The 57671-nt window shown below is 41.5% G+C and carries 31 protein-coding genes (2 of these 31 only partly in view); 6 read left to right on the forward strand and 25 right to left on the reverse strand.

The window, feature by feature from the left end; all coding sequences use genetic code 11:
- The 4 genes from AAHJ11_RS06440 to AAHJ11_RS06455 all read right to left on the reverse strand — a co-directional run.
- Positions 1-2566 carry the 5' portion of a two-component regulator propeller domain-containing protein gene (locus AAHJ11_RS06440; protein ID WP_413579202.1) on the reverse strand. Its footprint begins 1970 nt before the window's first position, so only the first 2566 of its 4536 coding nucleotides appear in the window; the start codon lies at positions 2564-2566; its stop codon lies off the left edge, out of view.
- Between the two features lie 245 nt (positions 2567-2811).
- Positions 2812-4551 (reverse strand): pectinesterase family protein, encoded by a 1740-nt coding sequence (locus tag AAHJ11_RS06445; RefSeq protein ID WP_413579203.1) that lies wholly within the window; start codon positions 4549-4551, stop codon positions 2812-2814.
- A 149-nt stretch (positions 4552-4700) separates the two neighbouring features.
- Entirely contained in the window at positions 4701-5672 is a 972-nt protein-coding gene (locus AAHJ11_RS06450; protein ID WP_217722036.1) for a pectinesterase family protein, read from the reverse strand.
- Positions 5673-5681: 9 nt separating this feature from the next.
- Positions 5682-6881 carry a glycoside hydrolase family 88 protein gene (locus AAHJ11_RS06455; RefSeq protein WP_074636954.1) on the reverse strand — a complete coding sequence of 400 codons (1200 nt, stop codon included), beginning with the start codon at positions 6879-6881 and terminating at the stop codon, positions 5682-5684.
- Positions 6882-7183: 302 nt separating this feature from the next.
- Between AAHJ11_RS06455 and AAHJ11_RS06460 the strand changes: the two genes are divergently transcribed.
- The 3 genes from AAHJ11_RS06460 to AAHJ11_RS06470 all read left to right on the forward strand — a co-directional run bounded on the left by AAHJ11_RS06460 (position 7184) and on the right by AAHJ11_RS06470 (position 11317).
- The gene (locus AAHJ11_RS06460) at positions 7184-8587 is read left to right on the forward strand and encodes a PTS galactitol transporter subunit IIC (RefSeq protein WP_259022246.1); all 1404 of its coding nucleotides are present in this window, start codon (positions 7184-7186) and stop codon (positions 8585-8587) included.
- 24 nt (positions 8588-8611) lie between these two features.
- Positions 8612-9532: a 5-dehydro-4-deoxy-D-glucuronate isomerase gene (kduI, locus tag AAHJ11_RS06465; protein ID WP_148366599.1), complete on the forward strand. Its 921-nt coding sequence runs from the start codon at positions 8612-8614 to the stop codon at positions 9530-9532.
- 267 nt (positions 9533-9799) lie between these two features.
- Positions 9800-11317, forward strand: coding sequence for an MFS transporter (locus AAHJ11_RS06470; protein WP_195648542.1), 1518 nt, complete (start codon positions 9800-9802; stop codon positions 11315-11317).
- Between the two features lie 394 nt (positions 11318-11711).
- Here the strand turns inward: AAHJ11_RS06470 and AAHJ11_RS06475 are convergent, their stop codons facing one another.
- The 5 genes from AAHJ11_RS06475 to AAHJ11_RS06495 all read right to left on the reverse strand — a co-directional run bounded on the left by AAHJ11_RS06475 (position 11712) and on the right by AAHJ11_RS06495 (position 19956).
- A complete protein-coding gene (locus tag AAHJ11_RS06475; protein ID WP_320982964.1) occupies positions 11712-15203 on the reverse strand; it encodes an AAA domain-containing protein in 3492 nt (1163 codons plus the stop codon).
- The gene (gene tatC / locus AAHJ11_RS06480; RefSeq protein WP_320982963.1) at positions 15166-16002 is read right to left on the reverse strand and encodes a twin-arginine translocase subunit TatC; all 837 of its coding nucleotides are present in this window, start codon (positions 16000-16002) and stop codon (positions 15166-15168) included. Before tatC ends, AAHJ11_RS06475 begins: the two co-directional genes overlap by 38 nt.
- 11 nt (positions 16003-16013) lie before the next feature.
- Positions 16014-16232: a twin-arginine translocase TatA/TatE family subunit gene (locus tag AAHJ11_RS06485; RefSeq protein WP_117934729.1), complete on the reverse strand. Its 219-nt coding sequence runs from the start codon at positions 16230-16232 to the stop codon at positions 16014-16016.
- 188 nt (positions 16233-16420) lie between these two features.
- Positions 16421-18961: a bifunctional UDP-N-acetylmuramoyl-tripeptide:D-alanyl-D-alanine ligase/alanine racemase gene (locus AAHJ11_RS06490; RefSeq protein WP_320982962.1), complete on the reverse strand. Its 2541-nt coding sequence runs from the start codon at positions 18959-18961 to the stop codon at positions 16421-16423.
- Positions 18937-19956, reverse strand: a complete 1020-nt coding sequence (locus AAHJ11_RS06495; RefSeq protein WP_254883806.1) for a GSCFA domain-containing protein — start codon at positions 19954-19956, stop codon at positions 18937-18939. Before AAHJ11_RS06495 ends, AAHJ11_RS06490 begins: the two co-directional genes overlap by 25 nt.
- Before the next feature lie 167 nt (positions 19957-20123).
- Here AAHJ11_RS06495 and dxs point away from each other — a divergent pair, with 167 nt between their 5' ends.
- The 3 genes from dxs to AAHJ11_RS06510 all read left to right on the forward strand — a co-directional run bounded on the left by dxs (position 20124) and on the right by AAHJ11_RS06510 (position 24921).
- A complete protein-coding gene (dxs, locus tag AAHJ11_RS06500; protein ID WP_217722044.1) occupies positions 20124-22028 on the forward strand; it encodes a 1-deoxy-D-xylulose-5-phosphate synthase in 1905 nt (634 codons plus the stop codon).
- 1 nt (position 22029) lies between these two features.
- Positions 22030-23370: a Trk system potassium transporter TrkA gene (gene trkA, locus AAHJ11_RS06505; protein WP_009000401.1), complete on the forward strand. Its 1341-nt coding sequence runs from the start codon at positions 22030-22032 to the stop codon at positions 23368-23370.
- A gap of 99 nt (positions 23371-23469) precedes the next feature.
- Positions 23470-24921 (forward strand): TrkH family potassium uptake protein, encoded by a 1452-nt coding sequence (locus AAHJ11_RS06510; protein WP_320982961.1) that lies wholly within the window; start codon positions 23470-23472, stop codon positions 24919-24921.
- Positions 24922-24970: 49 nt separating this feature from the next.
- On the opposite strand, the gene AAHJ11_RS06515 is transcribed toward AAHJ11_RS06510, so the two are convergent.
- The 16 genes from AAHJ11_RS06515 to AAHJ11_RS06590 all read right to left on the reverse strand — a co-directional run.
- The gene (locus AAHJ11_RS06515; RefSeq protein WP_217722046.1) at positions 24971-26353 is read right to left on the reverse strand and encodes an SGNH/GDSL hydrolase family protein; all 1383 of its coding nucleotides are present in this window, start codon (positions 26351-26353) and stop codon (positions 24971-24973) included.
- 68 nt (positions 26354-26421) lie between these two features.
- Positions 26422-27555 (reverse strand): glycoside hydrolase family 130 protein, encoded by a 1134-nt coding sequence (locus AAHJ11_RS06520; protein ID WP_320982960.1) that lies wholly within the window; start codon positions 27553-27555, stop codon positions 26422-26424.
- Positions 27556-27726: 171 nt separating this feature from the next.
- Positions 27727-29883 (reverse strand): GH92 family glycosyl hydrolase, encoded by a 2157-nt coding sequence (locus AAHJ11_RS06525; protein ID WP_320982959.1) that lies wholly within the window; start codon positions 29881-29883, stop codon positions 27727-27729.
- Between the two features lie 23 nt (positions 29884-29906).
- Positions 29907-32180, reverse strand: coding sequence for a GH92 family glycosyl hydrolase (locus AAHJ11_RS06530; RefSeq protein WP_320982958.1), 2274 nt, complete (start codon positions 32178-32180; stop codon positions 29907-29909).
- A 50-nt stretch (positions 32181-32230) separates the two neighbouring features.
- Complete coding sequence (locus tag AAHJ11_RS06535) at positions 32231-34219, reverse strand: sialate O-acetylesterase (protein WP_297284878.1); 1989 nt, start codon at positions 34217-34219, stop codon at positions 32231-32233.
- Positions 34220-34373: 154 nt separating this feature from the next.
- A complete protein-coding gene (locus AAHJ11_RS06540) occupies positions 34374-35696 on the reverse strand; it encodes a DUF5005 domain-containing protein (RefSeq protein WP_320982957.1) in 1323 nt (440 codons plus the stop codon).
- Between the two features lie 22 nt (positions 35697-35718).
- Positions 35719-38808, reverse strand: a complete 3090-nt coding sequence (locus AAHJ11_RS06545; protein ID WP_413579205.1) for a SusC/RagA family TonB-linked outer membrane protein — start codon at positions 38806-38808, stop codon at positions 35719-35721.
- A 6-nt stretch (positions 38809-38814) separates the two neighbouring features.
- Complete coding sequence (locus tag AAHJ11_RS06550; RefSeq protein ID WP_234132309.1) at positions 38815-40572, reverse strand: RagB/SusD family nutrient uptake outer membrane protein; 1758 nt, start codon at positions 40570-40572, stop codon at positions 38815-38817.
- An 11-nt stretch (positions 40573-40583) separates the two neighbouring features.
- Positions 40584-43706 (reverse strand): SusC/RagA family TonB-linked outer membrane protein, encoded by a 3123-nt coding sequence (locus AAHJ11_RS06555; RefSeq protein ID WP_234132310.1) that lies wholly within the window; start codon positions 43704-43706, stop codon positions 40584-40586.
- Between the two features lie 45 nt (positions 43707-43751).
- Positions 43752-44819: a DUF4961 domain-containing protein gene (locus tag AAHJ11_RS06560; protein WP_297284882.1), complete on the reverse strand. Its 1068-nt coding sequence runs from the start codon at positions 44817-44819 to the stop codon at positions 43752-43754.
- A gap of 17 nt (positions 44820-44836) precedes the next feature.
- Positions 44837-45292 carry a DUF5004 domain-containing protein gene (locus AAHJ11_RS06565; protein WP_234132312.1) on the reverse strand — a complete coding sequence of 152 codons (456 nt, stop codon included), beginning with the start codon at positions 45290-45292 and terminating at the stop codon, positions 44837-44839.
- 21 nt (positions 45293-45313) lie between these two features.
- Positions 45314-47170: a RagB/SusD family nutrient uptake outer membrane protein gene (locus AAHJ11_RS06570; protein ID WP_234132313.1), complete on the reverse strand. Its 1857-nt coding sequence runs from the start codon at positions 47168-47170 to the stop codon at positions 45314-45316.
- A gap of 357 nt (positions 47171-47527) precedes the next feature.
- Positions 47528-50677 carry a glycosyl hydrolase gene (locus AAHJ11_RS06575; protein WP_320949119.1) on the reverse strand — a complete coding sequence of 1050 codons (3150 nt, stop codon included), beginning with the start codon at positions 50675-50677 and terminating at the stop codon, positions 47528-47530.
- Positions 50678-51374: 697 nt separating this feature from the next.
- Entirely contained in the window at positions 51375-54056 is a 2682-nt protein-coding gene (locus AAHJ11_RS06580) for a family 78 glycoside hydrolase catalytic domain (protein ID WP_367745607.1), read from the reverse strand.
- A gap of 18 nt (positions 54057-54074) precedes the next feature.
- On the reverse strand, positions 54075-56819 hold the full coding sequence (locus tag AAHJ11_RS06585) for a family 78 glycoside hydrolase catalytic domain (RefSeq protein ID WP_320982955.1): 2745 nt from the start codon (positions 56817-56819) through the stop codon (positions 54075-54077).
- Positions 56820-56850: 31 nt separating this feature from the next.
- Positions 56851-57671, reverse strand: the 3' portion of a protein-coding gene (locus AAHJ11_RS06590) for an SGNH/GDSL hydrolase family protein (protein WP_320982954.1). It continues 610 nt past the right edge of the window; only the last 821 of its 1431 coding nucleotides appear in the window; its start codon lies beyond the right edge, outside the window — the gene reads right to left on this strand; its stop codon occupies positions 56851-56853.

Genomic DNA, 57671 nt, shown 5'->3' on the forward strand with positions numbered 1-57671 from the left:
ATCCGTCGAGAATATAAGCATACTGTATATTCTGCGGATTGGTATAATCAAGTGCCGCAAAGTGAACGGAGAAAATATTCTCTTTGTGTGAGAGCACCAATGGGTCGGTATCGTCAATATCCACCTTCAGCAAGGAGTCATCTCCGGGTGTAATATCCTCATTAGCCACCATCAGCTTGGAGAATACGATAGGTGGGATATAGCTACTCCTACGAATAGAGTCGGGATTAAATATAAAGACTCCGCCACTGGCACCGAAAAGCATACTTCCTTTAGCCGTCAATGTGGAAGCCGCTTCACTAAAGCGCACCGGGAAAGTAATACTACGTTCGTCGTAACTTTCAAAACGTTCTTCAGACGGGATGAACTTACAAATCCCATTCTCCGTACTAATCCATAAATTCTCCTTACTATCTTCGCGGACAGAAAGCAAGACGTCAGAAGGAAGACCATCCAGTACGGAATATGATTTGAACTCTCCATGACCGTCTTTACTGATAGATACCAGTTTGTTGAGTCCCCCGCCGAAAGTAGCCAGATAAAGTTCCTTTTTCTTAGTGGAAATAATCCAATGGACATCATTATTACTCAAACTTTGCGTATCGTTCGGCATACGGGAGAAATGATAAAACTGCACATCCTCCGGTTTCTTAAAGTTCTCATCAAAAGCAACAGCTCCCGTAGTTGTGCCTACCCACAGACGTCCATTATGATCGGAAGTAATGAAACGCGCTTTGTAGCAAGGATCAATCGGATATCCTTTCAGATTGTTCCGGTGATTGATAAACAACGTCTTTCCTGCTTCATTCTCCGTAATATAATTGATACCTCCGGCAAAAGTAGCTACCCAGATACGACCATAATGATCTTCATAGATACAATACACATTGTTATCGCTCAAACTGTACATATCTTCTTCACGATGAAGATAACGGGTCAGTTTATAAGACATTCCGTTGGAAGAAGTCGGCTCGGCACGGACAAGTCCGTCTCCTTTTGTTGCAATCCAGATCATTCCTTTCGAATCCTGAATAACAAAATAAACAGTTCCCAACATGGGAGTACCAGTAGTAGAAACGATGCCGCTTTCGGTCAGGTATCCTTTATAAGTTTTATCGGCATCATACATACGAAGCATGCCATCTTTCAAGCCAACCCACAGATTACCCAGTTTGTCTTCGCACAGGGCACGCACCTCATTATGCAATGATTCATGTTCATGCGGCATGGGAGTCATCATTGCAAAAGGTACATTCCGATAAGTCACCTTCTCCAATCCCTTGGAGTGGGTGCAAAGCCATAAATTACCTTGTTTGTCGGAGAAAGCCGAATGAATCTTATTGGAAAAACGCCAGTCACGGCTACCCAATTCATTATAGAAAGGAACCAACCGCTTTTTTTGAGGATCAAAATAAGAGAAACCTCCTCCGTAAGGATGTACCCAAAGATATCCGTTTACATCTTCATGGATATGGAAGGCCGGACGGGAACGTTCGGGATTACTGTATTCAATAAGAATCTGTTCACGGGTCACCACTCCGGTCGAAGGATTAAAATGGGCTACAACACCCGGTTCTTCCTGCTCAAACCACACTTCCGAAGCACGGTCTACATAAGCAGAAAGGATCGGTTTTGCGGGTAAAGCCTTGCAAGTCAGGAATGAATAATGCACATTTGTTTTAGTCCGCAAGTTGTAAGTAAAGAAACCATCCGAATCAGTAGTGATCACAGAGATGTCCGGTGCAACCGGATGAATAGAAGTGATCCGTCCTTTCGTGGGGAGCTCGATCAACGTAAATTCTCCGCTTTCTTTCTGATAAGACCAGATGCGTCCATGATCGGAGGCAAAGCAAATGTCCTTATCCCGCTCCTGTACTGCATAAAAAGCTTGGTTCATTCCGCCAAACTTTCCCTTTGTCTCCGTAAAGTAAGAGTCCGGTTCTTTCTTTCCGGGGCGGATCATGCCGAGACCGTTATCTGTCAACAGCCAGTCATTGCCTGCTTTATCTTGATGTACTTTGAGTATATGTAGAGAGGGAAATAACTCCGTCTTACTGGAATAAATATCCCATGTCAGGCGATTATTCTCATCCGGATGAGTCTGGATTCGGATAGCTCCGTCATTTTCTGTCAGCAGCCAGACGGTTCCATTCGGCATCACCTCAATGGTATGTACATTGAAAGCGCTTCCCTCTTCTCCGGCAGCAGGCACCTGTTCAAAAGTCTCCGTCTTCGGATCGAAACGATGGACACGATTATCATAGGTCAGTAGCCACAGAAAACCGTAACGGTCTTCATAGATACGATCTACACGGTTATTGGTCAAACTGATATAGTTTCCCTGACGGGCCTTGTATGTTTTAAAGGTATAACCGTTGAAACGGTTGATGCCATCCCAAGTGGCAAACCAAAGATTGTCTTTGTGATCCTGCAAGATGTTCATCACCGTATTTTGGGATAATCCATCTTCAGTAGAATAGTGGGTGAAAAAACAGTGCTGCTGTGCATGTGTCAAGAACACAATAGCTAGCAAAAAGATTACTGAAATTAAGGTTTTCTTCATCATATCACTCGGTTCTGTGCCGTAAAGATAGAAAAATACTTGTAGTTTAATGCAATCTTTAGCGGCTATTTAACAGAATCGGACCATTCTATAGAACAAGTCATCAATTTTAGACATAAGAATAAAAGAACAAAATATCTTGTCGGATTCTGTTTTTTCGCTCTTTTGTTCTTATGTCCACTTATTTATACTTCTGCTTTGTTGTTCTGCTGCTTCCAGCTAATTTGTTTCTTTACCTGTTCATCAAATCAGCGCTTTACCGTTATCAGTTTGTTTCCGTTCTCTACCGGATTCCAACCATCTTCTCCTGCCAGAACAGTTGTTATCTCATATCCTTTCTGATTTTTCAATTGTCGGGAGAAAGCAGCACGTGCTTTCGGGTTGGCCCCTTCACCCCGATTTTCGTATTCGGCATAAAAGACTGTCTTTTCATTTTCTTTCTTGCCCCAATTATTCCAGCCGACAGGAAGGATATGTTTCCCTAACTCACAACGAATAAATACAGCCTGTGCATACGGACGCCAAGGACGGGACAGATATACTTTCTTGGCTTCCGGCTCTGCTGTCAACCGGCAATCGTAGAAGACATAGCCGTACTTTTTCCCTTTATCGGTAGAAGGAGCAGTGACATAGCCATCGCGTTTGCTATGAATGTGACAGCGATTAAAAACAGCGGTAGACCAGCCGAAAATAAAATCGACTGTTCCTTCAATATAGCAATCTTCGTAATATTGACGGCTTTGCTTCCCATATGTGTAGAGAGTATCTTGGAAGCCGAGGAAACGGCAGTTCTTAAAATAGACACGGTCGGCAGATACAAAGCAGGCAACTGCCTGTCCTACGGGACCTGATGAGTTCTCAAAAGTGATATTTTCCGCATAGAAGTCGGGAGCATAGATATAGCAACTGGATGAACCGGAAGTTCCCATATTCTCACCGAATACATTTTTCTTGTTTGCGAAACCGTCATAAGTCAATATCGTACCTTCTTCTCCAATCAGGGAAATATTAATCTTGGATTCAGGGATGATGAGTTTCTCTTTATAAGTACCCTTGCGAACCAGAATAGTGGTACGGATGTCTTTGCGAAAATCGGGAACAGCATCGATCGCTTCCTGCACGGTAAAGAAATCACCGCTACCATCTTGAGCCACTACATAATCGGATTGACGGATATATTTCGCCAATTCCGGAATTTCCTTGCCGATGGCATCCACAGCCAGCCCTGCAATAGTTCGCGCTCCGTATACATTCAAGTGAGTATTGTCTTCACGGCCTTTCGGAAAAGCAGGCACTTGATTGGGCTCAACAAACACAAATAATTTCTTAGATTCTACTGGTCCAAGTCCTTGTACCAGGTCATGAGTGATTTTATTCATATCAATGAAAATCACTCCTAATTCTTTTGCCACATTGCGGGGAGCATCCAGATAAGCACCATGTGTATCGAATAAAACAGCTCCTTCCTTCGGCTGTTCCTTTTCCCCCGGCGTGCGGCGGACATCTTTTGCAATGGCGTCATCCTTCGGTTGCACAAAGTTACGACGGACGATAGAGTTAAACAATACCGGTATTCCACCCTTGGCACGGGTTTCATTTACATAGCGGCGAAGAATCTCATCAAAAGTTGTCCCCGGATCAGTGTGACGGGTAGAGTCTGCTTTCTCATCGTTATGACCGAACTGAATAAAGACATAATCTCCTTTTTTCACTTTGGAAATCACTTTTTCCCAACGTCCTTCACTGATAAAGCTCTTGGAGCTGCGTCCGTTAGCAGCATGATTGTCTATCCGTATATCTTCAGAAAAGAATCCGGGAAGCACCATTCCCCAACCACGTTCAGGGTTTCCTCCATCTATTTTCTTGTTAGCCATGGTCGAATCGCCTATCATGAAGATAGTGATAACCGATTTGTCCGCACGAAATGCAGAAAAAAGAATGAAAACTGCGGCCAGCAGCCCCCACATTTTATGTCTTTGTGTCTTCATATTTATCTATAATTATAATACTAACTTGCAGCTTATCGTAAACCGATTTATTTCGGTTGAACCAATGTGTTCACCGTATTGAAGCAAAGTGTTTCAAGCGTTGAAACTAATAATCACAAGCGGGCTGGCAACCATTCGCCTTGCTTCTCTCATTTATAAGGATACCAGTTACTACTTTCTTTAAAGATATTTTCCGGGGTATACTTCGTTATTTCCTTCTTTGTCAGCTGTTTGGCCCACATTACACGTCCTGTCGTGTCAGCACCTGCACCGGTATTTCCAAATTCGGCATAACGAGCTGTTTTTTCGTTCTCCGGATTCTTCCAGTTGTGCCATCCTTCGGGGCGGATGTGATTACCAAACTCGCAATTAATAAAAACCGTTGCCGCATAAGGACGCCACGGACGACCCAGATATACTTTTTTCACATCCGGAGCAGCTGTCAACTTGCAGTTCTTGAAAACATATCCGAATTCTTCACTTTGTGGGGTTGAAGCGGCCGTGATATATGAATCGCGTTTGCTATGAAGCTCACAATATTCAAATAGAGCAGTTGAGGGACCAAAAATAAAATCGGTAGTCCCCTCGATATAACAATTGGTAAATAAGAGCCGTGTTCTTTCAGAACCGGTATAAATAGTATCCTGATTTCCCAGGAAACGGCAGTTGACAAACATGAGCCTGTCACCTTCGGTATGAAGAGCTACCGCCTGTCCCAATGGAGCCGCATTATTCTCAATCGTCAAATCCTTAAAAGTAATGTCATTTCCCTCTACTTTTACTGTATAGGTACGAAATGTCCCCATCTTATTGATGTTGGCATGATCGTCATAAGTAATAATCGTTTTCTCTGCACTTTCGCCCACCAGTTGAACATTCTTTACCCAAGAAGGGATGACCAGTTTTTCTTTATAGACACCATTCTTGATAAATATAGTTACCGTATAATCCATAAAAGCGCGGACAGCTTCCACTGCTTCCTGAATATTACGATAGTCTCCTGTCCCGTCACGTGCCACAACTAACGTGTCTTTGCGTTGCTGTTGCTGTGAATAAACAGATGTTGCTCCCACGCCAAGCAGAAGCAAACACATCATTCCTTTAAAAATAGTCCTTTTCATCGCCGGAAATTACTTTTGTAAACGTTCATATTCCAAGCTAGCCATAATAAAAGGTCCTACGGCTTTAGGATCGTTATTGCGGATAGTTTCATTTATATAATAGTCATAATCGCCGGAACGGTACACTTTTCCTCCCAATCCTGCTACTGCGCAAGCTTTGGTGATGGTTACCAATCCATTTTTGTCCACTTCGATAAAATTATCGAGAAATCCCTTATAACCTTTCAGCGCTACATCCAGATAAGATTTATCAATATATCCCAGACGGACTGCCTTAAAGAGCGAATAAACGAACATAGCAGAGCAGGAAGATTCCACATAATTTCCCTTGTCCCCACTCCTGTCCATTACCTGATACCATCCTCCTGTCTTCGGGTCTTGAAGTTTCTTCACCTGCACAGCCACATTATTCAGGATATCCAACAGGGAATCTCTTCCGGCTTCATGCAGCGGAATAAATTCAAGTGCATCTACCAATGCCATTGCATACCATCCCATAGCACGTCCCCAAGTATGTTTCGACTGTCCGGTTACCGGATCTGCCCAACGTTCGGTACGACTTACATCACACGCATGGCGATAAAGACCGTTCTTAGGGTCATACGTATGCCGCGCACAGGTTATAAATTGGTTGATAACATCTGCATAGTCCTGCGGAAGATTATTACGGAAGGCATATTCGGCATAGAAGGGAGCTCCCATGTAAATTCCGTCCAGCCACATCTGATGAGGATAAATCTTTTTGTGCCAGAAACCACCGTCTTCATTGCGCGGCTGTCCTTCAAACTGGCTATAAAGCAGATCGAGCGCTTTTTTATATTTAGGATTCTTCGTTTGCTCATAGATACGGAAAAGAATTTTTCCGGAGTTGATACGGTCGAGACTATAATCAGTTAATTTGTAAGCGGTAATGCTGCCGTCCCCATGCACCATTGTATCTGCATACGCAATGGCATAATCACGAATTTTCTTGTCACCATAAGCATCATACACATCAAGCATAGCTCCCAATTCCAGTCCGTGGCAATAATCCCACTTCAATTTCGGTTGGAAATCGAGTTGCCAGGATTCCGGGCAACGGATCATTTCCGATTCGGTCATCCGTACAGACCAGGGCAACTTGCCGTCTACCTGTTGCGCCGATACCGGAACGGTCATTGCAATCAGCAGAGCCAATATAAAAAAATTAGAAAAAAGAGTTCGTCTCATGGTTTGTTATTTTAAGGATTAAACATACAAGTCTTTCACGCTACGAAAGTAGTGTTTTTCCTCCAAACCCGATAGGATTTTTTAGTCAAGTAGGTGCATTTTTTGTTTTTCGTGCACGGAAACGACCAATTTTGTGCACGTAAACGTCAAAAATGTCCATTTTTTATGCAATATCTGATAAATTAAGAGTTTCGTTTTGGAAGAAAGCGGAAAAGGTCGTACTTTTGGCACGGTTTACAACTAATACCCTCTGGGGGAAACACAGGTAATTTATCATTAAAACAGAGAAAAAATAGAACAGAATGGAAGAAGTATTCAAGTACATTATCGGTCTTGGAGCGGCAGTGATGATGCCGGTCATTTTCACAATCTTAGGAGTATGTATCGGTATTAAATTCTCTAAAGCGCTGAAAAGCGGTTTATTGGTAGGTGTCGGTTTCGTCGGTTTATCAGTAGTCACAGCGTTGCTTACCAGCAGCCTGGGCCCTGCACTAAGTAAAATGGTAGAAATCTACGGATTGGAACTGGGTATTTTCGACATGGGATGGCCCTCTGCAGCAGCAGTTGCCTACAACACATCTGTCGGTGCTTTTATTATTCCGGTTTGTCTGGGTGTTAATTTGCTGATGTTGCTTACTAAAACAACCCGCACTGTCAACATCGACCTTTGGAACTACTGGCATTTCGCCTTTATCGGAGCGATCGTTTATTTTGCTTCCGACAATATCTTCTGGGGATTTTTCGCTGCAATCATCTGCTACATCATTACACTGGTAATGGCGGATATGACTGCTCCCGCTTTCCAAAAGTTCTATGATAAAATGGAGGGTATCTCTATTCCACAGCCTTTCTGCCAAAGTTTTGTTCCGTTTGCTATTGTAATCAACAAACTACTTGATAAAATTCCGGGATTCGACAAACTGAATATCGATTCTGAAGGTATGAAAAAGAAATTCGGATTGATGGGTGAACCGTTGTTTCTGGGTATAGTCATCGGTTGCGGTATCGGAGCACTGGGTTGTGCCAGTTGGAAAGAAGTATTGGACGGTATTCCGGGGATTTTAGGATTAGGAATCAAGATGGGTGCGGTGATGGAGTTGATTCCACGTATCACCAGCCTTTTCATCGAAGGTTTGAAACCGATTTCTGACGCTACCCGTGAGTTGATCGCTAAAAAATATAAGAATAACACCGGTTTGAGCATCGGTATGAGCCCTGCATTGGTAATCGGTCATCCGACTACGTTGGTAGTATCTTTGCTTTTGATCCCTGTAACGATCTTCCTGGCTGTTATCCTTCCGGGCAACCGTTTCTTACCGTTGGCTTCTCTGGCAGGTATGTTCTACTTATTCCCGATGATTCTGCCTATTACAAAAGGTAACGTAGTGAAATCATTCATTATCGGTCTGGTAGCTTTAACAGTCGGACTGTATTTCGTCACAGGACTGGCAGGTTTCTTCACGCTGGCTGCCAAAGATGTATATGCTGCAACGGGTGACCCGACAGTGAATATTCCCGCCGGTTTCGAAGGTGGAGCACTCGATTTCGCTTCCAGCCTTTTCTGCTGGGGTATCTTTCACTTGACTTACAGTCTGAAGATTATCGGTCCGGCTATCCTTGTCGCGCTGGCACTCGGTATGGCTGTTTACAACCGTATCCGCATGACCCGGAATGACGCGAAAAATGCATCAACCAATAAAGAATAATATAAATCCTATAAAGAAAAGATGATGAAAAAATTAGCAATTGCAATGATGTTGGGTATCGCAGCGATGTCTGCTTCTGCCCAGGTGAATTACAAGATGCAAGTGGCTTGCAGTCCGCAAGACGTGAAAACGTATGATACAAACCGCTTGCGTAGTAGCTTCCTGATGGAAAAAGTAATGGTTCCGAATGAAATCAACCTTACTTATTCGATGTATGACCGTCTGATCTTTGGCGGTGCAGTACCTGCAACCAAAGAACTGGTTCTGGAAACAATCGATCCGCTGAAAGCTAAATTTTTCCTCGAACGCCGTGAACTGGGTGTTATCAACATCGGTGGCGAAGGTATTGTAACTGTAGACGGTAAAGAATACACGCTGAAATTCAAAGATGCCTTGTACGTAGGTAGAGGCAAGCAGAAAGTGACTTTCAAGAGCAAAGATTCCAGCAATCCTGCCAAGTTCTACATCAACTCGGCGACTGCTCACAAAGAGTACAAAACTCAATTGATCACTATTGACGGACGCAAAGGCTCCCTGAAAGCTAATTCATTCGCTGCCGGAAAGATGGAAGAAAGTAATGACCGCGTTATCAACCAGTTGATTGTCAACAATGTACTTGAAGAAGGTCCTTGCCAATTGCAGATGGGATTGACGGAATTGAAACCGGGTAGCGTATGGAACACGATGCCGGCACACACTCACTCCCGTCGTGTGGAAGCATACTTCTATTTCAACGTACCGGAGGGCAATGCTATCTGCCACTTCATGGGCGAACCTCAAGAAGAACGTATCGTATGGATGCAGAACGAGCAGGCTATCATGTCACCGGAATGGTCTATCCATGCTGCTGCCGGAACAAGTAACTATATGTTTATTTGGGGTATGGCTGGTGAAAACCTCGACTATGGAGACATGGACAAGATCAAATATACAGAAATGCGCTAACCGTTGCGTATTCCTATTCATACATATAATCAATGATCCGAAAAACTTCATTCTTTTCTCTTGCAGGAGAAAGGGGTGAAGTTTTCCGGATTTTACATATTCTTCCCCCAAAGAACAAACACTTCGTTACCTATTATATAATAAGATGTAACAAAATCCATATATAATGCAACGAATAATACATGATTTTGACCAATTTTTACAAATAAAATTCAGTCGAAATGCCGACCTTTGTCAACGAAACAAAATCTATTTAAATCCATTATCATGAATGCATTTCAAAAAACAGGCGAAAAGATGACAAACTACAGGTGGACCATCTGTGCTATGCTATTTTTTGCTACTACAGTTAACTATCTCGACCGTCAGGTTCTCTCATTGACGTGGGACGAATTTATCAAACCGGAATTCCACTGGGACGAATCTCACTACGGTACTATTACTTCTGTTTTCTCCATTGTATACGCTATATGTATGCTGTTTGCCGGTCGCTTTGTCGATTGGATGGGAACTAAAAAAGGATTTTTATGGGCCATCGGTGTCTGGTCGGCAGGTGCTTGTCTTCATGCGGTTTGTGGCGTTATCACAGAAGCACAGGTAGGTCTGCATAGCGCAGCAGAACTGGCAGGTGCCACAGGAGATGTGGTAGTCACCATTGCTACTGTCAGTATGTACTGCTTCCTTGCTGCCCGCTGTATCCTCGCTTTGGGAGAAGCCGGTAACTTCCCCGCTGCAATTAAAGTAACTGCAGAGTATTTCCCTAAGAAAGACCGTGCTTACGCTACTTCTATCTTCAACGCCGGTGCTTCTATCGGTGCATTGATCGCTCCTCTTACCATTCCTATTCTGGCAAAAATGTTCGGTTGGGAAATGGCGTTTATCGTAATTGGTGGACTTGGTTTCATCTGGATGGGATTCTGGGTATTCATGTACGATGCTCCGTCGAAAAGCAAACACGTTAACCAGGCAGAGCTTGACTATATCGAACAAGACCAGCGCGAAGCTGGTAGTGCGCCGATGGCAGACGAAAAAGATGAAAAGAGAATGAAATTCTGGCAATGCTTCAGCTACAAGCAGACATGGGCTTTCATCTTTGGTAAGTTTACCACTGACGGCGTATGGTGGTTCTTCCTTTTCTGGACTCCGTCTTACCTGAATACTCAATTCGGTATCAAAACTTCCGATCCACTAGGTATGGCATTGATTTTTACGCTTTATGCAGTAACAATGTTGTCTATCTACGGTGGTAAATTGCCTACTATCTTTATCAACAAAACAGGTATGAATCCGTATGCAGCCCGTATGAAAGCGATGTTGATCTTCGCCTTCTTCCCATTGGTTGTATTGTTGGCACAGCCGTTAGGCACGGTTTCTCCATGGTTCCCGGTTATTTTGATCGGTATCGGTGGCGCTGCTCACCAGTCCTGGTCGGCTAATATCTTCTCTACTGTAGGTGATATGTTCCCAAGAACAGCTATCGCAAGTATCACTGGTATTGGTGGTATGGCAGGTGGTTTCGGCTCCATGATTCTTCAGAAAGTAGCAGGTAACTTATTCGTATATGCTTCCGGAACAACGATGGTTGACGGTAAAGAAGTCGAAATGACGAAAGAGTTGCTGGAACAGGGAGCGCAATTCGTACACCCGGCCATGACATTCATGGGCTTTGAAGGTAAACCGGCCGGATATTTCATTATTTTCTGCGTGTGTGCAGTAGCTTACTTGTTGGGGTGGATCATCATGAAAGCATTAGTTCCGAAATACAAACCTATCGTATTGGATTAATTCCATATCAATAGATACTATCCATAAAAACAAAAGAGTAATCCGTCGCCGGATTACTCTTTTGTTTTTTAACCAATTATTCAAAAAATGAAAAAAATAAAAAAGCCTCTTCTCACGAAGAAGGCTTTTTAGGTTTACTTATCCTGCATCATCCTCCTGCAAAATATTTAAACGTAACACTTAAAACAGTGTTTTTGCATTCCTATAATGAAGTATAGTAAACGTTAAGATGAAAAAAAGGGAAGTCTCACGACTTCCACAATTCTTCTAACCTTAAATCTAAATCTCTATGAAAAAAACGTGTTGCAAATATAGGCGTTTGTTCAATATAGAGGTGTTAATGAATTGCATAAAGAGAGAATAAAAACTAACATCTGCAAAATGATGCAATTTTTCAGGAGCCTTCTATTAATTTTAATAAACTTTTGTAGAGTGGATTACGTTCCAAGAGTTCGGGAACTCCTGTGATGAACATCTGTTTCCTCGCACGGGTTAAGGCAACATTCAGTTTCCGGTCAATCAAAACACCCTCTTCTTCCGTCAGATTGGATAGAAATTTTAATTGATAAGGGTAGTTGACACAGAAGGAATAGATTATTACATCACGCTCGCTTCCCTGAAACCGCTCCACGGTGTCAACCAGAATGCGATTCAGAACCGGAATACCTACTGATTCTATTTCTTTTTTTATCAATGCTATCTGACTCCGATAAGGAGTAATGATTCCTAAGGTACGGGATTCGTCAAAATCCGACTGATGGTGTTCATAAATGCGAACGGCTAAATCTGCAACGATACGTGCTTCCGAATAGTTGATTTTGGCAGACGCTCCTGCTTTCTCCGGCACAGAAGGATAAAAGGCTAAACGGCAGATCGTGTCCGAGTCCTCTATTTGATGAGGTAGTCCGACAGGAATCAGACGGCCTCCGTAAAAAGCACGATTGGCGAATAAGGCAACCTCCGGATGCATACGTCCCTGACGACAAAGCATATCATAGGAACGCTGAATAGCAGACGATGAACAGGCTGCCGTACAGCTCCGGTAAAGACGTTCGAACAAAGAATCTTTCAGATTACTCAACCCGATAGACAGTAATGATTCATCATAGATTGCCGCCTGTTCGGTGTTTTGCTGAACAACGGCAGGCAGTTGCTTATGATCTCCGATCAATACAAACTTATCAATTGCATTTTTCCCGTCTTCTCCACGGGCACAAAGAATACCCAGTAACTGCGGCTCCAATATTTGAGTAGCCTCATCAATGATAGCCACATCAAAGTGTTTCAGACGAAACAGTTCCGGTTTACCGGAAATAGCCGCTACGGTCCCTACGATAATCCGGCAACTCCGAATACGCTCGTAGACCTCTGAACGACGGTTGCAAGAAGATAACTCATTTTCAATCAGATGCTCGCGATAGGCTTCATCACAGGATAATTCGCTTCCCACCCGGATAAAATCAACTGCCGGGGCAATGGAAGCCAACGACTTGCATATCTCATCAACCGCCCGGTTGGTATAGGAAAGCAAAAGAATCTGCGCATCCTTGTCTGCATGAAAGGTTTCTACCATTTTCTTCAAGGCGCACGAAGTCTTGCCCGTTCCCGGAGGTCCGATAAGAAGGAAATAATCCTGTGCGGCTTTTGCTTTCAGGGCAACTCGTGCAAAATCATCCTTCGAAGAGGAAATGAGAGAATCCAATGATTCATCAAACCTCGGAGAACGCTGCGATAACAACAAATCCCGACGTTCCTGTGCGGCGGAAAGATAGGCATACAAGCCCTGATACATGGAACGGAATGTAGTATCCATGATATCATGTTCTATCGCATAGAGGCTTTCGGCAGGAAGCACGGATGGATTCTGCTGGGTAGCACGCAAACGAATACCAATTTCATTTTCTGTCAGGTATTCAATATTACCTTTGAAAACCATTTTATTGGTGACATTATCTGCATCGCAATTCCGTTCATAAAGGATAATAGCATCTCCTTGACGGAAATTAGGAAGAAAAGTTTCACTTTCAAGAGCTCTATTTCCGATTATCTTACTTTCAGAGACTTCATTTTCAGTAATATCACTTCCGGTAGTCCCATTTACGGGGATCTTATTTGTCAAAGCATCCCCTGCTTTTTTCTTTTGAAAAAAAGAAAAAGTAAGTCCGGCTTTATGTTCATCAGCAGCATGATTCTCCTTTATTTTCAAATCATAAATGATTTCTCCGGCCTCACATTTCTCCGCCAATGTAGAGAGCCACAAAGAAGCTGCCCCTGTACGTCCTTCATAATCCACATCACCGGATTTTGAGGTATAAAGTTCCTTTGTTATAAAGTTGTACACCGCATAGAAGTAATTCTTTTCCAATGCGGAAAGAGCTTTCAACTTCGATTGAAAGTTATCAATAGAAGGACGCAGGTATGTTTCCCAGAAACGCCCTTTCAAGCCTCGTTCATTCAAGGTGGAAGCATTGATTTCTTCCAGTTTTTGTGACGTATACTCCAAGCTGTTTCGTAATTGGATGCCATATTCATCAGCTACAATCCGGTTACGCAAATCAATTACCCGGCGTACCATCGCCCACGAAGGACGGGAAGGGTAAAGAAGCGGATAGCGGGTATAAAGTAAATAAGCCTTCACTTTCCGGTGATCCATTCCCATCGAATATTGCAATACCGCCTGATAAAGCAACATCTGTACCTTATTATTCTCTTTCGGTTCTACCTTGCCCCGGATAGCATACTCGTCCGCTTTACCGGATTTCATTTCGATGAAAGAAGACATATCCCGCTGCATATAGTCAAGACGTCCCTGAAGTCCGAGTGCCTCACAGATATAAGATGGTTCGAGCACGGCATCTGTTTTGTCAAGCTCATAGCCGGCTGCATGAAAGGTGTCATTTACTGTTTCACGAATATGATCGAAGTGCAATTTGCATTCTTCAAAGAATTGGCGTTCTTTCTCCTTGTCTCGTAAATCGGAACAGGCGGCCAGTTCAATAGGATAACGCCGGAAGGCTTTCTGCATACAGGTACGATAGTCTATCTCTTCGCTCTTTGCATGAATCCATTCGTCCAGAAAAAGGTTGGCTATATTTCCCAATAATAAAGGACGGGCATTTTCGATCGGTTGAAGACGGGAAAGAAAATAGTTGGCCGGATGGTGTCCGTAGTCACGGAAACACTCGGCAAGGGAACTGATGTCGAGCAAGTAATCCGGTTCGAGTACGATAAAAGAAGGGGTCAGGATTCCAGCTTCATCGATGGCTACATCCAATAAGTTGACTTGCGCATGACGCCAAAGCAGCTTGCACGTTTCTGCAAACTCTTCATTGATCTGGGGAACATTATAACGGACAAGGTATGGTTGCTCCGAAACTTCCTCCAAGGGAGTCACATACAGATATTGTTCGTCGGCATACTGGAAACAGACACGCATCCGCTGTACCCGTTCGCGGGCAGGAGGCGCAACCAAATAGGTGGCATCCGCACGGGGAAGCAACCGATATAGTTTCGGAGGAATATCTTCTTCCAAGAGTTTACGGATAAAGAAAGCCAGAGTTTTCGCATCCCGCAAGAGTTGTTCCCGATTGGGCTCTTGTTGACGGTTCAGGATAGCATTTGAAGTTAACCGGAAGGTATGCAGCCGATTCTGCTCGGCAACAGAAAGACCCACCTTAGCCGACACAAAACTAATTCGTGCGGAAAGATCGGTCATCTGTAAACTTTCGTTTTGCATTTGCGCGCGACAAATGCGTTCCAGCAAGTCACGCATTTGCTTATATCCTACGGCAAGGTAGGCGTCTTCTGCCCGGCAAACTGCTAAAAGTAATTCATAAGATTCTATCGCTTCACTCTTCGGACAGGGCAACGTCATCTCCAGCTTCATCTTCTACTTCCTCTTCGGTTTTCTTCTTGTCTTTTATCATCAAAATACTCATCTCGTACAACAGATAAAGTGGAATAGCTACGACACTTAAAGTGAAAGGGTCGCCTGTCGGAGTAATAATAGCTGCTGCTATCACGATAACAACCACCGCATGACGGCGGTATTTCCGCAGGAAGGACTTATTCACCACTCCCATCAAAGAAAGCAGCCATGTAACCAATGGAAGTTCAAAAGCCAATCCCATGCAGAGAATCAGCATCATAAAATTATCTATATAGGAATTGAGTGACAAGATATTCTCCACTTCCAAGCTCAACTGATAAGTAGACAGGAAACGAAGTGTCAATGGATAAACCATAAAGTACCCCAGCAGAACACCGATGAAGAACATCAGCGTTCCAATAGTCAATGCTTTACGTACTCCTTTTCTCTCATTCGGATAAAGAGCAGGATTAATGAAACGCCATATTTCAAAGAAGAGATAAGGCATAGCTGTCACAACCGACATCCAGAATGCTGTCGACATGTGAATAAAAAATGGAGCAGCCAAGTTGATATTGACTAGCTTCACATAAAACTGTTGTGTAAAAAAATCATCGGTCAAATCAAATGTCTTCCCGATATGCCGTAATAAATCGTAGAATATGAAATCATTGTGGCAAGGTGCCAATATCACATGATCGAAAAGATAGGGCATAGCAATGAAGTAGCCTACCGCCAAAACAAACCAAATCCCGATCACCCGAAAAAGTACCTTACGCAGTTCATCCAAATGATCCCAAAAGGTCATTTCTGCCATCCGTACTTGCTTTACTTACCTGTGTCGGCAGGTTTATCCAGATCTTCTTTTGCCTTGTTTATTTCATCTTTTGCTTCGTTCACACCGTCTTTGAAGCTCTTCACGCCTTTGCCTAATCCGCGCATCAGTTCAGGTATTTTCTTTCCACCAAAAAGAAGAAGGATAACCAAAGCGATAATAATCCATTCGGACCCACTAGGCAAAAAGCCTAACAATAATAAGTTTGTCATAAGTTTATTTGATAAAGAGGTTTTTAATAGTTGCTGCAAATATAATCATTTTCACTACAGGTTACATGGATTAACACAGATTTTTATTCACCACAGAGGACACAGAGGGCACAGAGTCCTTTTTTTATGATACGCTGTCAGTATCTGATTTGTATCTTTGAAAAAAACTCCGTGTCCTCTGTGGTGAATTAATCCTGATAATATACCCGTTTCACCCGTGTCGATATACTTGTCAGCACTTCATAAGGGATCGTATCCAGCTTATCGGACAACACCGTAATCGGCAGATCATCACCGAAAATGATGGCCTGATCGCCTTCCCGACAGTCAATGTCCGTTACATCTATCATGCACACATCCATGCAGATATTACCCACATAAGGAGCTTTCTTTCCGTTCACCAGGCAATAGGCATTGCCACGTCCCAAATGACGGTTTAATCCATCCGCATAGCCGATAGGAATAGCTGCAATACGCGAAGGGCGTACCAGATGTCCCATCCGGCTATATCCCACCGTATCTTCCTGGGGAACATCCCGAATTTGAAGAATGGTAGTCTTGAGCGTGCTCACATTATGTATAATCGAATTGTCTATCGGGCTAACTCCATAAAGTCCGATTCCCAAACGTACCATATCAAACTGTGCATCGGGGAAACGTTCGATTCCTGCTGTATTGCAGATGTGACGGAGAATCTTGTGAGAGAAAGCGGCTTGCAATTCCTGCGAACCTTTCTCGAACAATTCAATCTGTTCACGGGTGAAAGCGTCGAACTGCGACGAATCACTTCCTACAAAATGAGAGAATACCGAACGGGGGATCACTGCACTCTGATTCTTCAGACGACGAATGAGCAATGGTATATCCTCTACCGCAAAGCCCAAGCGATGCATACCTGTATCCAGTTTCACATGAATCGGGAAGTTGGTGATTCCTTCTTTTTCTGCCGCTTTGATGAGCGCATCGAGCAGATGGAAATTATAGACTTCCGGTTCCAGCTTATAATCGAACATGGTTTTAAATGCTGTAAGCTCCGGATCCATGATTATAATAGAGGCGGTAATACCTGCTTTGCGAAGTTCTGAACCTTCGTCAGCCACGGCCACAGCCAGATAATCGACATGGTGTTCCTGCAAGCTCTTGGCTATTTCGTACGAACCGGCTCCGTAAGCGGATGCTTTCACCATACAGATCACCTTTGTTTCCGGATGGCGAAGCATGGAACGGTAATGGTTCAGATTGGCGACCATCGCTCCGAGGTTTACTTCAAGGATGGTTTCATGTACCTTCAATTCAAGCTCTTCGGATACCAAATCAAAGTTGAACACGCGCGAACCTTTTACCAGAATTACTTCCGAATGAAGTGATTTGAGTATGCCGGACGTAAGAAGTGCTTCTGTGTTAGGAAAGAAGTAGCGTTCGAGATCGTCATCAAAACGAGCGGAACAGGAGGATATTTCCTGCCCTACACCAATCAGTTTATTTATTCCTTTACTCTGCACCAACTGTGCTACACGCCGGTAGAGCGTAGCGGTACTTTGTCCGGTTTCCAGTATATCCGACAGGATCAGTGTCCGCTTCAAGCCTTTCTTTTCGGAACGGCGTACCAGAAAGTCGAGTGCAATATCCAACGATGCCAGGTCTGAATTATAACTATCATTAATCAATACGCAGTTATTCTTTCCTTCTTTCACTTCCAGACGCATGGCAATCGGTTCGAGACGGGCCATCCGTTCGGTGATCTGGTCGGCAGGCGTCATCAGGTAAAGACAAGCTGCCAGGCAATTCAGCACGTTTTCGATGGAAGCGTCATCGATGAAAGGAATACAGAATGTATTATCCATTTCCAGATAACGATAGGATATAACGGTATGATCTTCTTTCTTGATTACACGGCTGATATACAACGGACGTTCAATATCCTTACAGCTCCAGGCTATTTCACGTGCGGTCAGCATTGATTTTGCGACACAATTACTGATTAATTCGTTATCACCGTTGTAAATCACTACATCGCAGTCTTTGAAAAGCGTCAACTTCTCCATACACTTCTCTTGCAATGAGAAGAAGTTTTCCTGATGGGCACCGCCGATATTGGTCAGAATACCAATGGTAGGCTTTATCATTCGTTTCAAGGCTCCCATCTCTCCCATTTCAGAGATGCCGGCTTCAAAAATACCCAGTTCTGCTTCTTCTGAAAGCTGCCATACAGAAAGAGGAACTCCGATCTGCGAATTATAGCTACGCGGAGAACGGACGATACAACGATCCGGACTAAGTAACTGGTGCAACCACTCTTTCACAATGGTTTTTCCATTGCTTCCGGTGATACCGATCACAGGGATTTTAAATTTATCACGATGCGCTTCGGCAAGCTTCTGCAAAGCTTTCAGAGGATTGGGAACGATAAGGAAATTGAGAGTTGAGAGTTGAGAATTGAGAATTGGCTGCGCATCATCATCCTGCCCAGATTTCTCCATTTTCAAATCTCCATTCTCAATTAATTTAAAGTCTTCTTCTGTTATTACAAAATTGCGTACGCCCCGGTCGTATAATTCGGGGATATAACGGACTCCGCTATTTCGTTTGGTAGTTAAAGCAAAAAAGAGAGTTTCTTCCGGAAAACTCAAAGAGCGGCTGTCTGTTAACAGCCAATCAATAGTCGCTTTATGTTTGCCTATACGGCGGGCACCGATACTTTGGGCTATGGATTCAATCGCATATGACATAGTTCTGTTTCTTTTTGAAAATCTAAGTACGGGTATTTTCCGATAAGTCGTTCTATTTTTAACACTATTTGTCCTAAAAAGCGTTGATACGCCTCTGACTCGGGGTGAAAGGGTTTATGTGCCAAGTCACGGCGGATGTCTTGCACTGCCATGATAACCTGCTTTGTTTCAGTGGAAAAGAAGGTTTCGGAGAAGCGCTCCCACAGGTAACGAATCGCCAGAGGAGACGGATGCAGCATATCGTCAGCATAGAAGCGATAATCACGCAATTCGTCCAATATGATCTCATAAGAGGGGAAGTAGAACACTCGTCCCGGGAACAGTTGCTGCAACCGGTCGATGGCGAGCAACAAGGTAGATTTGCTTAATTGGTTGGCGTGCATCCCGTCGCGTATATGACGAATCGGGCTGACTGTAAACAGCCATTTTAATTTCGGGTTATGGGCTGCCATTTCGGTGATGAGTGCTGTATAATCTTCTACAATTTCTTCAACAGTAAGCCGGTAACGTAAGAAGTGGTTTTCCGGCAGTTGATGGCAGTTGGCTACCACTTGTCCACTTTCTTTTTGTTTATAGACGTAGGCAGTGCCCAGAGTTACCATCAGCCAGTTCAATTCCGGCAGTCTTTGATGGGCGTGATGAAGACGGGCATTTATGGTATGCAATGTTTCTTCGGGCGTAAAAGCTGAAAAAGAGCCGTGATGCATCGGACTATGCCATAAGTCTTTGTAGGCAAACAAATCCTGACTGGTATATTCTTTATTTCCTATAATCTCTCTCAAAGCGGATGAGATGGACAAAGGATTATAAAGGATACCAAAAGGATTCAGATCCAGCTGAAACCCGGCATCTGTTAATTGTCTCCCGATATTTTCCGCAAAACAGGAGCCCATCAGAAGAATACGATCTGCATGACTGACAGGCGGCATCCCGGCAGGCAATTCTACAGATGTTTGAAAGTTCATACGATTTTCCATCATTTCATTACGTTTCATATGCAAAAGTAATCAAAAAACAATTTCCTACCTCTTTTTCCTCACGATTCAATAATCTTAGGGGGTACGGAAAAACAGATACGTCTCTATGCCGAATAAGATTTTATAAAAAAAAGGAGGCCGAATATACTTTCTTTTCGTATTTTTGCACTAAATTTCCTCGAATCATGAAGAATGAACCGATATATAACTTGCTAAACACTATCAATTATCCTGAAGACCTGCGAAAACTAGACGTGGAGCAACTGCCGGAGGTATGTAGTGAACTAAGGCAAGACATTATTAAAGAACTCTGCTGCAACCCGGGGCATTTCGCTGCCAGTCTGGGAACTGTGGAGCTGACCGTAGCTTTGCACTACGTCTACAATACACCTTATGACCGTATTGTATGGGACGTGGGACATCAGGCATACGGCCACAAAATACTGACAGGACGCCGTGAAGCCTTTTCTACGAACAGGAAACTCGGAGGAATCCGCCCTTTCCCGTCTCCGGAAGAAAGCGAATATGATACTTTCACGTGCGGACATGCTTCCAATTCTATTTCTGCAGCTCTCGGTATGGCTGTCGCAGCCGCCAGAAAAGGAGATGCCAAACGCCATGTAGTAGCCATCATAGGCGACGGTTCCATGAGTGGCGGACTGGCTTTCGAAGGACTGAACAATGCATCCGCCACGTCGAACAACCTGCTCATTATCCTGAATGACAATGACATGGCTATTGACCGTAGTGTAGGAGGCATGAAGCAGTATCTCTTTAATCTGACAACTTCCAACCGCTATAATCAGCTACGTTTCAAGCTCTCGCGCATGCTGTTCAAGCTCGGCATCCTAAACGAAGAACGTCGCAAAGCGCTCATACGTTTCGGGAACAGCCTGAAATCAATGGCTGCACAGCAACAGAATATTTTCGAAGGGATGAATATCCGTTACTTCGGTCCGATAGACGGACACGACGTAAAGAATCTGGCAAGAGTATTGCGCGACATCAAAGATATGCAAGGACCTAAAATCCTGCATCTGCATACTATCAAAGGAAAAGGATTCGGACCGGCAGAGAAGCACGCTACCGAATGGCATGCTCCCGGCAAGTTCGATCCCGTCACCGGCGAACGTTTCATTGCCAACACAGAAGGAATGCCTCCGCTTTTCCAGGATGTATTCGGAAATACATTGGTAGAGCTTGCCGAAGCCAATCCGAAGATTGTCGGTGTCACTCCCGCCATGCCTAGCGGTTGTTCGATGAATATACTGATGGAGAAAATGCCCAAACGCGCGTTTGATGTAGGCATTGCCGAAGGACATGCGGTTACTTTCTCCGGTGGAATGGCCAAAGACGGATTGCAACCATTCTGCAATATCTATTCTTCTTTTATGCAACGGGCGCATGATAATATCATTCATGACGTAGCGATTCAGAATCTCCCTGTTGTTTTGTGCCTCGACCGCGCCGGACTGGTTGGCGAAGACGGTCCCACTCATCACGGAGCTTTTGATATGGCGTGTTTGCGTCCGATCCCCAATCTGACGATCAGTTCGCCCATGGACGAACATGAATTACGTCGCCTGATGTATACGGCACAATTGCCGGACAAGGGTCCGTTCGTGATCCGTTATCCTCGCGGACGCGGTGTATTAGTGGATTGGAAGTGTCCGCTGGAAGAGATTCCGGTGGGAAAAGGACGAAAACTGAAAGAAGGTAACGACCTTGCGGTTATCACTATCGGACCGATAGGAAACATAGCCGCCCGTGCCATCACCCGGGCAGAAGCTGATTTCGGTCTGTCTATCGCCCATTACGATTTGCGTTTCCTAAAACCACTGGACGAAGAGCTGTTACATGAGGTAGGACGTAAATTTCAACGTGTGCTGACTATCGAAGACGGGATTATCAAAGGCGGAATGGGTAGTGCTATCCTTGAATTTATGGCAGACAACGAATACAAACCAACCGTGAAGCGTATCGGTATCCCTAATATATTTGTAGAGCATGGTTCAGTAGCCGAACTGTATCAACTGTGCGGCATGGATGAAGAAGGGATTCTGACTAAAATAAAAGAATTTATCAATTGACATGAAGATTATTATTGCCGGTGCCGGCAACGTAGGCACCCATTTGGCCAAGCTGTTATCGCGCGAGAAGCAAGATATCATCTTGATGGATGATGACGAAGAGAAACTAAGTGCTCTTAGTGCCAATTTTGACTTGCTGACTGTTGCCGCTTCTCCTTCTTCCATCTCCGGATTGAAAGAAGTGGGCGTCAAAGAAGCCGACCTGTTTATCGCAGTCACACCGGACGAAAGCCGTAACATGACCGCCTGTATGCTGGCTACCAATCTGGGAGCTAAAAAGACAGTGGCACGTATCGACAATTATGAATATCTTCTGCCAAAAAATAAAGAATTTTTCCAGAAGCTGGGAGTAGATTCTCTGATTTATCCGGAAATGCTGGCTGCCAAAGAAATCGTATCTTCGATGCGTATGAGCTGGGTACGCCAATGGTGGGAGTTCTGTGGAGGTTCTCTGGTTCTGATTGGTACGAAGATGCGCGAAAAGGCTGAAATCCTGAATATACCGCTGCATCAGCTAGGCGGTCCTAATATACCTTATCACGTAGTAGCCATCAAACGCGGAACGGAGACGATTATTCCCCGTGGAGACGATGTCGTTAAATTGCATGATATTGTTTATTTCACCACTACCCGCAAGTATATTCCTTATATTCGTAAGATAGCCGGCAAGGAAGATTATGCCGACGTACGCAATGTGATGATTATGGGAGGAAGCCGCATCGCAGTCCGTACCGCACAATATGTGCCGGACTATATGCAGGTGAAAATAGTAGATAATGACCTGAACCGTTGTAACCGCCTGACAGAGTTACTGGATGATAAGACAATGATTATCAACGGAGATGGTCGCGACATGGATTTGCTCATCGAAGAGGGACTAAAGAATACCGAAGCATTTGTAGCTCTGACCGGTAACTCGGAAACAAATATTCTAGCCTGTCTCGCCGCTAAACGTATGGGAGTGGAAAAGACGGTGGCAGAAGTAGAGAATATCGACTATATCGGTATGGCGGAAAGTCTTGACATCGGTACTGTTATCAATAAAAAAATGATTGCTGCCAGCCATATCTACCAAATGATGTTGGATGCCGACGTGTCTAATGTGAAATGTCTTACTTTTGCCAATGCGGACGTTGCTGAATTCACTGTACCGGAAGGTGCTAAAATCACCAAACACCTGATTAAAGACCTGGGACTCCCGAAGGGTACTACCATCGGAGGAATGATCCGCAACGGAGAAGGTATCTTGGTGACGGGTGATACACAAATCCGTCCCGGCGACCATGTAGTCGTATTCTGTTTGAGTATGATGATTAAAAAGATTGAGAAGTTCTTTAATTAAGTATTAAGTATCAGGTATTAAGTATTAACCGTGGCAACCCATTTTCACCGACTAATACTTAATACCTGATACTTAATACCTGATACTTAATACTAGTTTATGATTAATTCAAAGATGATATTCCGGATTCTGGGCTTTCTGCTTCTGATAGAAACAGCGATGCTGTTATGTTGTGGAGCGGTCTCTCTTTTTTATAAAGAGAATGACTTGCAGAGTTTCCTGATTTCATCTGCTGTCACAGCCTGTATCGGCGTTCTGTTGCTTGCCGTCGGGAAAGACGCAGTGAAATCCTTGAATCGTCGCGATGGATATGTCATCGTCAGCGCAGCATGGGTTACCTTTTCCCTTTTCGGAATGTTACCTTATTATATAGGAGGATATATTCCCAATGTTACAGATGCTTTTTTTGAAACGATGTCCGGATTTAGCAGTACGGGGGCCACTATTCTGAATAATATAGAGTCGATGCCCCACGGAATACTTTTCTGGCGGGCTATGACGCAATGGATAGGTGGTTTGGGTATTGTATTCTTCACCATTGCCGTTCTGCCGATTTTCGGTGTGGGCGGAATTCAGGTATTCGCAGCAGAAGCCAGTGGACCTACTCATGACAAAGTGCATCCCCGCATTGGCATCACCGCTAAATGGATTTGGGGTATTTATGCCGGAATGACGGGAACACTGATTATTTTATTAATAGGTGGTGGCATGAGTATATTCGATAGTATATGTCATGCTTTTGCAACGACCAGTACCGGTGGGTTCTCTACCAAACAGGCCAGCATTGAATATTACCATTCACCTTACATAGACTATGTAATTTCCATTTTCATGTTCCTTTCAGGAATTAACTTCACATTGCTGCTGTTGATGTTTAACGGGAAGATTAAGAAGTTCCTACATGATGCGGAACTGAAGTTCTACTTTATTTGTGTTTCATTCTTCACTCTATTCATTGCTATCTGGCTCCATCAGACTTCTTCTATGGGAGTAGAGGAGGCATTCCGGAAATCGCTTTTCCAAGTGATTTCATTGCAAACTTCTACGGGATTCGTCACAGCTGACTATATGCTTTGGCCTTCCATCCTTTGGGGCTGCCTCGTCATTGTGATGATTATCGGAGCTTGTGCCGGCAGTACAACAGGGGGGATCAAGTGTATTCGTATGGTTATTCTGTTTCAAGTAGTGAAAAATGAATTCAAACATATTCTTCACCCTAACGCCATACTCCCGGTGCGGGTAAATAAGCAAGTTATTTCCCTTTCCATCCAGTCTACTGTATTGGCTTTCACCTTTTTGTATGTAGTTATTGTTATCATCAGTGTGCTTGTCATGATGGGCTTAGGAGTCGGTTTCTTGGAATCAATAGGAACAATAATCTCAAGTATAGGCAATATGGGACCAGGTCTCGGCACATGTGGCCCGGCTTTCTCATGGAGTACATTGCCCGATGCTGCCAAATGGCTGCTTTCTTTCTTAATGCTCTTGGGACGCTTGGAATTATTTACTGTATTATTGCTTTTCACTTCCGACTTCTGGAAGAAGAATTAAAAACTCAAATTCTCAACAATACTCATCGTATTTCTACGTCATTATCGCATCATATCTTTCTAAGTAAAATCTTTCTTACTACAGGTTTATTAACCTCATAAATCTTATTGATAAGAACTTCCATTTCCTGCTCACGAGCTTCACGGACAGGATCCAACATCATCTTTGAATACATATCGCGACGTCCTTTCAACCAGACATTCTTATCCACGTTTTCATCCATTATCTCAATTGCTTTTCTATCATTAGCGAACAACAATCCCTGCTGCTGGAAAAAGCCAAATTGACACCATGCATACTCTCTGAATGTTCTTTCAATCTCCCAACGATATTCATTCAGGTGCATCACTGTCAATGCCTGTTGATATTGAGGAGTTTTGGATTCGGCAGCTAGATTAATGCCTTTTGCCAAGTCGTCTCCACTCCATATTCCAATTTCTTCCTCATCAATCAACAATTTATAATCACCTTTCAGACCTGTTACTTTCAGAACCTCACGATTCATTTCATCCATAAAAGGAATGACTTTCGTAGCTTCTGCCTGACCTTTTTTTTGTCCCCATCCACGGGCAATCGTATCCAAAGGATAAGGAAGAGCTTCTGCCAGATAGTCAAAGCTCAAATCTTTCCCGTTCTTCTTGATATTTGAGATTGTACAATTCTCTGCTTTAACTGCCTGTTTCTTATTAGCATTTATCTCCATTTCTGCTACTTCTTTACCCACAAATCCTTGTGCTTTCAGGAAAAGGTAAGCCATCACCATGTGTCCGTCATTATCCGGATGAATACGGTCGCTGCCACAAAGCGTAAATGCCGGATCTTTCTGTTGGTTTTGTTGATTCAAAGCAACCATAGGAGCATTCAAATCCGTAAATTCCCAATTGTTCTTAGCTGCAGATTCTTTCTGGTATTCAACGATACGTTTGATAGTTTCGTTCTTTGTTTTGAACGGTACATTCTCTTTCAATTGCACGGTTTCATCATAAGGGGAAGTTCCGACCATCACAATACGGGTATCAGGAAGATCTTTGAAACGCTTCTCCATTTGCTGATAGTTCTTGATACTTTCCTGATATTTCTGTTCACCGAATTCTTTGGGATTATCCCCGTTATATTCAAAATATCCGGAGTCATTCATACCAAAAGTAACCATCAATACAGAGGGTTTCATTGGGAAAATATCTCCATCCAAGCGTTTGTTCATATCGTATGCCGTATCTCCGCCAATACCACCGTTCAATATGCGGAGAGGCATATTCGGAAAACGAGTCATATAATACAACCAGATATACGAATGGTAATGACCGCCATCCGTGATACTGTTTCCTAAAAATACTGCTCTTTCACCCTCTTTAAAAGGTTTCACAGTTTGAGCAAAGGCAGTAGTATATGTCATACAAACTGCCGCAATCAATACAAAAATCTTTTTCATGTCTTAATATTTTTTACAAATACAAATGCCAAACAGAAAGATTATGATCTTCTTCATGAACATTTTCTTTATTTTTTGAGAGAATCGTATACAGCAACTGCCACGCGAGAATCAGCACAGCCATAATAGAGGAACCACTTCTGGTTGTGGAATACAAGTCCCTCGATAAATACCGTTCCGGCAGGGTATTGTCCGCTTTTCTCAAAGTCTGATTCGGGAGTATAGAACGGTTTATCCAGACGATCGATTAGTTTGGTAGGGTCTTTACTATCAAACAGGGCTTGTCCGGCACAATAGGAATTCGCTGTATAAAGCGTATCTCCCTCTGCACCCGATTTGTTTTTTCCGTTATAAAACAACAGGATTCCTTTATCTGTCAGGATAGCAGGAGGACCACACTCGGTCAGGTCACTGTCGAATTTACCCGAACGGGGTATCATGACTTTCAGGAATTCGCCGTTTTCATCCAACATTGGTTCCCAGTTGACGAGGTCTGTGGAGGTAGCTACATTGACAAACTTTTCTCCCCAATACATCCAGTATTTCCCATCTATTTGGGCGATCACTTGTTTGCCGTCGACTAATTTAGTCAGGATAGAGGCAGACTTTGAGAATTCATCCAGAAATCTTCCATTATAGGCTTTGGCAAAAGCAGGTCCGTGTTTTTCCCAAGTTTGGAGGTCACGTGAGGTGGCCACTGCCAAACGTGCCTGTTTACGGTTCCATTGTGTGTAATGCATTACATAAAGTCCGTCTTCTGTTACGGCAATGCGCGGGTCTTCGCAACCACCCGGATTCTCGAGTTCTTTCTGGCTATCGTCTGCCGGATAAAATACGGGAACAGTCATTCGTTGGAAATTTATTCCGTCGTCGGAAGAAGCGTATCCTAAACGGGAAGTACGTGAACCGATACCGGTTGCCGAATTATCTTCAGCCCGATAGAGCACTACAACTTTTCCATCATAAACGGTGGCAGCCGGATTGAATGTATCGCTCGCCTCCCATGCCACTGAATCCTGCCTCATCGGACAATAGAAAATAGCAGTAGTATCAGGTGAGATAATTGGATTAACGCCTTCCGGACGCTGGAAGTCCGCCCACGCCCAATCCGGAAATTCGGATGTTTGTTTCTTCTCGCCACATGAAGTAACGAATGCGGCAGCCATCAGTAGATAAGCTATGTTCTGTAGTTTTCTTTTCATTCTTACGTTGTTTGATTAATATGTCTTCATAATTAGTTTTTCAAATAAAATAGGCACGGATTACACAGATTAACGCTGTTGCTTTACATACCCATCATTCTAAAAACCGTGAAATCCGTGTAATCCGTGCCTAATCTTTTTGCAAAATTATTACCAACCTGCTTTATTTCTTTAAGGGAAAGAGGGAGGCACCACTTTAGTTCCCCATTTTACATCGGGTTTGGCCGAGGTAGCAAAATCAATAGTCCCACCATTATTAAGTTGATCCCAATCTATCCATGTACTATCATACGGTTTGCCATTCAACTTCATGGATTTGATATAGATATTCTTTTCCGAACCGCCTTTTATCACTATATCTCCTTTCTTCAGATGAACTTTCACCGATGAAAAGATTGGTGTATTTACAGTAAAGCCTCCTATTCCCGGTATTTCGGGATAAAGACCGATACAGGCAAACACATACCAGGCACCCATCGTACCTAAATCATCATTACCCGGCAGACCGTCAATTTTACTTGAATACTGTTCATTCAATACACGGTTGATAATTTCCTGTGCTTTGTAGGGAGTTCCCACCCAGTTGTATATCCAGGGGATATGGAAACTCGGTTCATTGCCGGAAGCAAACCAGGCATCATTGTAGCCGGCATCCAGACGGGTGAAGAATTCGTCCAAACGTTTCTCTGCCGCGGCTTTTCCACCGATAATTTCAATCAGACCGGCAATATCGTAAGGCACCATCCAGAAATAATTCTTATAGGTCGACTCACGGAAGTCTTCAGTCAGAGGTTTCCACGAGCCATCCGGATTACGTGATTGCAGCCAGCCGGTTTCCTGATTGTACAGATTCTTCCATGAACGGGCAAAATGAAAATAACGCCAACTTGCAAATTCATCTCCTACGGCGTGCAATGCAAACTGTCCGATGGCAAAATCCGCAGAAGTATATTCCAATTGAATGGAAGCATTATAATATCCTTTATCCAAATACTGTTTCAATCCCGGACGCGCCTCCACATTCTGCGACATTGCTCCCGGTTCTTCGGCTCCCTTTCTCATTATTTTGAAGATCGGCTTCGGATCATAATTACGGGCACCAAAAGCATAGGCATTAGAGATCAGGATAGGAGTCGGATCTCCTTGCATCACTCCGGTTTCAATATTCGCCATTACCCAACGTGGATAAGCGCCGCCAGCTTCTTCAGCAAATAGTTGGTGAGAAATCACAATATCAGAAGCTACTTCGGGATCGAGCATCGACAATAACTGAATCTGTGTGCGATAGGTATCCCAGTTGCTGAAAGAGGTGTAATGTTTAGAACGGGACTTATGCACCTTGAAATCAGCTCCCATATACTCTCCGTTCACATCACTGCATACATTCGGGTGAATGAACGAACGATACAGATGGGTATAAAATTGAGTGGTCCGGTCCGGATTAGTGCCCTCTACTTCGATCTTACCCAAGTAGTCATTCCATTTGGATTCTGCCTGGTTTTGAATCTGTAAGAAGTCCCATCCGGTATTCTCTGCTTTCAGATTCTCACGTGCATTTTCTACGGAAACATAAGAAACACCAATCTTATACTGGATATTTTTCTTCTTGCTTACATCAAAAGTAAAGTAGACTCCGGAATATTCTCCCTCGGCAAAAGTGGTGTTCGGTTTCAGTTCATCTCTTTTCCAGGTTCCCGATTCCAAGGCATCGGCATCAAATTCTGCAACGAAATAGACTTTATACGGTGTACGCAGACCGCAGAAATTGCCACCCTCCGCATAACCTTCACACTTATTCGGTGCAGTGATTACAACGGCTGCCTGCTCGATCGGAGTGGCGGAAATACCTCCACCGATAATGACCGTACCATATTGTTGATCTGCCGGATATTCATAATTCGCCATACCGGTTCTTTCGGTCACAGTCAGTTTGGCTTTGATATCTTCCTGCACCATTGCCTCATAATAACCTGCGTGTCCTTTTTCTTCAGAGATATTGATACGATAGTTGAGAATGTTGTCCGGAGACATCTTCAGTTTGCCTTTTACCGGAAAAGTAGGGAAGTTGCCCATGTGTTCGCAACCGCCGCCACTCAATTGGTTGATGACGAATCCTGAACGTTTGGAAAAGTAAGAAGGGGTGAACTGCACCATTCCATAAGGATAGGTGGCTCCGGGATAAAGATATCCCGAAGTCAGACCAACGCCTTTTGTACCTATCAGTGTATTCACCTGACGGGCATAATTGCTCCCGGCATTCTGTGCCAGGAGGCTCCCCCACCCTCCAATCAATACCAATAATAAACCTGTTAAAACTTTATTTTTCATACTGCATTTCGTTGTTTCTTTTCTTATTCTTTCGACAGAGAGAAAGGAGCGGCATATTTTGACGTGCATCTTTCTTTATTCGGTTGCCCTCCCATTTCAAAACGGAGCGTACCACCGTCTGCTATGTCGTCATATTTAATGAAATTCTTGTCCAATACACGTCCATTCAAAGTAGCAGACTGGATATAGACATTCTCTTTATTGTTGTTATTTGCTTCGATCACAAACTTATTTCCGTTTTCCAGCGTTATGGTAGCCTTTTTAAATAGTGGACTGCCAATCACATATTCATCCGTACCCGGGCAAACGGCATAAATGCCTAATGAGCTTAATATATACCAGGATGACATACCGCCTTGATCTTCATCACCCGGATATCCTCTTTCTGTTGAATTATAGAGTCTTTCAACAATCTGGCGTACCCAATACTGTGTTTTCCATGGCTGTCCGGCATAGCTATACAGGTAAGGCATGTGCTGAATCGGCTGATTGCCATGTGCATACTGTCCCATCCCTGCCAATTCCATTTCTTTCATTTCATGGATCACTCCTCCGTATGTTCCCGGCTTGATAGTGCTGGGCAGGGTAAACACTGAATCTATTTTGGTAGTAAACTTCTCATCGCTTCCGAACAAGTTGATTAATCCTTCGGTATCATGGAATACCGACCAGGTATAATGCCAAGCATTGCCCTCACAGAAAGGTCCGCCCCATTCCAGCGGGTCAAACGGTTCCTGCCATTTGCCATCGACTCCTTTTCCACGCATAAAGCCGATGGATGGATCGAATACATTCTTATAGTTGTACATCTGACGGGCAAAAACTTCCTGATAGTGTTTGTTTCCGACCATTTTTGCCAGCTGGTAGCCACAGAAGTCATCATAAGCATATTCCATGGTCTGGGCACTTGAGCCCATTGATTCCGGATAAGGAACATATCCCAGTTCAAAATATTCTTTCCAGAAGCCGCGTCCGTTGGCTCCTCCCCAAGGACCTTTGTTCATCGCTTCGTGTGCGTATGCTTTCAAAGCTTTTTCCGGGTCGAAGGTACGGATGCCTTTTGCCCATGCGTCTGCCAATAATGAGATGGAGTGATTACCCAACATTCCTCCCGTTTCTCCGGGAGCCGACCAGGATGGTAGCCACCCGCATTGTTCCTGTGCGGCAAGCAAAGCATTCATGTAGCGTCCTTGCATAGTAGGATGAAGAATATTGGTCAGTGGGAACTGTGAACGGAAAGTATCCCAGAATCCATTATCGGTATACATATATCCGTCATATACTTTGCCATCGTAAGGGCTGTAATAATAAGGTTCTCCGTTCGCTTTACGTTCGTAGAATTTACGTGAGAAAAGATTAGCACGGAACAGACATGAATAAAAAGTCTTCATTTGTTCTTCTGTTCCACCCTCTACCTGAATTCTGTTCAGCAGTTCATTCCATGTTTTTTGTCCACGGGCTTTAGTAGTTTCCAGGTTGGAGTCTTTACCCAGTTCATCGTTCAAAGTAATCACAGCCTGTTCTGCACTGATATAGGAAGAGGCTGCCTTAGCCTGTACTTTCGAGCCTTTTTTAAACTTGATATAAGCACCATAACCTTTGCCTGCTCCCTCCTGTTTTTTAGAGAAGATTTCATCTTTCTGATTTTCCCATACGCCGTAATCTTCAAATGCTTTATCGAATTGCACAACGAAATAACTGCGGAATGTCTTGGAATTATTTACAAAACGCTGGTTATTCACCCAACCGGATATTTGTCTCTTGGCGGGATCTATTTTGATTTCACTCATATCTGTATATCCGTCGATCACCAGATAGGCATCTCCGGTAGAGGGATAGGAAAAACGCAAATGCACACCGCGGGTAGTCGGTGCCATTTCGGTGGTAATGCCATTATTCAATGTTACTTTATAATAATGCGGCTTGGCTATTTCATTGTCATGACTAAATTTCGTCGCCCGTTTATCCTGATTTACGACTAGTTCTCCCACCATCGGCATAAAGGAATATACGGCATAATCACTCATCCACGGGCTGCATTGATGTGACTGGCAGAATCCTCTGATGGCATCTACCGCATACTGATACTTCCAGCCCTCTCCATTCTTTCCGGTTTGTGCAGACCACGTATGCATGGCATAGGGCATACCGGTAGTAGGATATGTATTTCCGTAGCTTAATCCAAAATGGGAATCAGTGCCCTGTAACGTATTGACGTATTGCACCAAGTCTTTCGTTTGAGCGTATATTCCTATGGAAATAAAAAGAAAGATTACTAGATAAATTAGTTTTCTCATGGTTATTCTTTAATGTGTAACGTACTATTTTTACTGATAGATTGAATGAATCATTTATTGCCAGCAGTGATTCCCGGCCAATCATCCGTACGGAATGGAGATGCCGGAAGATTGGCTCCATTATACAAATTACAGATCGGATTATCAGCCCATGCATATCTAACTGCTACTGGGAAAGCGACTGCCGGCGAAGATACTACGATTGTGTTACCCTCAATCACAGCATCAGCCCAATGGAATTTATGATCGACACCGGCAATGGTAAATCCTTTTATTATTTCGTTATTTGCAGTCTTCAACCCACCGTCCGTATGTTTGAAATAAATACGGATCTTATTACCTTCCATCTGATACGTATCATACATTGGACCGGAATATGGTATTTTCTCACCATAAGTCTGTGCCCGCGCAGCCAATGCCAAACGCCTGCCGACTTCCTGTTTATTTTTCGGATGAATATCAAAAGCATCACCTATATCGATGGTCACAGCCATTCCTGTATTCTCAAGATGCAATGTTCGTGTTTGAGCCTCTCTCAATTCAGCCCAGGTTGCATCCACCGGAGCGGTTTGTTGAGCTGTGAAACTGGCAAGTTGTACCATATAAAATGGAAAATCAGTTCCCCAACTATTCCGCCAGTCGGTAATCATCAATGGCATCAACTCACGATACAGATATGCTTGTCCTGTATTAGCCTCACCCTGATACCAAATGGCTCCCTTTATGCTATAGGGAATCAACGGATTCAGCATTGCATTAAATAAAAATCCGGGAATATTCGGTTCATTAGCTGTATTTACAGGCATTTGTGGAATATCTTTTATATTCAAGGAAACCTGATATTTCCAATCACCGGCCAATGGTATAGCGTCTGATTGAGAGCGATGGAGTGAAACACTTTCAGGACTTCCATTTATACCTCCTGTACCTCCAGTGTCCATCACACGCACAGCAATCACCGCCTTACCACCTTTTACCAGTTCTTTGGGTACTTTGTAGCTTCTGGGAGCCATCCATCCCTCGGTGTGCCCCACTTGTACGCCATTGAAATAGGTGAAATCATTATCATCAATTACTCCGACATTCAACGTCAGTTCTTTGCCTTCCCATTTTGCCGGAATATCTATTGTTTTTCTAAACCAAACGATACCATTAAAGCCTTTCAAGCCTTGTTCCTGCATCAGCCCCGGCACTTTCATCGTTTTCCATGCACTGTCTTCAAAGTCTGTAACTGTCCATACAGCTCTGCCATCCACAAATCCTTTGTCAATCTTTTCAATCTCTTTCTTCCAGTCTTCCACATCTGAATGGAATTTCTTTTCACGATCTTCGGATGAAATTGGAAGTCCTTTCAGTACCTCCAGTTTCTTCTGCATATCCGGCATGGTTGCCAAAGCCTCTTTACTCGTCCATGTTTCAATATAAGTACCTCCCCAGGAAGTATCTATCAGTCCGATTGGCACATTTTGATACTTATGCAAATCGCGCCCGAAAAAATAACCGGCTGCCGAAAAGTCTGCCACACTTTTTGAAGAGCAAACCTGCCAACCATTACCTGCTGCTTTCATATCATTTATGGGTAAAGGACTTGTTGCTTTCTCTACCAACAAGAAACGAATATTCGGATAGTTATTCGCCTCCTCTTTCTCTTGTTGATAGTTCATCACTTTACCCCAACCTTCTACCTGCATTTCCATATTGGATTGGCCGGAACATACCCATACTTCACCAATCATCACATTGTTCAACTTTACAGGTTTCCCGTCAGAAATAGTTATCGTATATGGCCCTCCGGCGACCGGAGTATCTACTTTAGTCTTCCAATTCCCTTGTGCATCAGCCTGAATAGTATATTTCTTCTGATCCCATGAGGTAGTAATTTCTACTTTCTTATTGGGTTTAGACTTACCCCATACAGGAGCTTGTGTTTGTTGCTGCAACACCATGTTATCAGAAAATACCGGAGATAGTTTGATCTGTGCAAAGACATTACCTCCACACATTAAACACCACAAAATACAGATTAAAGTCTTATTCATATCTGTTTTTCATTTTATTAATTAGTATAAAATTATAATTTATGAACGAACAAAATGGCATTTACCACTAATATGTAACCTTTAAAAGAATAAAAAAGAACCATTCCTCTTTTCACTAGAAATGGTTCTTTCGATTATTTACTACAGTTTAGCCTTACTCTTCATAAAGTTTCTCCCAATTATATACACGATAAAAGTAAGGACGATAAAGATCTGCACTACCCACTGCATTAAAGTTACCACCAAAACCATCAGCCGGATCTGTATTTGTAGAAAACACTAATTCACCTGCCCGTGATAAATGAGGATGCAAATTTACCATATACAAATTGCCATAAGTCTGTACCCCTAGTTTATCTAAAGTATTGGGGAATCCAAACAATGTTTTGCGATCTGTAAAAGGTCCATAAGGTTTATCACTTCGGAAAATATACATTTCATGCCCAAACCATTTAGCTTGTGCCACCATGTAGTAACTATCTCCTTTTTTAAAAACCCAAGGCATACTGCAATCCGTTTCTTGAATTTTGGAAAGAGCAACCTGTTCTTGAGTTGGATAAGTGTTTTGCCAAGAATATTCTCCATCCTCATTGCATACATAATATTCCCATGGACTATCTAAACTATGTGTAGCCGTACGCGCAACTATTATATCATAATTATATGAACCATACAAATAAATATGCCCGTCTTCATCTTCATACAAAGTAGAACCGTATCCATAGACATCAGCATCATTAAAATGATGATTTGCACTAATGAGTTTCAAATAGCTTTCATCACCCGGTTTTCCTTCCAAGCTATAAGTAGCCAAACAAATACCTTCATGTCTCATCAGATGTTCATTATCTGTATTATCCACTCCATTCCAAAGAACTTGTAATTGATTATTATACACAGTAGCATCACCAGCCCAATATAACCAATCTTGATCGATCTCCCCTTCCTGTATCTGTGCTTCAGATCTGCTAGCTTTAGGATGACGAATATGAGTACGTGCCTGATAATAGCGCGGAGCATTAGGATCGGTTGTTTGAACAAAATCGGCTAACCAAATAAGATTTTCTTCTTTATCACCAGGTGTCTGCACCATAATAGTGTTACGAGGGAAATTTACTTTATTTCCATCACGTGACCGAGTTTCTCCATCTACAACTCCATAGAAGCTATCATTAAATGACCAAAATGTGTTTCCATCAGGCAACTGCGTCGTTAACACTCCATCACCTCCATTCCATCCTAAAGTACGAGTAAACAACTTATCGTATTTTTTATCTTTAAAAGATACCACATAGTCGTTCCGCTCTAATAATTCCAATTCCCAGGTTGGATCTATATTATTCAATACATTCTCCACCGCATCATCCTGCGGGCTGTTCTTATATTCCAAAGGAAAGGCTTCAAATTTGTCGCAAGCCTCAAATGCTCCACATAACAAAGAGAGCAATAAGATTTTTCCAACTTTATGTTTATTCATAACTATATCTTTTATCAGTTAATTAGAACGTCAATTGCACACCTAAATTCACAACACGTTGGTTCATGTATGCATCACCTGCTGTATTTGTCTTAATTTCTGGGTCTTGCTGATATTTATCATAACCTGTAAATGTCAATAAATTGTAAGCATTCACATAGAAACGAATATTATCTATAGCTTTCGGCAATATCTTCTTTGGAAGTTGATATCCCAAATCGATTGTTTTCAAACGAATATACCAAGCATTAATCAACCAAAAATCAGACATATAGGTACTGGCACTATTAATTGTAGAAGGATTGGTTGTCAAACGCGGGAAACCAATTTCTTCACCATTCTGATAACGTTCCAATGTCCAACGACTAGTATGGATAGGCTGGAACTGACCCTTGAATGACTCAATACCTGTACCGTTAATAGCAAAACTATAATCAAATGACCCCTGAAACAATACATTGAAGCTAAATCCACGCCAATATCCACCAAATGACCATCCTAAAGTAGTAGAAGGCAAATTGGGTTTACCAATAGCACCTTTATCATAATCATCAATCGTTCCATCATTATTTAAATCGGCATATTTCAAATCACCAGCTTGTACAGGAATATCCGTGTAAGGAGTTGCCGGAGCATCTGAAGCACCGGATTGTATCTTTGCAACATCTTCCGGAGTATAATACCCGATCCATTTATAACCAAAGGGTTGATTTAATGGCTTTCCGGTCTCTGCCAACCATGGATATTTTTGTTGAGCTTCAGCTTTATAATCTACCTTATTCTTTGCATAAGAAAATACCAGGTTAGTATTGAAATCAAAATCACCAAAACGATCTTGATAGCTAATCTGACCGTCGAAACCTTGATTAGTAGTCCTTGCTATATTGTTTGGAGAGAAGCCGATACCAAGAACCAAAGGGACGTCATTTCTCGTCACCAATTGGTCATAACGCTTATCTAAGAAGTAGTCGATAGTAAACGAAAACTTATTTAAAAAATTCATATCCAAACCAACATCAAACTTCTTTGCCTTTTCCCAAGTAGCATTAGGAGTTCCCAAATCACCCTCTTTATAAGAGTCAGTAAATTTTGGATAATCACCAAAGGAGTAGCCATCACCTTTCTGATATACTTGATCGTACAAATAACGATTACCCGCTGCTACATCCGAACCAACCAAGCCATAAGAAGCTCTCACTTTCAAAAGTTGCACTTTATTTGCCAGCCAATCTACATTCTTAAAGAAATCTTCTTCCGAAATAGCATAACCGATACCTACGGCAGGAAAGAATCCAAAACGGTTTTTTCTTCCAAAACGGTCAGTTCCGTTATAGGCCATATTGAGATCAATCAAATATTTACTTTTATACTTATACCCCATTGTCAAGGTATATCCTTCAAAATTGCTAGGAACAGCCGCTGATACAAGACCATCTCTATCTACTGTAGTAGTCTGAAGATTATACAGAAACATAGCGCTGACATCATGATCTCCTCCGTTAAATACGCGAGCATAGTTCACCGAAGCTTGAATATTCAAGTCTTTTGTAGCCTTTTCCGTACCACTGGTCACCGAAAACGTTCCATAATCATACACCTTATTCGGATTAATTACATATCCATTAGTCGACGAATCGTAATGATAGGTAGGATATTGAGATCGGTTTGCCTGACGATGATTTTCATCTACACTCGAATATGCCAAGCGATAATTGGCAGAAAGTCCCTGTGTCAAAAAATCCATTTTCCAAGTAGCTCCATACAGAATATTATTATCATTACGACGGGTACGCTTATATCCCTCATTTGCTAAACGGGCATTCAAGGTGGGTTTATATCCTTCCGTATCATTTAGATAAGCATAAGAGCCATCCGGATTCAATACTGGAGCTGAATAAGGATGCATTTTTGAGAAATCGTAAATTTCACCTGTTGCATTCATATTACAAGGTTCGTTGACATTCATAAAGCGTGATGATATATCCAAACGCATACTCAGGTTATCTGTCACAGCAAAGTCAATGTTAGTACGATAATTGAAACGACGGTAGAAATAATTGGAATTCACTCCACTCTCCTTTGTACCAAAATCTTTCACCATACCATCCTGTGTAAAGTAACCCGCAGAAACAAAATATTTCAACCTCTTAGAACCACCGGAAATATCCACATTCACATTCTCCTGAAAAGCACTTTTCTTAAAAATTTCATCATACCAATTTACATCCGGATGTCCGTAAGGATCAGTATGATCCCTAAAAGCCATAACATCTGCCTTTGAGAATGGCCTAGGCATACCATCATTCTCATAAGCTTCATTCACCAAAATAGCTGTATTGTATGAGTCCAAAAATTTTGGAGTACGCACTGGAATCTGCATACCACCTTCCAAACGTACATTGATTTGAGGTTTCCCTTGCTCTCCTCTTCGGGTCTTCACCACCAATACACCATTAGCACCCTTAATACCATAGATAGCTGTTGTAGAAGCATCCTTCAAGATAGATATGCTTTCTATTTCGTTCACATTGATTTGTGACAACTGATCGTACGTATACTGGACATCGTCCACTATAATCAACGGCTTATTGCCATCCGCATTCAATGAACTCACACCACGAATAAAGAAATCAGAAGCATCCTTACCTGGCTGTCCAGATTGTTGTTGGCTAAAAAATCCAGGTAGCTTTCCTGTTAATGCATTTTGTAAGCTACTGGTCGGTACATTACGTATTTCACGTGCTTGTATACCACTTACAGCACCAGTCATCGTAAGACGCTTTGCTTTACCATAAGCCACTACTACCACCTCATCAAGATTTGTCAAGTCTGGCGTTAGCTCCACATTCCAATCACGTTGATTTCCTATTTTCACCGTAAGTTTCTTAAAGCCAATATAAGTAAACTCTAGCACTTCTCCCTTGTTCACCTTCAACTGATAATTACCATCAAAATCCGTAATTGTACCAATTGTCGCATCCTTCACTTTTACATTTACTCCCGGAAGCAGTTCACCATCAGTGGAAGAAACCTTTCCTCTTACTGTTATCGATTGTCCAAAGGCAAACGCAAACAGATTTATACTTAATAATATTAAAAGTATTCTTTTCATAACATATTACCAATTCGGGTTTTGAACCATATTTTTATTCTTTATCACTTCCGAGTACGGAATAGGATAGAAGTAACGTTTCACATTAAACGTAGTAGACAGTACATTTATCTTATTATAAGTCGTTATAGCACCGGAAATTTGAATATTTAAACCTTCCAGAGGTTTCGCGAAAACTTCTTCAGCTATTCTCCAACGGCGGATATCCCAATAGCGTTGTTCTTCAAAAGCCATCTCAACACGTCGCTCGTTCTGAATAATTTTACGCATATCAGTCTTATTTATCGACCCTAATGCTCCTAAGCCATAATTATCATCTCCATCGATACCCGCACGTTTCCTCAATGCAATAATAGCATCATATACATCTTGTGAAGGTGCCGACTGATATTCATTCAACGCTTCAGCATAATTTAGCAATACCTCTCCATAACGATACATTACCCACAAGTGTAGTGCTTCACTATCATACTCGCTTTTCGTTTTATAATCTTTCATGAACTTAGATATATAATAACTAGTTCGGCTATATTCGGCTCCTGAAGGATTGTTCGCTCCACCGAAATTTGTTTGAAGCTGCGTATTCAACCAAGAAGAACCATGATGCAATACTGTTAACTCTAAACGGGGATCACGATCTCTATACGGATCGTTCGAATTATATGTATATTTACTTTTATCTGTGGACTTGCCATCTTTCATTAAAAATGATTCCACTAAATTTTGTGTTGGATTAGTGTTCCCATATCCCTGCGCATTTCCGGAAAATCCCAATGGACCATTAGCTGTTTCAATACCTTTTCCTTTACCTATAGGACGAAAGAAAATCAATTCAGGATTACTTGTTGAGCTATAAAATTCGGTAGATATATTCCGGTAATCAGCTGTCAAATCCAACGTCTTTTTACCATTAGGGCCAAACTCATCAATCACCTCCTTGGCTGCTTGAGCCGCCAGATTCCATCGCTCCGGATCATAAGAAGCATATCCTATCAATTCATTTCCAGGTTCTATAGGTCTCTCATTAAACAACGGACTAGCTGCATATAACAATACTCTGGCTTTCATTGCCATACAAGCTTCTTTTGTTGGTACATGCGCATAGTCGCCACCATCCGATATCGGTAATGAACGAAGATCATTTTTAATTTCATCCAGTTCACGAACAATATAATCAACGCATTGAGCAAATGTATTCCGGGGAAGCTCTATATCATCATTCAAATCGTATACTTGATCACCCACCAAAGTTACACCCCCATAACGTTTCACTAATTCAAAGTAAAAGTGGGCTCTCAAAAAACGGGCTTCCGCTTTCATTGTATAATTCAATGGTTTTACCTCTCCCAACGCATTCGTATATTTCAGGTTGAAAGGCACCACGTCAATATTATTAATCAAGATATTCGCTTTACGGATTCCTTGATAATATTCCCCCCATTCCATATCTGTTACACGAGTCAATGCCGAATAGCGTCCTATTAGCAATTTATAGACAGCTGGGTCATTATTGTTGATGGAGACAGCATCATCCGAAGCAGCATCCAAAAAATCACCACCCACCCGATTATATCCACTATATAAATGTTCATAATAGATATTGTTCAGAAATCGTCTGGATTGTACACCAGCCGAATCGACTCTGGAAAACAAATAATCAAGTGTGAATTGTTCTACCGGTTCTTTCTCATATCCATCGTTACAAGCCGAAGCCATGAACAACAAACCTGCACCTAAAAATGTTAAATATTTATTTCGTACCATACAATAATTCATTAAAATCTGATATTAATACCTGTACTAATGCAACGTTGTAACGGATAGCTTGTGAAGCTAACTTCCGGGTCAACTAAATCGCACGCAGACTTCGTAAACAAGTTTTGTCCATTGACAAACAGTTTTACACGCAAACCACCTAAATTGTTACGACAAAATGAATCGGGCAGGTTATATCCCAAACTTATATTTTTTAGACGGATATAGTTTCCGGAACGTAACCAGAAAGAGGAATTCCAGCCATTACCACGGTTATAATTATTTCCACCAGCCGTCAGTCTTGGGAACGTAGCAGTTTCAGCTGTTTCCGGAGTCCATCGTCCCAACATGTTTTCATAAGCCTGACCATAAAATTGACCATTTTGTTGGAAACCTTCGGTTAAAGTGACATCGCCTAAATAGTAATCACGGTTATAAGCTCCTTGCCAAAGCATTGAGAATTCCAATCCTTTCCACTCAAAACCCAAATCAATTCCAAAGTAAGAATACGGTTTATCACCACCAATCACAGTACGGTCAAACTCATTAATCACTTTATCACCGTTCAAGTCTTTGTATTTGATATCACCTGGCTGAATATTTTCAAATCCTTCGATTACCGGACTATTTTCTATTTCTTCTTTGGAAGTAAAGAATCCATCGGCTACCAATCCGTACATGACTCCTACAGGACGACCCGTCTGACGTAGATACTCTTCCGGAACATACTGTTCGTCCATATAGAGCAATTTACTTTGATCACAACTCCAGTTAGCAGAAATATAATAATTGAAATTGCTTACACGGTCTTGATAAGTCACAGAGAGTTCTCCACCAAAACGACGTACTTTACCTATATTTTCTGTCGGATAATACTGTCCAATTAACTGGATACTTTTGCCTCTGCTTTGAAGCAAATCAAAATATTTATCATTGTAATAATCTGCAGTCAGTTTCAAGCGGTTACCAAATAATGATAAATCAACTCCCACATTCAACTTATATGCTTTTTCCCATGTCAAGTAAGGATTTGCTAACGGAGTATTTTCCGTTGTAAGATTTCCCATACCCAAGTTTGTTCCCATTGGGTAACCAGCTGCCACGTTGCTAGAAAAAGTTTGTCGATATCCATAATAACCAGAGTTATCCATACCATTACCTGTCTTACCAAATGTTCCACGTATCTTTAACTGATCCAACCAATTAGCATCTTCCATAAAATTTTCTTTGCTTATATCCCAGCCAAGACCAAACGCGTAGAAAGTTCCCCAACGATTACCCGGGGCATAACGATTGAAATAACTTTCACTCAAAGCAGCCTGTACAAAATATTTCTCCGCATAATCATAAGCTACGTCACCTATAATATTGGAAGGTAACTGTGGTAAATCATAATTGACCAATGTTTGACGAGTGTCGCTCATTAAAGTAGCTTTTACTCCATGTTTTCCAAAACGCCGATTGTAGTCGACAGCAATCTGACCATACATTTGCTGGTAACTAGTCACAGAATTAAAGAAATTAGATTGAGTATTTGTGGCTCCATGCAAAGTGTAGAATTCTTTCCCTTCTTTATCAAATCCATAAGCATATACCGGAGCACGTTTACTTCTTTGAACATACGAACGGTTCTGAATAGAAACATTACCCACCATACGAACCGACAGACCCTCCACTAATTTACCAAAATCATATTTCAAGTTAACGCCTCCTACCATATCTCTCGCGCTATCCTTGATATAACCTGAATTAATCGATTGTGACACCAAGTTATTGTCAAATGTTTTATTACCCCCCCATGTTCCATTTGGATTTTTAATAGGATAAGCATTATTAGGAGTATTATAAATAGAATTTAATAAGCTCCCATAAGAAACACCAGGTTGATTACCATCTTCCACGCGACCAAGCAAAGTTACTTTTGCTGTAAAGTCATCAGTAATATTGATGTTCACCTTCGAAGAAATCATATAACGTGAATATGATAAATTCGTATCATGCGCATCATTATCTGTGGGATTTGCAAACAACCCTTTTTCACCCTGATAGCCTATACTGACAAAATATTGTGTGACCTTATTACCTCCTGTTACATTTAGGTTATATGCCTGTGTAGTAGCATTTTTGTTCAATATTTCATCGAACCAATTTATATCAGGATGTGTGTATGGACTAGAATGTGTACGGAACTTATTAAAGTCATCGTATGAATAAAGCGGATCTTTTCCGTCATTTTGCAGTGCTTCATTCAACAAGTATGCATATTGATATGCTGATAGAGGTTTAGGAGTTTTCAATGCACTCTGCACACCAAAACGTCCCGTAAAAGATAAATGGATTCCTTCATTAATAGGTTCTTTAGTTGTAATCAGTAAAGCACCACGCGAACTACGCATGCCCAAAAACATTGATGACAACGCATCTTTCTGTATAGATACCGACTCGATAGCTTCCGGGTCGAGTGAATATAGTTCTCTCTGGATACCATCAACAACTACTATTGGAGCATTACCACGTGAACCGACACCAAATTCAGTGTTATCACTATAAAATCCCTCCCCAAATAAAGGAACGCTACCAACCAAATCATTTCTTGAATTAGAGGCAATCTGATGCGCACGAGCTCCTGCATATTGACTTACATTCAAACCTGCCATACGACCTTGCAAGGCTGGTAAGATGGTTGTCCCCATCATAGACGACAAGTCATCCGTATACACAGTAGCAGCAGATCCTAAATAGTTTTTCTTATTTTTAGGCTCATAAGGGCCACTAACGGTTTTCCTATTTTTAATAAATTGTTCATTTAATGTCACCTTGAATACGCGCTCTGTATTCCTCAACTTATTAACCTTAACTTCTTTGTGAATGAACTCCGGATGTGACAAACGCAATACATCTCCTTTTTTCATTTGAAATGTAAAAACACCATCAATCCCTGTTATAACTTTAAAATCACTATTTTTCATGGTGATCGTTACATCCGGAACCGGATTACCGTATTGGTCAACCACCTTACCAGTAATATTAGCACCACCTACTTCCTGTGCAAAAACTTTCGGAGACATCATTCCCCAAAGCATACCCATGGCAAGCAATACAAAATAAAACCGTCTACTTATTTTAGTTACTATATTATACATATAATTTATCTATCTTTTAATATTAATAAAAAGAACATGATGGCTTTATTCACAGGCTAGTTCGCAAATAAAAGGTTCTTTCTCACCTTCTACCTCTCCCCCTTCCGCAGCTATTTTATCATCAGTACTCGTAATACTAAGCGTACCATCCTCATTTGTGAATATGTACTCAATATGGGTGATCGTTTCCCCCTCTTGAATTCCAAAATATTCTGCCGGCCAAATTGTTAAATTAAAGATATTACTAAGAATACTGTCTTCCTTAGGCATCAACGTCTTTGCACTCTTTTCTTTTACTTCATATGTATTGCCATTATCTGTATATGCTATAGCTTCCAGATAGATAGCATCTGCCTTCTTAAGCTCATTGTCATATGTATCACCTAGGAAAGTGAATGTCACAAAGTCATCTTGTAATGCTGCTAGCGGTTCAACTTTATTATAGTGAAAAGCACAGAAATCAGTTACTTCTCCTACTCCTTCTACCACTTCGAAGCAGTCGTTACTAGGTACATACTTCTTGTATTTCATACCGTGTTCGTCATTTGCAGGAAAATCGTCTTCTGCAAAATTAATGAAGAAAGCAGGCTTAAAACGGAGATTTTTAGGTCCGGTTTTACATTTCAAAGTTATTTTAATAGTAGCGTTCTCATGTTCAAGCATCGTATAAATCTTATTCGTACTAAAGGCTACCCATTCCATATCGTTCAAGACATTGGTGCCCACACCATATTCAGCCCTTAATACTTCCGCCCAAGGTACATCCACATTTTTGGGCACTAATTGGGGGTCAACAGGTGACATGGGAAACGGAGTTATTCCATCTTCCTTACCAGTAGCCGTATAGGTCACAGTTGTATTCTCACGTGCATTCCAACTTTTCGGGACTAAGATTGCCATAAGAAACTTCCTCGTTTGATTTTCTGCTGATTCGATATGCGCATCAATAGTAAAAGTTGCAATTTCTCCTGCTTTTGCCCAATAAATGGGATTCTCTTCCGTTCCTTGGTTGATATTGACCTTATCAAGATAAACACATCCGACTACAACAAGAGCCATCAGAATACTACTGCCTACCCAAGCAACCCTATTTTTTTTTATATTCGTTTTCATAAAATTACCTTAAAACATTATTCTGTTACTTGCTTAAAAGTATAGATATACTTATTTGTATGACATCCCGGACTCAAAGTGATGGTCATCTGACGTTTTCCATTTACTGTTCGAAACCCAATAAGTGTCTTTATTTCCTTCTCTGTCCCATTTTCTTTAAAAAAAAGATGGAATGGATATATTGGATCATCTACACTCCAGCTACCATTACCTTTCACGATAAAAGGTAAATAGTTTTCTATTTTGTATGTATTATCTTCATTCAGCACAATATGGAAACGCGTAAAATCCATCATGTCCGTAATGTCTACTCCATTTCGAGAAACAGCCGACAATTGCCAGTTGGCATTTATGTTTTTAGCTACTTCTGAATAATTTTCAGGGGTTATTTCATCTTTAAATGTATTGCAAGAGCTGACAGCTATCGCCAATGTAAAGAAAACCCCCATTGTAAATCGTATATTTAATTTCATATTATACTCTATTTCTTAGAATTATTCGTAATAAGGATTTTGTATCAAATCTTCAGACTTCACCGTTTCTTTATAAGGAATAGGAAAGAAGTACATCGCTTTACGGAAAGTATGTTTACGCACCGGAATTATCTTACCCTTCTCCGTCACACTTTTTGTAATTTCGAATCCATGCATCTGTTTATTCTCAGTTTCCTCAGCAATCATCCAACGGCGCACATCAAAGAAACGATGTCCCTCGAATGCCAACTCAATGCGACGTTCTAATCGAATAGCATCTCGCATTTTCTCATAATCCCTATCTATCCCCTCTGCCAATCCATATCTGCCATCCTGTCCAGGGTCGATACCTGCACGTTCACGAAGTTTTTCCAACACTTTACGAGGACTTATAGTATACTCACCTAAAACATCCTCATGATCTGGACCATAATATTCATTGGCTGCTTCTGCATAATTCAGTAGAATCTCAGCATAACGAATCAAGTCAAATGCTTGAGAAGTACCTACAAACCAATTTCCCGCTAATTGACGATGACTAAATTTACGAATATAATATCCAGTTGGCGTACCGCTTCCAAAAGCATCGGTAGTTGATCCTTCCCCTTTATGAGTATAAACGACGTGGTCTTTGTCACCTCCACTCATCATTACACTACCATTCCAAACAACCGTGTTGGCAAAACGCGGGTCACGTCCTTCTGCCGGTTTCAAAGGATCATAAGGATATTTATCACTTTGTCCTATTGATTTCCCATCTTTCATAGGGAACTGTTCTACCAAGTCATGATAAATATAACCACCATTACCATTCCCGCCACAAGTGGGAGGTCCAAATAATGCTTCACGCTGATTTCCTTCTCCCGGTCTACATTCGAACAATGCTTCACAGTATGTTCCATTCGGATAAGTCACTCCATTAGCACCATCCGACACTTTACCAAAGTCATTGTTATGGAAAATGGCATAAAATCCCCAACCAGGTTCAGCACTTCCTTGGTTATATCCACCACTTTCTATATGGCGTATATAAATGGAATAACGGTTCAATTTTATCACATCAAGAGCTGCATCGACAGCCACTTTCCAGCGTTCTTCTTTATACTCAGGATAACCAATCAACTCTTTGGGGCAATTAGTAGCTATACCAAAATCACTACCATTGAATAATTTACTGGCTTCGTACAAACGAATACGTGAAATCAGTCCTTTACATGCTCCAGCTGTAGCACGTCCATTATCCATACCACTGAACACAATAGGCAAATCTTTCGCAGCCAATTCACATTCATCTACAATGTATTTCACACAATCAGCATATGTGTCACGCTTTGTTTTCATATCATCTGCGACCTCATATATGGTATCACCAAGCAAAGGCACTCCACCATAATGACGTAACATCATCGCATAATACCATGCGCGCAAGAATCGGGCTTCTGCCTTATATTGGACCTTAGTAGATTCAAGTAACGGAGCAGCATCTACGTACTTCATAAATAAATTCACTCTTCGGATATTAGTGTACGCCTTCTTCCAAACATCATCTTCTAATACATTTAGCGAATTAATAGTTCCGGTAGCAAACATCACATCATTGGTTACATCAGAGACAACTTTATAAGCAGCCTCATCACAAGCAGTTTGTAAGCCTCCATGCTCTTTCGTTACCCCGAAAGCATTAGTTGTGTATCGATTAGGCTTAACATCATAACCAACATCTACATAAATTTGAGAAAGGAAACCTGCCGTATATGCACTATCCGCAAAGACAGACTCCCGGTCAAGATCTGTCGTTTCAATTTGCTCTAAATTAGCGCAAGATGAAACCAACCATACACCTGCAATAGGTAAGAATAAATAAAATAAGCTTTTCATATACAATAGAAATAGCGGTTAATAAATCGTTTATAAACTCTGTTAACAGTAAAATTCATTATTATTAGTTTTTTTTATCATGCTGCATTTATATTTTATAAAGTAAGAACGATTATAACAGATTATACCACTAAATAAAAATGTATTTTTTTCAATGGATTCAATACCTTCACAGCAAAATCTATAAAAGTGTAAGAAGCAGATTAAATCTTTGTCTGATACTTATCTTTTGTATCCGGATCTGCGAAAAAATAGGAATCATTACAGACTATCTGTATGAACAGTATGACGTATTCTAAGTTACAAACAACGAGATAGCCATTTTTAATTACGACATTCTACCTCTCATTTAAATGTTTATTTAGTAAATTCATAATCAAAAGCTTGAATTTCAACCGGTCCAAGTAAACCCGAAGACTGCAATGGTGAATCAGCTTTCCATGGATTGATAGTTGTCCACGTCGGACGCAGGTCTTCCGGAAGAGATTGGTCACCAATAAGGCGATTTTGCCAATTATTGACGACTGTTATTTCCAACTTATTCTCGCCTTTCTTCAAATAGTCAGTCACATTCATACGATATGGGTACGTCCATACACCTCCTACATAATGTCCATTTAAAGTAACTTTAGCCATCACCATCACACTGCCTAAATCAAGATACAAATTCTTCAATGGGAGTTCTTCTAATATGAATTCTGTTTCATAAACAGCCTGTCCAGAGAAATATTTGATTTTATCATCATCGGAATTTATCCAATCTTTTAAGTGAGACCAAACAACAGGTGTTTCCATGCCACGTTTACCAGCTTCAAATGTTATCTTCCAAGGTGTATCTATCGTATAAACCATTTCTTTCATCGGAAAATTTTCTTTCTTCTCTGTTGTTTTATCATTTTTGCAGAAAACTATAAAAGTACTTTCATTTCCTTCTAACTCAATTGGTAAAGATATATCTCCTTCTTTACTTTCAAAATCAGGTAAATGGCGAATCTCTCCTGTTACAGGATTCCAAAGCTGCGGAAACAATTCCTGCGAAACGCGGAACTCTCCGTTGAAAACGACTTTTTCATTATCCTGATTGGACACAAAATAAATTTCCGCATCCGGCAAAGTTCGATGTATAAACAGAACCGGAATATCTTTTTCACATGTGAAATCAGGATGTATATTTAGTGTATCCAGTACTTCTTGCATAGCAATACCTCGGTGGAATACTTTACCTTTTCCATAATGACTGTTAGCGAACAATTCTGTACCGATACGCAACACTTCCTTATCTACTTCAGGATAACCAGACAAACTTGGAGAATATTCAGGAGCACCACCATAAACAGCCAAACCTGCACGTACCAGTTCGCTGATCTTTTTCAGCACTTCGGGACGCATGCTTTTTTGATTAGGTAATACCAGTAAACGGTATTTCATTCCATCAGGCAGAGTTAAACAAGCATCCTTTACAGTAGCCCTCGTTAAAAGCACCTCACTATTAATAAAATCAAAAGAGTAGCCTTTGGGTAATTGAGGGTCTATCGAACCCGTCATCTTCGGAGTATCTTCCCCGATAAAATAAGCAACATCTGCCACATAGGTACCCTGCTGCAAAAGAAAATTCGCTCTCCTCAAATAGTTTGTAAACAGATCCATCTGGCTAAACCAAGTATTCTTACGATGAAAATCATTTCCGAACCAAGCACTCACACCGGGATTACGATCTTCATAAGGTTGATGAATATACAAATGAAGTAAGGAAGCATTGATACCTTCTGTGAAAAAGCGGTCAATACGTGCTTTCATATCGCCTGGATAATGGGTAAAATTCGGGCCTCCACTTGTGCATGATTCTGCCCAGATGCGCTTCTTACCATAAATATGTCCACAGGAAGAGGCACAACGGTTCTCAATCAGTCCCAAATCACCAAAACTCCAGAACTCACCACTGATTTCATCCGACTGCCCGCCATATTGTAAAAACTCACCCGGAAATCCCCAATGCCCATAGTTTTCCAACCAGGTAGTAAGTCCATGCTGATGGCAGATAGTTCTCAGTCCACCTACATAGTCATACGAAATACCATCAGCAATTAAACGACGCAAATCCCAAAGAAAACGTGAAGACATGTCTTCATTACCTACGACTTTTCCATACAGAGCTGGTAAATAAGGTAGAGGATCATATCCATAAACTTTTTTAAAACGTTCCAACATATCATCTGTCCAGTTCTGACTACCCGTCTCATAACTATCCTGTACAACAATCTTCAGACTCTTACGATCGGCTTCAGGGATACGGCGAAGAATTTCACCCATATAGGCGTCAAAGTGTGCACCGACATGTTTCTTACTCATCTTATCCACTTCAAGTCCGGTAGCCTCAGGAGTAGCAGGTGTATTCGTCACACCTGTGGTTTTCATTTCCAGACAAGAAACAATCCAGTCACCAGCGGGCACATTCCAAGTCAAAGTCCCACCTGACGAAAGAGAAGCAGTCAAATCTATCACCTTATCTTGTGGAATAGTAAATCCTTCCGCCTCATTATACCAATCCTGATTAGCCCACATATATGAGTCCCACTTAGGATCAGGTCGTTGATACATCTTCGCTAAAGTTTGTTCCGGATATCGTTCTATCATTCTTGCAGAGGAAAGAACAACTGTAGCTTCTATATCTCCATAAGAATTGATTGGTCTATCCAATAACAGACGGAAATCTCCGGATTTTGTTGCAGGAAGAGATAGAACAACCGGAGCATTTGCAAAGAATCCAACAGACCGCATGCCATTGGTACGATCTATCTCAAATTTCCGAATCGTTTGATAAGTATTACCTATTTTAGCTTGCAGTTCTGCTTTTGTCCATACATAGTTGTTTGTAGTAAAAGTGAAGCTACGAATTGGTTGAGATTCATCGATATGCATATCAAAAGCCACGGGTTCGTATCCTTTCTGTTGTAATTTCCATTCTTTTTTAAACACATCGCTCTGCGTTGGATAAGCAATGACGCGAACCAATTGCATGGAATCCGAGTATCCGGGTACTGTATATGAGAGAGTTTGCGGACCTTTTACCTGCATATCTGTAGAAGCCAAATAGCGCATACTCTGCTCCGGTTTCACCCACGGTCCTCCCGATTGACTCCATCCCGGACTATTAAACATTCCTATTTCAATATCAAGTTCCGTCGCAGTTTTTAATGCTGCATGTACGGCTTCCCACCATTCAGGCGTGAAGATCTTCACCTCTCCGTAGGAATTTCCTCCTATATCAATATTCCCAATATACGCACGGGTGATTCCTGCCTTTTTCATAGCATGCAAATCTTTAATCACTCCTTCCTTTGAAATATTATCGGAAATCCAATACCAATAACATCCCACCCTAATACTATCTGGTATCTCACGAAATCCCTTTTCAATAGTTCCTATCGAAAACATATCTTTTGTATTCGAGCACCCTGACAGAAAACAAATCACAACGCTTGCAAGTATTACTAATATATTTTTCATAATATCATATTTTTCACTTTAGTCAAAACAGAGGACTTCCAGCAATTCATCCGGCTATTAATAAAAAAAGAGAATAAACAAACCGAAGAAATATTGTGGTACTTCAAACACCAATCCGAATCTTTTACTCAATATCTATTGAACTATATACTATGAACGTCCAGAAGCTGGAATACCACTAAAAAGAAATAAAAAATAATCGAATAGCTCCGGCCTGTTTCAAAGAGTATAAAAATATTCTTTTACCACTGCACTATCATCACATACCACCATTACAACATTTATCATCATCATGCCCCATAATGTGACGAACATCAATAATGAGAATCAGCAGCTGAATTAGATTAAAACGGTATGGAGATGAACTAATCTTAGTTTCTCTAAAACTTAATCTGCATTATGCAATGATTTAACATTCATCATACATAAATTTATTCGTCTGACAGTTGTTGAACTTTCGTCTGACAACTGTTATTCTTTCGTCTAACAGTTGTCAGACGAAAAAGAAACAGTTGTCAGATGAATAAATCCATGTATCATTAGCCATAAATCCATTAGGCATTAAAAATAAATCTGCGCAAGCTCGGATTTAGTTCATAACGGTCAAGTTATGAATGAAGAATGATCAATGGACTAGGATTTACGTGTCATTTCTTAATGAGGCACACGTTATCCCTTCATGAATGGCAAGAAACTATTAATGATTCAAATCAAACACAAAATCATAGTTACCTTCTTCCACGGCAATTGTTTTCTTTTCAATGCTAACTTTCTTCTTATTCATCTTGCACGAAGTAGCAGCATCGGGTATGCAAATAGTGGCAGTAGTTCCGGAAGGAACTGAAACTTGAAGATTCAGCTGGCTATTTTTCAATTCCCAATTGACGATAATAGTACCATAAGGTGACTCTTTCGTAGTTTTAGCCCAGGTGACCCCGTTCGGTATTTGAGGATCAATATAGACATGACGATATCCCGGAGCAGCCTCATCAGGACGTATTCCTCCTACTGCTTGATAGAACCAGGTGCCGATTCCATTGTAACAATTATGCACCCGGCTACGTTCGCCACTCCAATATTCCCAAGTTGCTGTAGCTCCATTATCAATCATATATAGATATCCGGGATAATCACGCTTTTTCAATATCTGATAGAAGAAATCCGCTTTTTTATTCCGAACAGCCCATTCTGTCAAAATGGGTACTCCAACAAGGCCGACTGCTATATGTCCTTTATGTTTTTCTTCAGTGATAGCCATCATATTCTCTCTTACCGTATTGTATAAAGCATCGGGGACAACGCCTACCAACATAGGATAACACATATCCAACTGCGAACCGGTAGAATAGATACCCTCATTCGGACGATAGAAAGTCTGATGTATCAGTTTATTAAGCTTTTCTTTACGGGTTGCAAATTCTTCGGCTTCTTCTTTCTTACCCAACACTAAAGCTACTTTATTCATAGTACCCAGACATTCACTGATAAAACAGTTGCTTACCAAATCCACAGAAGATTGAGCACCGGCATCCACTCCCATCGGTGCCAGCCAGTCGCCAAGATACCAATCGCGATATTTCGTATCAGGCCAGCGTTTCAATAAACCGTCAACTGTATATTTATCGACATATTTGAACCACTCTTTCATTTGAGAATAATATTTCTCTATTAGTCGCGGATCATTGTAGTTGACATAAGTTCTCCAAGGAGCCAACACAAAGAATCCACACCAATAAGGACCGCCACCACCTGCACCGGGATTAGGACCTACGTGTGGCAAACTACCTCCCTCACGCATGGAATCTCCCCATGTCTGTATCCAGTTCTCAAAAGTCGGAGCTACATCATACATCGTCTGCAAAGACATCGTTGAAGAGTTTCCATCACCACCATAACCGGCACGTTCCAGATGAGGACAGTCTACCATATATCCACTAAAGGTGAGACATTTCATTGTATATTGAATCATATTATGAATAGCATTCAAATCGGCATCCGAACATTCAAAAGTGGCCGCTTGCTGATAACCTCCGTGAATCTGGAGCGATTTCATCCATTCTCTTTCCGGCTTTACAGGAAGATTGGAAATACGCACATACCGATAAGCATGATGATTGAATTTATTTCTAAAACATTCTCCATTCCGTCCACCGGATATATAAATATCACTTTCACCTTGTTTGTCAAATTCTCCGTCTTTAGTCAGATTATCACTATATTCCATTGTTATTTCATGACCTACAGGCAATGTAGGCATATACATTTCAAACCATCCGGTCTGCACCCGTCCCATATCTACCAGCCAAGTGTCTTCATTCAATTGCCTTATAGAAACAGGTTGTAGTTTCTGATAGATTTTATTGACCTCACACATTTGGGGTGAAGCAATATGATCGGGAACTTTCACCGTTACTACCGGAGCCCATTTCATCTTGTTCAATGCTTGTGAAGAAAGATCTGTCGGCAAAATTCTTCCATCTACTCTTTCACCAGCGAATTGCAGTGCCCGCCAAGTCCCTGTATCCGAATAACCACTTTCGCGTCCACACCATGAACTATCTGTTTTTGTCAGTACTTCCCATTTTCCATTTCGTAAAACATCCAGTTCCGCTTTCACCAATGGGCCGTCGTAAGCTGATCCGAAAGTAGTACTTTTATACCATCCCTGTCCAAGCCAGATCAATAAGTCGTTTTCTCCCTCTCGCAAGTAGGGAGTTACATCATAAGTGACGATCAATGAACGCTTAGTCAGATGAGATACAGCAGGTGTCAGTACATCCTCGCCAACTTTTTCGCCATTGATATAAATCTCATGATAACCCAATGTATTCACATGCAAAAAAGTGGTTTCCCCTTTTGTTGCATTTACTTTCTTACGAAGAATAGGAGCACAGACCTTTCCTCCCTCAACAGATGAGCCTATATATTCGCCATGCATATGTGATTTATCCAAAATGCCAACGGCAAAACGAGCTACCGGACTCCAGGCTGAAGCCTGTTTTTTGGAATCCCATGCACGAACTCTCCAATAACATAATGAGCGGGAAGACAAAGGAGCACCTTGATAAGGCACCATTACCGAAGCATCGGATTTCAATTTCCCGGTATTCCATAAATCGGCTTTATCTTGTATCAGAAGAATACTGTCCGAAGCCACTTGTATCTCATAGTAAGTTTGTCTACCTTTCAACCCATCACCTTTCAGCTTCCAACTGAAATGAGGAGTAGTATTATCAATCCCCAAAGGATTCACCAGATTCTCACACTTCATTTCTGTCAGCATGAAAGGAGCTTCCTTCGCTTTGCCATACACAAACGCCGATATACTGCAGAAACAGCCTATCAATCCTACACTCAATAATCGTTTCATTCTACTCATACTACCATTTTTATTAACTTATTTAAGAACGACAAAGTTATACGATCCCGATAACACCTCCATTCGATTCGGATGTACTTCATCTTTTATAATAGTCCCCACCCTGCTCACCGGGATTCCCGATTCCAGAATCGTGTTGCTTCCCCAATCCGGAATGACAACCGTAGCCGATGTATTGGCAGGTATTTCTATTTTAAGACTTAAATTTCCATTCTCATTTATTTTCCATTCAGAACAGATCCTACCATATAAACTTTCATACGATGCTTTACAATATTTCAAATCCGACACAAGTTTCGGCGCAATATAAAAATATTTCATTCCGGGATTCAACGGATCAGGCTTTATACCTGCCAGTGAACTGTAGAACCACGCCACAACACTTCCAAACATTGGATGGCAATGACCACATCCTTCATCGTTTCCGTCACCATTCCACGTTTCCCAAAGAGTATTATTTTTCTTATCAGCCAGATAGCCGTATCCCGGAAAATCTCTTTGATTCATTAATTTATACGCAAGGTCTGCTCTTCCATTTTCTGTCAGGACTTTCAACACAAGCGGCGTGGCAAGTATACCTGTATCAAAATGAAAATTAATATCTTCCAGATGTTCAAGCAAAGCTGAAAAAACTCTTTCATACTTGTCTTGAGGAACAAGTCCGAATGCCAGTGCAAAAACATCAGATCCTTGTTTTCCCTCCCAATAATGATGGGTATCTTCATTATAGAACTCGACATTGAAATTCTCTTTTATTTTCCGGACTTGTTCCCGAAAAAGATTCTCATCCCCGGTTTCATTCAACGTTCTTGCTATTTCTGTCATGATGCAAGCGACATGATAAAAATAGGCCGTATTCACTAATGATGTAGGAATTTCAAGAATATTATGAGGGGTAGACCATTCTCCCAAACACCATCCATTGGGTTCTTCTCTGACTACTATTCCTTTATCGTCCGTACGTGTTTCCAAATATTCAACCCAGTGTTTCATACCATTATAATGTTCATGCAATAACGCCGTATCACCATAATGACAGAAATAGGCCCAAGGGATAATAACATAAGCCGACCCCCAGGCAGGTCCTCCCCCTCCCCCACCAAAAGGAGCAGTATGAGGAACATAACCCGTTTTCTTATTACTTGCATCACTGATATCGCTCACAAATTTCTTGAGAAACCCTGTCATATCATACGAATAAAGTAAACTCTCCGTAATCACCTGTCCATCCCCCGTATAGGCCAATCTCTCACGATGCGGATCACTACTTATTATACCTTTGAAATTAGCATGCATCGTACGATTATAAGCCTGACAGATATTATTAAATAACTCATTGGAGCATTCAAAACTTCCTGTATTCTCTATATCCGTATAAATAGATTTCACAATAACACTCTGTTTTGAGATTTCTATTCCTTTCGCTATAATCTCAATCTTTTTAAATGCATGCCAGGTAAACTGGGGTTCCCATTTTTCTATATTTCCACCTTTTAGAACATAAACATCTTTCTGACCATAGTCCAATCCTTCATCACTGATAAAACGTAATTTCACAGAATCTCCCCGTTCTCCTTTTACTGACAGTTCGCACCAGCCGGAAACTGTTTCAGGTAGAGTAAAAGTATAGGTTGAATCGTTCATCTTCTCAAAATGAGCATTCATCGTTTGCATCACTTTATTGAACGGAATCGTCTGTGCTTTTAAAGCACCTGTGGGCGGACGTACAAGCAAGGCCGATCTCCATGTTGATTCATTATAGTGCGTCTGATTCCATGAGCCTAATTCAAGACGGGCATCATAAACTTCACCGGTAAATATAGCATCATGCAAAATCGGTCCCGTAGTAGTTTTCCATGATTGATCCGAGACTATCGTTTCTTTCGTTCCATCTTTATATTCAATTTCCAGTTGCAGTATCATTTTAGGGACATCATACCACATATATCCTTCCACAATACGGTCACGCTGATTATACCAACCATTACCTAGGATAACTCCTATCACATTGTTTGATTTCTGCAGACTAGAAGTTACATCAAATGCATTGTAAAGTACTCGTTGTGTTGACTGGTCGTCATAGTGATACAAAAGCTTTTTCAATGACCGCTTATCATAATTCGTAACGGCAGGAGCTAATACTTGATCTCCGACTTTACTTCCATTTATATACATTTCATAGAATCCTAATCCTGACACGTATACTCTAGCTTTCCTGACTGCTTTTTTAATAACAAACTCTTTACGAAAATAGGGTGCCGGAGAAGTACATGCAGAATCGGGATATAAATCTTCGGTTTGTCCTATCCATTTTGCCTGCCAATCAGAAGCCTGTAACAGACCCATCGTCCAATTCGAAATATCGCTCCAATTGGATGGAATGTCATTTTCATCCCAAATCATCACTTTCCAGAAAAGTTGATTTCCGGATAATAATGCTTTTCCCCGATAGTTGATTATAGACTCTGACGACTTCATCTTACCAGAATCCCAATAATTTCCCTTTCCCTTATTTAATTGTTTAATATTATCAGACACAAGAATGCGATAGGCAGATTGTTTCTTTCCTCTTTGATCTGATGATAATTGCCATCGAAGTTGTGGATTCCGGCTCTCGACAAGAATTGGAGTTTTCATATTGTCGCAATGCAGATTCACAACACGGATGTCACTCCTTCCATAAGCAAAGGAAGACAATATTATCAACAGAAAAAGACTTCCGATAAACTTGTTCATCTTATAGTAACTAAAGGATTGTTTCATATGCACGGGTTCTTTCACTATACAGCTATCATTATTTCATTCTAGTCAGTTTCATCTGATGAGTAACCGGTTTATTTATTCTATAAATTGTTTCAACAATAGAATTCATATAATCACTCCATACCTTACGTATTTCAGGATGCATTGCTTTGACATACCAGTCATAGCTTGCTCTAAGAAAAAAATCTTTAGGCAGGTATTCCTGAAGTTTATCGATAGCTTTCTGATTATCGGCAAACAATAATCCCTCCTTTTTCAGGAAAGAATATTCTGTCCACAAATATTCTCTGAACCGTTTCTCTATTTCAAACCGTTCTTCATTCAGGTACATAATTGTCATAGCCTGCTGATATTGGGGAGTAGTCGGATAGTCCGCCAGATTAATCCCGTCTGCCAATCGTTCGGATGAAATCTCATCTATAAACTGACCATCTATAGTCAACCGATACCTCCCTTTCTCCAGGTTGATTACCTGAAAGTATTCCTGATTAAATTCCTCCATAAACGGGATTAACTGCATGGCATCACGTTGAGATCTCTTGTTTCCCCAGCCATGCCGCGGAATAGAATCCAAAGGATAAGGAAGCGCATTGGCCAGATAGTCAAAAGCCAGTTCGCCTTCTTTCTTCTTTAATCGGGAGATTTTACAGTTTTGGTGGGTTACAACATTCGAGTGCTGTGCATCAATGGAAAAATCCGACACTTTATGTCCTGCCAGCCCTTGCGCTTTCAAGAACAAATAAGCCATCACCATCTGACCATCATTATCCGGATGAATCCGATCTATCCGGCAAAAAGTAAATGTCGAATCTTTCTTCTGTTCTCTTAGACTGATTTCGCACATCGGTTGGT

This window comes from Bacteroides sp. 90-K9/2, from assembly GCF_047310725.1.
GTDB classification, from domain to species: Bacteria; Bacteroidota; Bacteroidia; order Bacteroidales; family Bacteroidaceae; genus Bacteroides; species Bacteroides vicugnae.

Coding starts and splice junctions, on each gene's coding strand:
- AAHJ11_RS06565 (WP_234132312.1), bottom strand. CDS start 45,292: ATGAAATTAAATATACGATTTACAATGGGGGTTTTCTTTACATTGGCG.
- AAHJ11_RS06575 (WP_320949119.1), bottom strand. CDS start 50,677: ATGAAAAATATATTAGTAATACTTGCAAGCGTTGTGATTTGTTTTCTG.
- AAHJ11_RS06555 (WP_234132310.1), bottom strand. CDS start 43,706: ATGTATAATATAGTAACTAAAATAAGTAGACGGTTTTATTTTGTATTG.
- AAHJ11_RS06490 (WP_320982962.1), bottom strand. CDS start 18,961: ATGTCATATGCGATTGAATCCATAGCCCAAAGTATCGGTGCCCGCCGT.
- trkA (WP_009000401.1), top strand. CDS start 22,030: ATGAAGATTATTATTGCCGGTGCCGGCAACGTAGGCACCCATTTGGCC.
- AAHJ11_RS06520 (WP_320982960.1), bottom strand. CDS start 27,555: ATGAAAAGAAAACTACAGAACATAGCTTATCTACTGATGGCTGCCGCA.
- AAHJ11_RS06560 (WP_297284882.1), bottom strand. CDS start 44,819: ATGAAAACGAATATAAAAAAAAATAGGGTTGCTTGGGTAGGCAGTAGT.
- AAHJ11_RS06460 (WP_259022246.1), top strand. CDS start 7,184: ATGGAAGAAGTATTCAAGTACATTATCGGTCTTGGAGCGGCAGTGATG.
- AAHJ11_RS06585 (WP_320982955.1), bottom strand. CDS start 56,819: ATGAAACAATCCTTTAGTTACTATAAGATGAACAAGTTTATCGGAAGT.
- AAHJ11_RS06550 (WP_234132309.1), bottom strand. CDS start 40,572: ATGGTACGAAATAAATATTTAACATTTTTAGGTGCAGGTTTGTTGTTC.
- AAHJ11_RS06470 (WP_195648542.1), top strand. CDS start 9,800: ATGAATGCATTTCAAAAAACAGGCGAAAAGATGACAAACTACAGGTGG.
- AAHJ11_RS06530 (WP_320982958.1), bottom strand. CDS start 32,180: ATGAGAAAACTAATTTATCTAGTAATCTTTCTTTTTATTTCCATAGGA.
- AAHJ11_RS06535 (WP_297284878.1), bottom strand. CDS start 34,219: ATGAATAAGACTTTAATCTGTATTTTGTGGTGTTTAATGTGTGGAGGT.
- kduI (WP_148366599.1), top strand. CDS start 8,612: ATGAAAAAATTAGCAATTGCAATGATGTTGGGTATCGCAGCGATGTCT.
- AAHJ11_RS06455 (WP_074636954.1), bottom strand. CDS start 6,881: ATGAGACGAACTCTTTTTTCTAATTTTTTTATATTGGCTCTGCTGATT.
- AAHJ11_RS06485 (WP_117934729.1), bottom strand. CDS start 16,232: ATGACAAACTTATTATTGTTAGGCTTTTTGCCTAGTGGGTCCGAATGG.
- AAHJ11_RS06540 (WP_320982957.1), bottom strand. CDS start 35,696: ATGAATAAACATAAAGTTGGAAAAATCTTATTGCTCTCTTTGTTATGT.
- AAHJ11_RS06475 (WP_320982964.1), bottom strand. CDS start 15,203: ATGAAGCTGGAGATGACGTTGCCCTGTCCGAAGAGTGAAGCGATAGAA.
- AAHJ11_RS06580 (WP_367745607.1), bottom strand. CDS start 54,056: ATGAGTAGAATGAAACGATTATTGAGTGTAGGATTGATAGGCTGTTTC.
- dxs (WP_217722044.1), top strand. CDS start 20,124: ATGAAGAATGAACCGATATATAACTTGCTAAACACTATCAATTATCCT.
- AAHJ11_RS06570 (WP_234132313.1), bottom strand. CDS start 47,170: ATGAAAAGCTTATTTTATTTATTCTTACCTATTGCAGGTGTATGGTTG.
- AAHJ11_RS06510 (WP_320982961.1), top strand. CDS start 23,470: ATGATTAATTCAAAGATGATATTCCGGATTCTGGGCTTTCTGCTTCTG.
- tatC (WP_320982963.1), bottom strand. CDS start 16,002: ATGGCAGAAATGACCTTTTGGGATCATTTGGATGAACTGCGTAAGGTA.
- AAHJ11_RS06515 (WP_217722046.1), bottom strand. CDS start 26,353: ATGAAAAAGATTTTTGTATTGATTGCGGCAGTTTGTATGACATATACT.
- AAHJ11_RS06445 (WP_413579203.1), bottom strand. CDS start 4,551: ATGAAGACACAAAGACATAAAATGTGGGGGCTGCTGGCCGCAGTTTTC.
- AAHJ11_RS06545 (WP_413579205.1), bottom strand. CDS start 38,808: ATGAAAAGAATACTTTTAATATTATTAAGTATAAATCTGTTTGCGTTT.
- AAHJ11_RS06450 (WP_217722036.1), bottom strand. CDS start 5,672: ATGAAAAGGACTATTTTTAAAGGAATGATGTGTTTGCTTCTGCTTGGC.
- AAHJ11_RS06525 (WP_320982959.1), bottom strand. CDS start 29,883: ATGAAAAATAAAGTTTTAACAGGTTTATTATTGGTATTGATTGGAGGG.
- AAHJ11_RS06495 (WP_254883806.1), bottom strand. CDS start 19,956: ATGAAACGTAATGAAATGATGGAAAATCGTATGAACTTTCAAACATCT.